Origin of the sequence: Promicromonospora sp. NPDC050262 (genome assembly GCF_040655935.1) — a bacterium.
In the GTDB taxonomy this organism is placed as follows: Bacteria; Actinomycetota; Actinomycetes; order Actinomycetales; family Cellulomonadaceae; genus Promicromonospora.
This window is the reverse complement of sequence record NZ_JBFAKX010000019.1, coordinates 56,514-98,301: the sequence shown is the minus strand read 5'-3', so window position 1 is coordinate 98,301 and position 41,788 is coordinate 56,514. Positions and strand designations below refer to the sequence as shown.

The 41,788-nt window shown below is 72.6% G+C and carries 28 protein-coding genes (1 of these 28 running past the window's edge); 19 read left to right on the top strand and 9 right to left on the bottom strand.

The features are described 5' to 3' along the window. Window positions 1-121: 121 nt before the first annotated feature. Window positions 122-1,402 (bottom strand): phosphopyruvate hydratase, encoded by a 1,281-nt coding sequence (eno, locus tag AB0I29_RS23185; protein ID WP_285105775.1) that lies wholly within the window; start codon window positions 1,400-1,402, stop codon window positions 122-124. Window positions 1,403-1,692: 290 nt separating this feature from the next. Here eno and AB0I29_RS23180 point away from each other — a divergent pair, with 290 nt between their 5' ends. The 13 genes from AB0I29_RS23180 to AB0I29_RS23120 all read left to right on the top strand — a co-directional run bounded on the left by AB0I29_RS23180 (window position 1,693) and on the right by AB0I29_RS23120 (window position 19,571). Next, complete coding sequence (locus AB0I29_RS23180; RefSeq protein WP_357486173.1) at window positions 1,693-3,213, top strand: ABC transporter permease; 1,521 nt, start codon at window positions 1,693-1,695, stop codon at window positions 3,211-3,213. A 106-nt stretch (window positions 3,214-3,319) separates the two neighbouring features. After that, window positions 3,320-3,997: an ABC transporter ATP-binding protein gene (locus tag AB0I29_RS23175; RefSeq protein WP_357486171.1), complete on the top strand. Its 678-nt coding sequence runs from the start codon at window positions 3,320-3,322 to the stop codon at window positions 3,995-3,997. A gap of 275 nt (window positions 3,998-4,272) precedes the next feature. Then, on the top strand, window positions 4,273-8,433 hold the full coding sequence (locus tag AB0I29_RS23170; protein ID WP_357486169.1) for an endo-1,4-beta-xylanase: 4,161 nt from the start codon (window positions 4,273-4,275) through the stop codon (window positions 8,431-8,433). A gap of 174 nt (window positions 8,434-8,607) precedes the next feature. Continuing rightward, window positions 8,608-10,245 carry an ABC transporter substrate-binding protein gene (locus tag AB0I29_RS23165; RefSeq protein ID WP_285105770.1) on the top strand — a complete coding sequence of 546 codons (1,638 nt, stop codon included), beginning with the start codon at window positions 8,608-8,610 and terminating at the stop codon, window positions 10,243-10,245. A 121-nt stretch (window positions 10,246-10,366) separates the two neighbouring features. After that, a complete protein-coding gene (locus tag AB0I29_RS23160; RefSeq protein WP_357486167.1) occupies window positions 10,367-11,371 on the top strand; it encodes an ABC transporter permease in 1,005 nt (334 codons plus the stop codon). Further along, window positions 11,364-12,296, top strand: coding sequence for an ABC transporter permease (locus AB0I29_RS23155; protein ID WP_285105768.1), 933 nt, complete (start codon window positions 11,364-11,366; stop codon window positions 12,294-12,296). The genes AB0I29_RS23160 and AB0I29_RS23155 overlap by 8 nt, the downstream gene beginning before the upstream one ends. After that, a complete protein-coding gene (locus AB0I29_RS23150) occupies window positions 12,293-13,438 on the top strand; it encodes an ABC transporter ATP-binding protein (RefSeq protein ID WP_357486164.1) in 1,146 nt (381 codons plus the stop codon). Before AB0I29_RS23155 ends, AB0I29_RS23150 begins: the two co-directional genes overlap by 4 nt. After that, on the top strand, window positions 13,431-14,642 hold the full coding sequence (locus tag AB0I29_RS23145) for an ATP-binding cassette domain-containing protein (protein WP_357486162.1): 1,212 nt from the start codon (window positions 13,431-13,433) through the stop codon (window positions 14,640-14,642). Before AB0I29_RS23150 ends, AB0I29_RS23145 begins: the two co-directional genes overlap by 8 nt. Further along, complete coding sequence (locus AB0I29_RS23140) at window positions 14,639-15,352, top strand: type 1 glutamine amidotransferase (protein WP_357486160.1); 714 nt, start codon at window positions 14,639-14,641, stop codon at window positions 15,350-15,352. Before AB0I29_RS23145 ends, AB0I29_RS23140 begins: the two co-directional genes overlap by 4 nt. A 22-nt stretch (window positions 15,353-15,374) precedes the next feature. Continuing rightward, the gene (locus AB0I29_RS23135; RefSeq protein WP_357486158.1) at window positions 15,375-16,178 is read left to right on the top strand and encodes a serine hydrolase; all 804 of its coding nucleotides are present in this window, start codon (window positions 15,375-15,377) and stop codon (window positions 16,176-16,178) included. 113 nt (window positions 16,179-16,291) lie between these two features. Beyond that, on the top strand, window positions 16,292-17,929 hold the full coding sequence (locus tag AB0I29_RS23130) for an AMP-binding protein (protein WP_357486156.1): 1,638 nt from the start codon (window positions 16,292-16,294) through the stop codon (window positions 17,927-17,929). 227 nt (window positions 17,930-18,156) lie between these two features. Then, window positions 18,157-18,717: a type IV toxin-antitoxin system AbiEi family antitoxin domain-containing protein gene (locus tag AB0I29_RS23125; protein ID WP_357486154.1), complete on the top strand. Its 561-nt coding sequence runs from the start codon at window positions 18,157-18,159 to the stop codon at window positions 18,715-18,717. After that, a complete protein-coding gene (locus AB0I29_RS23120) occupies window positions 18,714-19,571 on the top strand; it encodes a nucleotidyl transferase AbiEii/AbiGii toxin family protein (protein WP_285105759.1) in 858 nt (285 codons plus the stop codon). Before AB0I29_RS23125 ends, AB0I29_RS23120 begins: the two co-directional genes overlap by 4 nt. Window positions 19,572-19,601: 30 nt before the next feature. Here AB0I29_RS23120 and AB0I29_RS23115 read toward each other — a convergent pair whose 3' ends face one another. After that, window positions 19,602-20,846, bottom strand: coding sequence for an aminotransferase class V-fold PLP-dependent enzyme (locus tag AB0I29_RS23115; protein WP_357486176.1), 1,245 nt, complete (start codon window positions 20,844-20,846; stop codon window positions 19,602-19,604). 206 nt (window positions 20,847-21,052) lie between these two features. On the opposite strand from AB0I29_RS23115, the gene AB0I29_RS23110 reads away from it, so the two are divergent. Continuing rightward, window positions 21,053-24,442 carry a discoidin domain-containing protein gene (locus tag AB0I29_RS23110; protein ID WP_357486151.1) on the top strand — a complete coding sequence of 1,130 codons (3,390 nt, stop codon included), beginning with the start codon at window positions 21,053-21,055 and terminating at the stop codon, window positions 24,440-24,442. A 147-nt stretch (window positions 24,443-24,589) separates the two neighbouring features. Here the strand turns inward: AB0I29_RS23110 and AB0I29_RS23105 are convergent, their stop codons facing one another. The 6 genes from AB0I29_RS23105 to mfd all read right to left on the bottom strand — a co-directional run bounded on the left by AB0I29_RS23105 (window position 24,590) and on the right by mfd (window position 32,832). Beyond that, a complete protein-coding gene (locus AB0I29_RS23105) occupies window positions 24,590-25,459 on the bottom strand; it encodes a hydrolase (RefSeq protein WP_357486149.1) in 870 nt (289 codons plus the stop codon). Beyond that, entirely contained in the window at window positions 25,452-26,312 is an 861-nt protein-coding gene (gene kynA, locus AB0I29_RS23100; protein ID WP_357486147.1) for a tryptophan 2,3-dioxygenase, read from the bottom strand. The genes AB0I29_RS23105 and kynA overlap by 8 nt, the downstream gene beginning before the upstream one ends. Window positions 26,313-26,358: 46 nt before the next feature. Further along, entirely contained in the window at window positions 26,359-27,549 is a 1,191-nt protein-coding gene (locus AB0I29_RS23095; protein ID WP_285105751.1) for a type II toxin-antitoxin system HipA family toxin, read from the bottom strand. 125 nt (window positions 27,550-27,674) lie between these two features. Continuing rightward, entirely contained in the window at window positions 27,675-27,977 is a 303-nt protein-coding gene (locus tag AB0I29_RS23090; RefSeq protein ID WP_285105749.1) for a helix-turn-helix domain-containing protein, read from the bottom strand. 216 nt (window positions 27,978-28,193) lie between these two features. Continuing rightward, window positions 28,194-29,117 carry an ABC transporter substrate-binding protein gene (locus AB0I29_RS23085; RefSeq protein ID WP_285105747.1) on the bottom strand — a complete coding sequence of 308 codons (924 nt, stop codon included), beginning with the start codon at window positions 29,115-29,117 and terminating at the stop codon, window positions 28,194-28,196. Window positions 29,118-29,232: 115 nt separating this feature from the next. Continuing rightward, window positions 29,233-32,832, bottom strand: coding sequence for a transcription-repair coupling factor (gene mfd, locus AB0I29_RS23080; RefSeq protein ID WP_357486143.1), 3,600 nt, complete (start codon window positions 32,830-32,832; stop codon window positions 29,233-29,235). A 155-nt stretch (window positions 32,833-32,987) separates the two neighbouring features. On the opposite strand from mfd, the gene AB0I29_RS23075 reads away from it, so the two are divergent. The 5 genes from AB0I29_RS23075 to AB0I29_RS23055 all read left to right on the top strand — a co-directional run bounded on the left by AB0I29_RS23075 (window position 32,988) and on the right by AB0I29_RS23055 (window position 39,338). Further along, the gene (locus tag AB0I29_RS23075) at window positions 32,988-34,064 is read left to right on the top strand and encodes an acyltransferase family protein (protein ID WP_357486141.1); all 1,077 of its coding nucleotides are present in this window, start codon (window positions 32,988-32,990) and stop codon (window positions 34,062-34,064) included. A 310-nt stretch (window positions 34,065-34,374) separates the two neighbouring features. Then, entirely contained in the window at window positions 34,375-36,048 is a 1,674-nt protein-coding gene (locus AB0I29_RS23070) for a membrane dipeptidase (protein ID WP_285105741.1), read from the top strand. Window positions 36,049-36,305: 257 nt separating this feature from the next. After that, window positions 36,306-37,520 carry an MFS transporter gene (locus tag AB0I29_RS23065; protein WP_285105740.1) on the top strand — a complete coding sequence of 405 codons (1,215 nt, stop codon included), beginning with the start codon at window positions 36,306-36,308 and terminating at the stop codon, window positions 37,518-37,520. Next, window positions 37,517-38,548 (top strand): hypothetical protein, encoded by a 1,032-nt coding sequence (locus AB0I29_RS23060; RefSeq protein WP_357486138.1) that lies wholly within the window; start codon window positions 37,517-37,519, stop codon window positions 38,546-38,548. Before AB0I29_RS23065 ends, AB0I29_RS23060 begins: the two co-directional genes overlap by 4 nt. Window positions 38,549-38,552: 4 nt before the next feature. Beyond that, complete coding sequence (locus AB0I29_RS23055; RefSeq protein ID WP_357486136.1) at window positions 38,553-39,338, top strand: hypothetical protein; 786 nt, start codon at window positions 38,553-38,555, stop codon at window positions 39,336-39,338. A gap of 72 nt (window positions 39,339-39,410) precedes the next feature. On the opposite strand, the gene AB0I29_RS23050 is transcribed toward AB0I29_RS23055, so the two are convergent. Then, a protein-coding gene (locus tag AB0I29_RS23050; protein WP_357486134.1) for a DUF4082 domain-containing protein crosses the window boundary here: on the bottom strand, window positions 39,411-41,788 show its 3' portion. It continues 1,468 nt past the right edge of the window; the window shows 2,378 of its 3,846 coding nt (coding positions 1,469-3,846); its start codon lies beyond the right edge, outside the window; the stop codon is at window positions 39,411-39,413.

Here is a 41,788-nt window from a genome sequence, read left to right as displayed (position 1 = left end):
ATCCCTTTTAACACAATCGCTCTCACACCCGATTGCTCGTTTATGATTAAATTATCACTCCGGTGACCTGTACGTCTGACACGGCAGCGCGTGTCTGACAGCTCAGTGCGGGCGGACCAGCTCAGCCCTGGAAGCGCGGGAACGCCGACCGGCCGGCGTAGGTGCCGGCCTCGTCGAGCGCCTCCTCGATGCGGAGGAGCTGGTTGTACTTGTTGATGCGCTCGCCACGGGCGGGGGCACCGGTCTTGATCTGGCCGGCGTTGGTCGCCACGGACAGGTCCGCGATGGTGGTGTCCTCGGTCTCGCCGGAGCGGTGCGAGGTCATCGTGGTGAAGCCGTTGCGCTGGGCCAGCGTCACGGCGTCGAGCGTCTCGGTGAGCGTGCCGATCTGGTTGAGCTTGACCAGCAGCGAGTTCGCCGACTTGAGCTCGATGCCCTTGGCGAGACGCTCCGGGTTGGTGACGAACAGGTCGTCGCCCACGATCTGCACCTTGTCGCCGACCTTGCCCATGAGGGCGGACCAGGAGTCCCACTCGTCCTCGGACAGCGGGTCCTCGATCGAGACCAGCGGGTAGTCGGCCACGAGCTGCTCGTAGTACGCGATCATCTCGTCCGGCGTCTTCTTGCCGCCCTCGAACGCGTACACGCCGTCCGAGAAGAACTCGGTCGAGGCGACGTCGAGCGCGAGGCCCACGTCGGTGCCCGGCTTGAGGCCCGCGCGCTCGATGGCGACGAGGATCAGGTCGAGCGCCTCACGGTTGCTGCCGAGGTTCGGCGCGAAGCCGCCCTCGTCGCCCAGGCCGGTGGCCAGGCCCTTCTCCTTCAGCACGGACTTGAGGGAGTGGTACACCTCGGTGCCGGTGCGCAGCGCCTCGCGGAACGTCGGGGCGCCGATCGGGGCGACCATGAACTCCTGGATGTCCACGTTCGAGTCCGCGTGGGACCCGCCGTTGAGGATGTTCATCATCGGGACGGGCAGGACGTGCGCGTTCGGGCCGCCCACGTAGCGGAACAGGTCCAGACCCGAGCTCTTGGCGGCGGCCTTCGCGACGGCGAGCGAGACGCCCAGGATCGCGTTGGCGCCCAGCTTGCCCTTGTTCGGCGTGCCGTCGAGGTCCAGGAGGGCCTGGTCGATGATGCGCTGCTCCTCGGCGTCGTACCCGATGAGCTCGGGGGCGATCTCGTCGTTGACGGCCGCGACCGCCTTCTCGACGCCCTTGCCCAGGTAACGGCCCTTGTCGCCGTCACGCAGCTCGACGGCCTCGAACGCGCCGGTCGAGGCGCCGGACGGGACCGCCGCACGGGCGAAGGTGTTGTCGTCGAGAACGATCTCCACCTCCACGGTGGGGTTGCCGCGCGAGTCGAGGATCTCGCGTGCTCCAACGGCTTCGATGCTAGCCACGGGGTCTCCTTCTAAGGATGTTGCTCGGAGGTTACGGCCCCCAGCCTAGGACGTCGGGCGAGGGGCCGCGGAACCGTCCACCGGGCCGCGGTTCACAGCGCCACCACAGGTTTGCGACAGCGCCACCACAGCGTGCCTGCCTAGCGTCCCGATCGTCCGGCGCAGACCGCCCGCGGTGCGACCCGCACGCCGCTCGCCCCCTCCCCTTCGGCGTGGCGCCACAGCCCGCGTGGCGGTCTGCGCGGACACCAACGTCCCCGCACGTACCTCAGGACCCGAGGCAGGAGCCCATGTTCTTCACCTATCTGCGCAGAGAGCTGCGCAACCGACGCAAGCAGACGGTGGTGGTCGCGATCGGTCTCGCGGTCGCGATCGCGCTGGTCATCGTCGTCAACGCGGTCTCGACCGGCGTCAGGAACGCCCAGTCCGAGGTGCTCGAGTCCGTCTACGGCGTGGGTACCGACATCACCGTCACCCAGGCGAGCGAGGGGCCGGGCGAGGGCGGCGGCCCGGGCCGCTTCGACTTCGGCGAGGGCGAGGGCGAGGCGAGCGAGGACGGCACCCGCAGCCTCGCGCAGGACCGCCTCAGCACGGCCATGGGCTCGACGTCGTTCGACGCCTCCGCCCTGGAGTCCGTCTCCGGGCTGGACCACGTGTCCGGCGTCGCCGCGACCCTCGACCTGCAGAACATGTCCTTCTCCGGCGAGATGCCGGACTTCGAGGCGATGCAGGAGGGTGACGGCCCGGTCACCATGCAGATGGGGCCGGACGGCAGCGGCGAGGGGACAGCCGGCGGGTCGTCCTTCGAGATCGAGCAGTTCTCGGTCACGGGCGTGGACCCGGACGCCACCGCCGTCGGGCCGCTGACCACCGCCACGGTGGCCGACGGCCGGACGCTGGAGACGGGCGACGAGAACGTCGCCGTCCTGGACGCCACGTACGCCGAGCAGCAGGAGCTCGCCGTCGGCGACACCATCACCACCGGCGGCGAGAAGCTGGAGATCGTCGGCACCGTCACCTCCACGACGGGCGACGACGTCGCGACGGCGTCGGACGTCTACGTGCCGCTCGCCACGGCCCAGACCCTCGCGGACCTCGCCGACCAGGTCACCGACGTCTACGTGCAGGTCGACTCGGCCGAGAACGTGGACGCCGTGGCGGCCGCGATCGAGACCGAGCTCCCCGACGCCTCGGTGAGCACCCAGTCCGACCTCGCGGAGAACGTCACCGGGTCCCTCTCGACGGCGTCCAACCTGATCGGCACGCTCGGCACCTGGCTGAGCGTCATCGTGCTGGCGGCGGCCTTCGGCCTCGCGATCCTGTTCACCGTCTCCGGCGTGAACCGGCGGACGCGCGAGCTCGGCACCCTCAAGGCGATCGGCTGGAGCAAGGGCCGCGTGGTGGGCCAGGTGGCCGGCGAGTCCGTGGTGCAGGGCCTGATCGGCGGTGTGGCCGGCCTCGCGATCGGCACACTGGCCGTGTGGGCCGTGAACCTGGCGGGCATCACGCTCAGCGGCGGCACCTCGGGCGGCGGCTTCACGATGGGCGGCCCGGGCGGCGGCCCCGCCGGCGCGATGCAGGACGCCGGCGGGCAGGCCGGGGCGACCGGCGGCTTCGGCGGGGCGCGTCCGGGCGGTCTGGCCGACGCCGCGAGCAGCGCCGTCGACGTCGCCCTCCAGGCCCCGGTCAGCCTGTGGATCGTGCTGGCCGCCGTCGGCCTCGCCGTGCTGGGCGGGCTGATCGCGGGTGTGGTCGGCGGACAGCGCGCCGCGCGCCTGCGCCCGGTCGAAGCCCTTCGTTCCCTCGCGTGAGCCGGAGGCGCAGCGCAGGGTGCGGGCCGAGGAACGAGGCACGCGCCCGCAGCGGAGCCGCTGGCTCACGCGACACCAAGCAGAGCGTGAACTGAAAGGTCTACCCATGTATCAGATCGACGACCTGACCAAGACGTACCAGCAGGGCAAGCGCGTGGTGCGCGCGCTCAAGGGGGTCTCCCTGACCATCGGCGACGGCGAGCTGGTCGCCGTCCAGGGACCGACCGGCGGCGGCAAGTCCACGCTGCTGCAGATGCTCGGCGGGCTCGACCGGCCGACGTCGGGCACCGTCAAGCTCGACGGGACCGACCTCGCCGGGATGAGCGACGCGCAGCTCACCGCCGCGCGGGCCGAGACCATCGGCTTCGTGTTCCAGAACTTCAACCTCATCCCCACGCTCACCGCGCTGGAGAACGTGGAGACGGCGCTCGTGCCGGCCAGGATCCCGCGGCAGACCAGGACGGCGCGGGCGCTGGCCGCGCTGGAGTCCGTCGGGCTCGGCGACCGCGGGGACCACCTCCCGGGCGAGCTCTCGGGCGGGCAGCAGCAGCGCGTCGCGATCGCACGGGCGCTGGTGAAGAACCCGAAGGTGCTGCTGGCGGACGAGCCCACCGGCAACCTCGACGAGGAGACCCGCGACGAGATCGTCGACCTCATCGTGGGCCTGTGGAAGGACCAGGGGCTGACGATCGTGCTGGTCACGCACGACTCGGTGGTCGCACAGCGCACGCCGCGCCGCCTGCGCATCGCCAAGGGCGCGGTCAAGGACCTGACGGCGGCCTGACGCCCCGGGTCGGCAGTCCCCTCAGCGAGGTCGGCAGTTCCCTCAGCGAGTCGGCACCTTGCATCGAGATCGGCACAGGCCTGTGCCGATCTCGAAACAAGGTGCCGATCTCGTGGGCGTGGCGCCTTGGGCATGTGTCCACCTCAGCGGTCGGCTGATCTGTTCGGTCAGGTCTCGACGGCGTCCGGGCAGGCTGGCTACGCTGCCCCTACGTTCGCCGCGGCACCGTCGCTCCGGCGTTCGCCCCACCGGAGACACGCGCAAGGGAGCGCAGCATGCCTCGTCGAAATCGTTTCATCGCCCGAGATCGCTCGCCCGGCAGAAATCGTTTCACACGCCGTTTCGCACACCGCTCGGCCGCCGGCCTCGGCGCCGCAGCGCTCGTCGCCGCCGGCGCCCTGATCGCCGCGCCCGCCACCACGGCCGCGACAGCACCCGCCGAGGCCGCGAACGCCGCCACCGTCGTCACCGCCGTCGACTTCGAGGACGGCACCACCGGCACCTGGACCCCCAGCGGCGGCGCGGGCCTCGACGTCGTCGCGGACCCCGACGGCGCGGGCAGCGTGCTCGCGATCACCCGGGACGCCGACTACGAGGGCATCCAGTCCCCCACCGGGATCTTCCGCCCCGGCCTCACCTACACGTTCAGCATGCGCGCCCGCCTCGCCGAGCCGGCGGAACCCACCGACCCGCCCGCCCCCACCAGCACCGGCGTCCGGTTCGTCGTGAAGCCGGCCTACACCTGGGTCGGGAACACCACGGTCGGCACCGGGTGGACCACGGTGACCGGGACGTACACCGCCGACGCCGACGCCGACCCGGCCGAGCTGCAGGCCTACCTCGGCAGCACCGACCAGGACGCCCCCTACACCATCCTTGTGGACGACATCATGGTGACCACCGCCGACACGGTTCCCCCGGACGACGTCGTGCCCGGCGGCGCGATCGATCCCGTACCCACTCCCGTCCACGCGGCCGAGGGCAGCGGTGACGTGTCCGCCCTGACCCTCGACGACGGCCCGAACCCCGGCACCACCCCCGCCCTGCTGGACTTCCTCGCGGAGCACGACCTCAAGGCCGTCTTCTGCGTGATCGGGCAGAACATCCAGGCCGACGGCGGCGCCGCGCTGCTGCGCCGGATCGTCGCCGAGGGCCACGTCCTGTGCAACCACTCGACGTCGTACGCCGACATGGGCTCCTGGACGCAGGAGCAGGTGCGCGCCGACCTGGTCGCGAACCTGGGGATCATCCGCGACGCACTGGGCGACCCGAACCAGAAGGTCCCCTTCTGGCGCGCCCCGAACGGCTCCTGGGGCGTCACGCCCGGCGTCGCGGTCGAGCTGGGCATGCAGCCGCTCGCCGTCCGCAACACGATCGCCGACTGGGAGACCCAGGACGTCCCGACCCTCACCGCCAACCTGCGCACCGCCATGGTCCCGGGCGAGCTGGTCCTGACGCACGACGGCGGCGGCAACCGGTCCGGCACGCTCGCCGCGGTGCGGACGGTCGTCGGCGAGCGCCTCGCCGACGGCTGGGAGTTCACGTTCCCGCAGGGCACGCCCCCGGCGTCGGGCACGGTGCTCGGCACCGGCTTCGAGGACGGCACCCTCGGCGGGTGGGCGCCGCGCAACGGCACCGACGCCTCCGACTTCACGCTCGCGGTCACGGACGCCGACGCGCACGGGGGCACCTGGGCGGCCGCGCTCACCGGCCGCGACGCCACGGGCGACGGCATCGGCCGGGACGTCACCGGCGTGCTGCGGGCCGGCGTCACCTACGACGTCTCCGCCTGGGTGCGCTTCCCCGTGGGGCAGACGCCGGGCGACGTCTGGCTGAGCCTGGCCAGCACCGTGGACGGCACCCAGACGTTCTCGACGCTCGGCCAGTTCACGGGCCTGACCAGCAGCGGCTGGACCGAGGTGACCGCCACGTTCACCATGCCGGACCACGACAACGCGCTGCTCTACTTCGAGACGGCGTACAACGGCGGCAACACCAGCGACTGGCTGATCGACGACATCGTGGTCTCCGTCCCGGAGCCGCCGCTGATCGAGGACCTGACCGGCCTGCAGGAGACGGTCGGCTTCCCGGTCGGCGTCGCGATCGACAGCCGCGAGACGTCGGGGGCGGCCGCGCAGCTGCTGAGGAGGCACTTCGGCCAGATCACGCCCGAGAACCACATGAAGCCCGAGGCCTGGTACGACGCCGACGGCACGCTGCGCCGGCACCCCGAGGCGACGGCACTCATGGACTTCGCGCAGGAGGACGACCTGCGGGTCTACGGCCACGTGCTGGTGTGGCACAGCCAGACGCCGGACTGGTTCTTCCAGGACGACGCCGGCGAACCGCTCGCGGCCGACGAGGCGGGCCGGGCGGTGCTCCGCGAGCGCCTGCGCGCCCACGTCTTCGGCATCGCGGAGAACCTGAGCGACGACTACGGGCTCTTCGGCTCGGACACGAACCCGCTCGTCGCGTTCGACGTGGTCAACGAGGTGGTCTCGGACGGCGCGGAGAACCCGGACGGCCTGCGCCGCAGCGAGTGGTTCCGCATCCTGGGCGAGGAGTACATCGACCTCGCGTTCGAGTACGCGGACGAGGCGTTCAACGAGACGTACGCCGCCCCGCCGTCGGACACGGTGGCCGAGCGGCCGGTGACCCTGTTCATCAACGACTACAACACGGAGCAGGGCGGCAAGCAGGACCGGTACCGCGCGCTGGTGGACCGGCTGCTGGAGCGCGGCGTGCCGGTGGACGGCGTGGGGCACCAGTTCCACGTGTCGCTCGCCATGCCGGTCAGCGCGCTGGAGGGCGCGATCGAGCGGTTCGCGGACCTGCCGGTCACGCAGGCGGTCACGGAGCTGGACGTCACCACGGGGACGCCGGTCAGCCAGGCCCGGCTGGTGGACCAGGGCTACTACTACCGCGACGCGTTCGACGTGTTCCGCGCGCACGCCGAGGACCTGTTCAGCGTGACCGCGTGGGGCCTGACCGACGGCCGGTCGTGGCGGGTCGACAGCGGCGCGCCGCTGCTCTTCGACGACCGGTTCCAGGCAAAGCCCGCCTACTACGGCGCGGCCGGGGCGGAGCTGCCGGCCCGCCTGCGCACGGCGAACGTGTTCGCGGGGGACGTGCCGCTGGACGGTTCGGCCGCGGCGTCCCCGCAGTGGGACCGCCTGCCGCGGCACACGTTCGACGCACCGGACGGCGGCGCGGTCGCCTTCCAGCTCCGCTGGGCGGCCGACCACCTGACGGCGTTCGTCGCGGTGGACGACGCCGCGGCGGACGCCGGTGACGCCGTCACCCTGGTGCTCGACGACGCCGAGTACGTGGTGGGCCGGGACGGGTCCGTGACGGGCGACGGCGCGGACGCGGAGGTGAGCGAGCGGGAGGGCGGCTACGACGTCGTCGTGCACCTGCCCGCGACCCTCGCCGAAGGTGCGACCGCCACGTTCGACGCCCGGGTGACCAGCGGCGACGAGACCACCGCGTGGAACTCGCCGGGTGCCGCGGGCACGCTCACGCTGGTCGAGGAGCTGTCGTACCTGGAGGTCGCCGAGGCCGCGCAGGCACCGGTGGTCGACGGCGACGTGGACGGCGTGTGGGACACGGCGGGTCCCGCGGTGACCACCACCAAGCAGGTCGAGGGTGCGGGCGGCGCCGTCGCGACCGTCCGCACCCTGTGGAGGGACGGCACGCTGTACGTCCTGGCGGACGTCGCCGACCCCGTGGTCGACGTCTCCGGCTCGGACCCGTGGATCCAGGACTCGGTGGAGATCTACGTGGACGGCGGCAACGCGAAGAACGGCGGCTACCGGGCCGACGACACGCAGATCCGCGTCTCCGCGCTGGGCGCCGTGTCGTTCGGGACCGGGGACGAGGCGGCACAGCGCGCCCGCGTGTCCAGCGCCGCCACGGCGACGGACGGCGGGTACCGCGTCGAGGCGTCGGTCGACCTGCTGTCCTACGGCGGCCCGGGCACGTTCCACGGTCTGGACTTCCAGGTCAACGACGCGACCGGCGGCGCGCGGACCGCCGTCCGCAACTGGGCCGACCCCACGGGCACGGGCTACCAGTCCACCGCCCGCTGGGGCGTGGGACGTCTCGTCGAGCCGGCGGCACCGGCGGCCCCGGCCTGGTCCGCGAGCGCCGTGTACACGGCGGGCGACCAGGTGAGCCACGACGGCGCGGTGTTCACCGCGCTGTGGTGGACACGCGGTCAGGCCCCGGGCGCCACGCCGTGGGGACCGTGGGCCGAGGTGGGCGCTCCGCAGGCCTGCGCCGGCGGCACGTACCCGGCCTGGACGTCCACCTGGGTGTACGACGGCGGCGAGTCGGTGGTGCACGACGGCCACCGCTGGACCGCCCAGTGGTACAGCCGGAACCAGGAGCCCTCGGCCACGCCGTGGGGTCCGTGGCGGGACCTCGGCGCCTGCTGACGCCCGCCGTTCGTCGGGTCTCCTTCCGCGTGAGCGCTGGCCGCTCGCAAGGAAGGAGACCTGACGAATCGTTACAGACGGTTAACACGACTTTCCAGGCGGCCCCACTTCCGTGGCGATATGGTCCAAACCTCCCCGCCAGTTGACCGGGGAGACGAACTGGGGAGGCAATCAGTGAGGCAAGCACGCATCACCACCTTGGCCGCGGGGGCGGCCGTGGTGGCCCTGACCGTGGCCGGGTGTACCCCGAGCGACACCGTCGAGGCCGACGGGCCGGTCACCCTGGAGACCTGGATCAGCCAGGACATGGAGACGTTGTTCCCCGGCGACGCCGGGGCCTACGACAACATCAGCGTCCTCGACGTTGTCTACGACGGTCTGGTCCGGTACGACCCGGAGACCACCGAGCCGTACAACTACGTGGCCGAGTCCATCGAGCCCAACGACGACAACACCGTCTGGACCATCAAGATCAAGCCGGACCTCACGTTCCAGAACGGCGAGCCCGTCGACGCCGAGGCGTTCGCCCGCTCCTGGAACTACACGGCCGACGGCGACAACGGTCTGTACTCCAACTACTTCTTCGGCATCTTCGAGGGCTACGACGAGATGCAGCCCACGACCGACGACGACGGCAACATCACCGCCGAGGGCGCCGCCGACGAGCTGTCCGGGCTGAAGGTCACCGACGACCTGACGCTCGAGGTCACCCTCAGCTCGCCGTTCGCCGGCTTCGCGACGATGCTCGGCTACACCGGCTTCTTCCCGATCGCGCAGGAGTGCCTCGACGACGTCGAGAAGTGCGCGCTCGAGCCGATCGGCAACGGCCCCTTCCAGGTGACCGACTGGCAGCAGAGCCAGGAGCTCACCGTCGAGAAGTGGGCGGACTACCCGCTCGACGAGACGCCGGACTACGACGCCATCCACTGGACCGAGTACGCGGCGGGCGAGACCGCCGGGTGGGCTGACTTCAAGGCCGGCGACCTCGACCTGTCGTACCCGCCGACCGCCGAGGTCGAGTCCGCGAAGAACGACCCGGAGCTCTCCGAGCGCTACGTCGAGCGTCCCGGCGCCTCCCTCACGTACCTCGGCTTCTCCGGCTACACCGAGGGCCCGTGGAACGACATCGAGTTCCGCAAGGCGATCTCGATGGCGATCGACCGCGAGGGCATCATCTCCTCGCTGGGCAGCGGTCAGGCCACGCCCGCCGACTCCTGGGTGGTCCCGGGCGGCGTGCCCGGCGGCGAGGCCGGCACGTGCGAGTGGTGCGTGTTCGACCCCGAGGCGGCCAAGGCGGCGCTCGAGAAGGCCGGCGGCTGGCCCGAGGGCGAGAAGCTGCAGATCAGCCTGGGTGACGACGACGCCGAGGTGGAGTACTTCACCGCCATCGGCAACTCGATCGAGGAGGTGCTGGGCATCCCGTACGAGCTCAACATCGTGTCGAGCGACGACTACTTCTCGACCCGTGCGGCGCAGGGCTTCGACGGCATGTTCCGGAACAACTGGTTCCCGGACTACCCGCTGAACGAGAACTACCTCAGCTTCTACGCCTCGGGCGAGCCCGGCGCCGGGCACTGGGGCTGGTACAGCGAGGACTTCGAGGCCAAGCTGGACGAGGCGGCGGCCGCGCCGTCGCTCGACGAGTCGGTGGCGCTCTACCAGGAGGCCGAGGCCATCCTCGCCGAGGAGTTCCCGACCATCCCGTTCCGCTGGAGCTTCAGCGCCACCTACTACAGCGACCGGCTGGACAACGTGATCCTCAACCCGTTCTCGGGCGCGCCGATCCTCCGCAAGATCGAGGTCACGGCGTAACGAACCACCACGCCGGACCGGAGCGGCACCGCCGGCCGGGCCTGACGGGACACCGATCCCGCCGGGCCCGGCCGGCGCCCGCCCGCCGTCCGCGCGTCCCCATACCCCCCGGAAGGACCCCATGGGGCGCTACATCCTTCGCCGCGCCGTCCAGGCGGTCGGCACCCTGCTGCTCGTGATGTTCCTGCTGCACCTGCTCACGACCGTCGCGATCCAGCTCAACGGCAACCCGGCGCAGGCGTTCTTCGGCGACAAGGTCGCCACCCCGGCGCAGATCGCCGCCGTCGAGCAACGCTTCAACCTCGACGACCCCTGCTACGACCAGGTGGGCAACCCGTGCCTCGGGCCGTTCGTCGAGCGCCTCGGCCAGTACGCCCAGGGCGACTTCGGCACCAACCTGCGCGGTCGTGAGGTCTCGGAGATCGTCGCCACGGCGGCGCCGAACACCATCCGCCTGTTCTGCGTCGTGCTGGTCACCTGGCTGGCGCTCGGCATGCTGCTCGGCTCGGCTGCCGCCCGCTGGCGCGGCTCGGCCGGGGACCACGGCATCCGGCTCACGTCGGTGCTGATCGACGCCTTCCCGGTGTTCGTGCTGCTGATCGTCTACCGGTACGTCGTCGCCGTGCCCCTGAACGGCTGGGCGGAGGACACTTTCGGCGAGAACAGCTGGCCGCCGTACTGGTTCAAGCCGTCCTTCGACCCCGACCACCCGTGGGCGACCGTGGTCGTCCCCGGGATCCTGCTCGGCCTGGCCGGGTCGGCGGCGTTCATCCGTCTGGTCCGGGCCAGCCAGCTCGAGTCCTACCAGGGCGACCACGTGCGTACGGCCCGGTCGAAGGGCCTGACCGAGAGGCGCGTCGTCGTGCACCACGTGGTGCGCAACTCGTCGGTCCCCGTGGTCACCGCCGTCGGCCTGACCTTCGCCGAGGCGCTCGGCGGGGCCGTGATCACCGAGGGGCTGATGAACATCTACGGGATGGGCGGCGTCCTGTGGGAGGCCGTCCGGAACGACGACGTCGGGCTCGTGCTCGGCGTCGTGACCCTGCTGGCCGCGGTGACCGTCGTGGTGATGATCGTCGTCGACATCGCCTACGCCCTGCTCGACCCGAGGATCCGCTATGAGTGACGCCGTGACACCCGCACCGACCGCGCGGCGCCCGGGAGGCGCACCGTCGAGCCCGCTCGCCGACGCCTGGCGCCGGCTCCGCCGCCGGCCCGACACGATCGCCGCGGCCGTCGTGCTCGCCTTCTTCGGGCTCATGGCGGCGTTCCCCACGCTGTTCACGACCACCAGCCCCCGGACGTGCCCGATCCGGGAGGCCCGGACGACACCACAGGGCTGGGGCGGCGAGCACCCGCTGGGCACCGACGCGCTCGGCTGCGACGTGCTGGCCACGCTGGTGCACGGCATCCGGCCGTCGCTGCTGCTGGCCGTCGTCGTGGTCAGCGTCTCGCTGCTGATCGGTGTCACCCTCGGCCTGCTCGCCGGGTACCACCTCGGCTGGGTGGACTACCTGGTCTCCCGTGCCGTCGAGGTCTTCCTGGTGATCCCGCTGCTGCTGGCCGCACTCCTGGTGCTGTCCCTGTTCAAGGGCGTCGACCTGGGCACCGGCACGTTCAACGTGATCCTGCTGCCCGCGGTGGTGCTCATCCTGTTCGGCTGGATGCCGTACGCCCGCTACGTGCGGGCCAGCACCCTGGAGGCGAAGAACCTGGACTACGTGACCGCCGCGCGTTCGCTGGGCGCGTCGGACCTGCGCATCATGGTCCGGCACGTGCTCCCCAACGCCATCGGCACCGTCACCGCGCTGCTGCCCACCTCCGTGGCCGGGGTGATCAGCGCGGAGGCCGTGCTGTCCTTCCTGGGCATCGGCGTCCGTCCCCCGGCGACGAGCTGGGGCATCCAGATCGAGCAGGGCTCGGAATGGGTGCTCGGCGGCGCCCCGCACATCCTGCTCGCGCCCCTGATCTGCCTGGTCGCGACCGTCCTCGCGCTGGTCGTGCTCGGCGACGCCCTGCGCGACGCCCTCGACCCGAGGCTCTCCGCATGAGCCCGGCGAGCCGCATGCGGAGCGCAGCAGAGGGTGAGGGCCGAGGAACGAGGCACTCGCCCGGCGCGGAGCGCGGCGAAGGCGAGCAGAGAGCGCTGCTCGAGGTCACCGACCTCGCCGTCGAGTTCCGGACGCCCGACGGCGTGGTGCGCGCCGTCGACGGGCTGTCCTACCGCGTGGAGGCGGGCCGCACGCTCGCGATCGTGGGCGAGTCCGGCTCGGGCAAGTCCGTGTCCTCGCTGGCCGTGATGGGCCTGCTCCCGGACACGGCGCGGGTCGCACGCGGCAGCGTCCGCCTGGCCGGCACCGACCTGCTCACCCTGAGCCGCAAGGAGCACCGCGCCCGGTGCGGCGAGCAGGTGGCGATGGTGTTCCAGGACGCGCTCGCCGCGCTCAACCCCGTGCACACCGTGGGCTTCCAGCTCACGGAGGCGCTCCGGGCCCGGCGCGGGCTGTCCCGCGCCGACGCCCGGAGGCGGGCGGTCGAGCTGCTCGACCTGGTCAAGGTGCCGAACGCGAAGGCCCGCGTGAAGGAGTACCCCCACCAGTTCTCCGGCGGCATGCGCCAGCGCGTGATGATCGCGTCGGCGCTGGCCATGGACCCCGACGTGCTCATCGCGGACGAGCCCACCACTGCCCTCGACGTGACGGTCCAGGCGCAGGTGCTGCGCCTGCTCGCCGAGATCCAGGCGGAGCGGAACATGGGCCTCGTGCTGATCACGCACGACCTGGGCGTCGTGGCGGGGGTCGCCGACGACGTCACGGTCATGTACGCGGGCCGCGCCGTCGAGCAGGCTCCCGTGGTGCCCGTCTACACGACCCCCGCGCACCCGTACACCCGGGCGCTGCTGCGGTCGATCCCGTCCGCGGCCGGGACGGGACGCCTGCCCGTGATCCCGGGCCGCCCGCCCAGCCCGGCCGCGATGCCGCCGGGCTGCCCGTTCCACCCGCGGTGCGACGCTGCGCGCGACGTCTGCCGCACCGAGGTGCCGCCCGCGGCGCACCCGGCAGAGGGCCGGATGTCGGCGTGCCACTTCGCGTCGGACATCATGGCCGGACGGGAGCCGGCCCCCGAGGCCGGCGTGACGACGTCGGCGTCCGGCACGTCGGTGCCCGGTCCGAAGGGAGACTCCGATGACTGAGTCGCGACCGGCGGGGGCCGGTCTCGTCGACGAGCGGCCCGAGCCCGGCGAGTCCGTGCTCGAGGTGCGCGACCTCGTCAAGCACTACCCGGTGCGCTCCGGGCTGCTGCGCCGCTCGGCGGCCGCGGTCAAGGCGGTCGACGGCGTCTCGCTCACCCTGGACCGGGGTCGCACCCTGGGCCTGGTGGGCGAGTCCGGGTCGGGCAAGTCGACGCTCGCCCGCGTGCTCGTCGGCGTCGAGACGCCGACCAGCGGGCAGGTGCTGGTGGACGGCGAGGACGTCACGGGCCGGTCCCGGGCGGGCCGCAAGCAGCTCCGCCGGGACGTGCAGATGGTCTTCCAGGACCCGTACACGTCGCTGAACCCGCGGATGTCGGTGAACGAGATCGTGGGCGAGCCGTTCGCGATCCACGGCATCGACCCGGCGGGCGGACGACGGGCCGCGGTGGGCGAGCTGCTGGAGCTCGTGGGCCTGGACCCCGACCACGCGAACCGGTACCCGCACCAGTTCTCGGGCGGGCAGCGGCAGCGCGTCGGGATCGCCCGCGCGCTCGCCCTGCGGCCCAAGATCCTGGTCTGCGACGAGCCGGTCTCGGCGCTCGACGTGTCCGTGCAGGGCCAGGTGATCAACCTGCTGGAGGACCTCCAGGACGAGCTGGGCCTGTCCTACCTGTTCGTGGCGCACGACCTCGGCGTGGTGCGGCACATCGCCCACGACGTCGCCGTCATGTACCTGGGCCGCATCGTCGAGCAGGGGCCCGAGGCCGAGGTGTACGACGCCGCGCAGCACCCGTACACGCAGGCGCTGCTCTCCGCGGTGCCCGTTCCCGACCCGTCGGTGCGGCTCGTCCCGGCGGCCGGGGCCGTCGGTGCGAGCTCGTCCGATGGCGCGGTCGCGGGCGCCGGGCAGCCCGGCGTCGGCGGGATCGTGCTGGAGGGCGACCCGCCCTCCCCGGTGGACCCGCCGTCGGGCTGCCCGTTCCACACGCGCTGCTGGCTCGCGCCCACGCTGCCGGAGGCGCGGCGCGAGGCGGCCTCCGCCGACGCCGTCCGCGGCCTGCGGCTGATCCCGCAGGCGTGCGAGACGGACGTGCCCGCGCTGGTCGCCCGGGGTTCGGCGGACGCAGGGGCCGCCGGAGCCGCGGCGCACGTCGCCGCCTGCCACTTCGCGCGCGAGCTGGCCACGCCCGGGACCGGCGCATGACGCGCGTCCTGGTGGTCCTGAACTCGTCCACCAGCTCCATGGGCCGGCTGGAGCAGCAGCTCCCCGAGGCCGGGCTCGACCCGGTCCTCGTCCCGGGCGCGGAGCTGCCCCAGACCCTCGCCGGGTTCGGGGGCGTGGTCCTGCTGGGCGGCGGCTTCATGCCGGACGACGACGCCGGCCACCCGTTCCTGGCCCGCGAGCGGGCGCTGACGCTCCAGGCGCTGGCCGACGGCGTGCCGCTGCTCGGGCTGTGCCTCGGCGGGCAGCTCCTGGCGCACGTCACGGGCGGCGGCGTGACGGCGCGGTCTGGCGAGACGGAGCGCGGCATGTGCCCGCTCACGGTGCTGCCGGCCGCCGCCGGCGACCCGGTCTTCGGCGACCTGCCGGGAGTGCCGGACGGACCGCTGTGGATGATCGAGAACCACGAGGACTCGGTGACCACGCTGCCGCCGTCGGCCACGCTGCTGGTGACGAGCGAGGCCTGCCGCAACCAGGCGTTCCGGGTGGGCGAGGCCGCCTGGGGCCTGCAGTTCCATCCCGAGGCCCGGCCGGAGCGGGTCGCGACCTGGGACGAGGCCGCGCTCTCGGAGCAGGGCATCGACCGGGCGGCGCTGGCCGAGGCGGCGCTGGCCCGGGCGGACGAGAACGAGGCGCAGTCGCGCGCGCTGGTGCGCGCCTGGGCCGACGTCGTGCACGCTGCGGCGAAGTGACGACGAGAGGACGAGAACGCACATGGTGTCGACAGGGACGCACAGCGACGGGGTGCCGGTGGTGGCCTACCGGGTCGCGCGGGCCTCGGGCGAGGTGCTGGCCGCGCGCCAGGACGACCTGGACTTCTACGCCGCCTCGACCGTGAAGCTCGCGGTGCTGGTGGCGGCCGCACGCGAGCTCGACGCCGGCACCGCGCGCCTCGACGAGACGTGCACCGCGACCCGGACCTTCACCTCCCAGGTGCCCGGCGCGGGCGAGTACACGATCGAGCCCGACGACGTCGACGAGGGCCTGCCGCCCGACGGCACGCCGATGCCGCTGGGCGACGTGATCGACCGGATGGTCACGGTCTCCTCCAACGAGGCGACCAACATGGTCGCCGAGCGCGTGGGCCTGCCCGCCGTGAACAAGGTGCTGGCCGACGCCGGGGCCACGCGGTCGACGTTCGGCCGCAAGTACTCGGACCTGGCCGCCGAGAAGGCGGGCGCCTCGCACCGCACGACGGCGGCCGACCTGTGCCTGCTCATGTCCGGCGTGGTCACGGGCGCGCTCGCGGGCCCGGAGCGGACCGCCTGGATGTGCGAGCTGCTCGGCCGCCAGACGGACCGGCAGCTCACGGCCGCCGTCCCCGGCCCGGGTGAGCCGGGCGCCGTCCCGTTCGGCTCCAAGTCCGGCTGGGTGGACGGCATCCGGCACGACGTCGCGTTCGTGGGCGAGCCCGGTCCCGACGCCCTGGTGATCGCGGTGTGCACCCGCGGCTACGACGAGCAGGCCGCGGAGGAGACGCTCAAGGCGCTGGGGGCCCTGGCGGTCTCGCTGGCCTGACGCGGGCCCTTGCCGCGGCTCCTGCCGGACCGGCCCCGCGCTGCCGAGGGTTGCCTCCCGCACCCGTTTCCTATTGAATGCGGGTGCAATAGTGGCGAGCCAAAGGGGGCGACGTGCTGACCACCAGTGCCGCGGAGGTCCGCCCCGGCAGACTCGCGCAGGTCGACCGCAGGGAGAACCTGCTCAACCAGGGCTTCCACCTCGTCAGGTCGGGCGTGCTCGCACCGGGCCTGCGGATCCACCGCGACGTCGGCGCGATCTGGCAGCTCGTCACGTGGGGCCCCTCGATCGCCGGCGGCTACCGCGCCAGCACGGTCCGCACCCCGCACCAGACGGCGTTCGCCGACGAGCAGCGCAGCGTGACCTTCCGCGAGCTCGACGACCGCGCGAACCGCCTGGCCAACGCCCTGTGCGACCGCGGCGTCGGCCCGCGGACGCCCGTCGCCGTGCTGTGCCGCAACCACGGCGGCCTCATCGAGACCATGGTGGCGCTGGCCAAGCTCGGCGCGACCACGCTGCTGCTCAACTCGGGACTCTCCCCCGCGCAGGTCTCCGCCGTCGTCGCCGAGCAGCGGCCCGCGCTGCTCCTCGCCGACCAGGAGTTCCTGGACCAGGAGCCCGACCTGCCCGCCGACCTGCCGGTCCTCACCACCTGGGCCGACGACGGCGCCTCCGGCCTCGCCGGGCTCATCACGAACGGCGACCCGGCGCGGGTGCCGATCCCCGACAAGCCGGGCCGGACCGTCGTCATGACGTCGGGCACCACGAGCACCCCGAAGGGCGCCCGCCGGCCGCAGCCGCACGGCCTGAGCGAGGCCGCCTCACTGCTGTCGGTCATCCCGCTGCGGGCCGGCGACCGCATGATGATCACCACGCCGATCTTCCACACGTGGGGGCTCGCGGCCCTGCAGCTCGGCATGGCGCTGCACGCGGAGCTGGTGCTGCCGCGCCGGTTCGACGCCGAGCAGACGCTCCGGGCGATCGCCGAGCAGCAGGTGACGGCGCTGATCGCGGTGCCGGTCATGCTGCAGCGCATCCTCGACCTGCCCGCCGAGGTGAAGGCCCGGTACGACACGTCGTCCCTGCGCGTCGTCGCCTACTCCGGCTCGGCCATGCCCGCCGAACGGATCACCCAGTTCCTGGACGAGTTCGGCCCGGTGCTCTACGGCCTGTACGGCTCGACCGAGGCCTCCTGGGCGTCGATCTCCACGCCCGCGGACCTCGCCGTGCAGCCGACGACGGCGGGGCGGCCGCCGCTGGGCACCCGCATCGGCATCCTGGACGACGACGGCCGGCCCGTCCCGCGGGGCGACGTCGGCCAGATCTGCGTGGGCAACGGCATGCTGTTCGAGGGGTACACCAACGGCACGGGCAAGCCGATGTTCGGCGACCTGATGGCCACGGGCGACCGCGGCCGCCTCGACACCGAGGGCCGGCTGTACGTGGTGGGCCGCGCCGACGACATGATCGTCTCGGGCGGCGAGAACGTCTACCCCCGCCCGGTGGAGGACGCGATCACCGCCCTGCCCGAGGTCGCAGACGTCGCGGTGTTCGGCGTGCCCGACGAGAGGTTCGGCCACCGGTTCGCCGCCTACGTGGTGCTGCGCGAGGGCGCGACGCTCACCGCCGAGGCCCTGGTCGACCGGCTCCGGGACACGCTCCCGCGCTTCTCGCTCCCCCGCGACGTGCACTTCCTCGACTCGCTCCCCCGCAACCCGACGGGCAAGGTCGTCCGCCGCGACCTCCCCTGACCCGCGGACCCCTCCGCCGGGTCGGCCGCCGCCGTCCCCCGGGCAGATTCTCTTCGAGGCCTAAGTTTCTTCGCTTTCAGCGGCCTGAAAGCGAAGAAACTTAGGCCTCGAAGGGGATCGTCGTCAGCCCAGGAGCTCCCGGATCAGCCAGAGGCCTGGCGCGCGAATCAAACCGTATACAGATACCGTTATCTGTATACGGTTCGTCTCAATGCAGGAGGTGCAGCATGACTGACGCGGTCAGGATGTCGCAGGCCGACCGTCTTGGTGTGTCCCGTAGCAGCCTCTACCGCGCCGCTCGCGACGGACGGTTCGATCGCATCGCTCGTGGCATCTATCGGGCGGCAGACGCCGAACCCGCCGAGTGGGAATGGGTCGAGGCAGCAGCCAGACGCCCGGACGCCACGGTCTGCCTGACATCAGCGCTCGCCTACTACGACCTGACCGATGCGATTCCCGCACTGCTCGACGTTGCCGTCCCCCGCGGCTCGCGACGACCGGCCACCGACTCGGCTATCGCGTGGCATCTCTTCGACCGAGCGACCTTCGGGCTGGACCGCGGCGAGATCGTGATCCCGGGTTCAGGCCTGCGGATCGGCCTCTACTCCGCCGAGCGCACCATCGCCGACGTGTTCCGCCTCCGCGGCTCCCTCGGCTACGAGCTCGGGCGTGACGCCCTGCGCGAGTGGCTGCGACGCGGCGGCAAGCCGGCGCGACTCATGGCGATCGCGACCCAGCTGCCGCGGAGCCGTGGACCGCTGGAGATCGCCCTGGAGGCGCTGGCATGACCGCTGCCATGACAAGGAGCGCCGAGGTCTACCGCGCGATCCAGGCCAGGGCACGCAGCGACGCCGCCCGCACGGGCAAGCCCGTGGCGACCGGCGAATACCTGACCCGCCATGCGCTCGAGTCGTTTCTCTTCCGTATCACGCAGACGGCGCACGCCGACGCCTTCGTCCTCAAGGGTGGCATCCTGCTGACGGCCTATGACGTGCGTCGGCCGACGAAGGACCTGGACGCCGAGGCGATCAGGGCGTCCGTCACGCCTGTACACATCTTGCGGGTGGTGCACGACGCCGCCGCGGTCGACGCCGACGACGGAGTCACCTTCGACCTCGACTCGATCTCCATCCAGGAGATCCGGGACGACGCCGAGTACCCTGGCCTGCGGATGCGCACCTCCGTCACGCTCGCCTCGTGGCAGGGCAAGGTCGCCTGGGACATCTCGACCGGCGATCCGATCGTGCCCGCACCCCGGACCGTCCGGATCCCGCGAGTGATCGGCGACCCGATCGCGGTCACCGGTTACCGCCCGGAGACGGTGATCGCGGAGAAGGGCGTGACGATCCTGGAACGCGGGACGACCAGCACTCGATGGCGTGACTACGTCGACATCGTGCAGCTGCCGGCCCGGCACACGATCGACGGTGCCGAACTGCGCCGCGCCGTCGAGTCGGTCGCCGGCTATCGAGGCGTCAAGCTCGGACCGATCAGCCCGATCGTGGCCGGCTACGGCGGCGTCGGGCAGGACAAGTGGGCAGCCTGGCGGCGTAAGGAACGGATCGAAGAGATCAGTGAGGAGAAGCTGGACGACCAGATGGCGCTGGTCGCCGCCGTCCTCGACCCGGTATTCAGCAGATGATCGGGATCCGCTGACCGCCCACGCGAACCGTCAGCCCAGGAGCTCCCGGATCGTCCAGAGGCCGTGCGCCACCTCCGCGAAGCTCGTGCTCAGCGGGCTGAGGCCCACGCGGAGGCCCTGCGGAGGCCGGAAGTCCGGGATCACGCCCCGCTCCCAGGCCTGGGCGACCACGCGCTTGAAGTCGGGGTGGTCGAGCATCACGTGGCTCCCCCGGCGCTCGGGGTCGCGCGGCGAGGCCACGCGCACGCCCGGCAGGTGCTCGTCGGCGGCCTCCAGCGCGAACGCGGTCAGCGCGAGCGACTTCTCGCGCACGGCCGGCATGCCCGCCTCCTCGATCAGGGCGAGCATGTCGCGCATCGGCAGCATGCCGACGATGGGCGGCGTGCCGCTGACGAGCTGCCGGATCCCGGTGGCGGGCTCGTACTCGGGGCCCATCGCGAACGGGTCGGCGGCGCCCATCCAGCCCTGGACCGGCTGGCGCGCCTCGCCCTGCAGGCCGGCGGCCAGGTAGGCGAAGGCGGGCGAGCCCGGCCCGCCGTTCAGGTACTTGTAGGTGCAGCCGACGGCGATGTCCACGCCGTCGGCGTCCAGGTCCAACGGCACCGAGCCGGCCGAGTGGCACAGGTCCCAGAGCACCAGCGCCCCGGCGTCGTGCACGACCCGCGTGATGGCGGGCAGGTCGGCGATGTAGCCGGACTTGTAGGCGACGTGGCTGAGCAGCACGAGCGCCGTGTCCGGCCCGACGGCGGCCGCCACCTCGTCGGGCGTCACGCCCGCCTCGGCGTCGGGCGTGATCCAGCGGAGCTCCAGGCCACGCTCGGCCGCGATGCCCTGCAGCACGAACCGGTCCGTAGGGAAGTTCTCGGTGTCTGCGACGATCACCCGACGGTCCGGGCGGGCGTCGACCGCGGCGCGGGCCAGCTTGTAGAGCAGCACGGTCGTCGAGTCCGCGACGACGGTCTGACCCGGCGCCGCTCCCAGCGCGACCCGGCCGAGCGTGTCGCCGAGCTCCGTCGGCGCGTCCATCCAGCCCTCGTCCCAGGACCGGATCAGGCGCGCTGCCCACGGCCCGTCCACGAACGACGCCAGCCGCTCGCGGGTGGCGATCAGCGGCCGGCCCAGTGAGTTGCCGTCGAGATATGCGATCAGGCCCTCGCTCGGTGCGAAGAGGTCGCGGTAGCGCGCCAGCGGGTCGGCGGCGTCCAGGGCGGCGGCGCGGTCGCGCAGCGCGGTAGGTAGCGCGGTAGGCGCGACGGCGGACGGCGGCGCGGGCAGGTCGGCGGACGGTGCGGTGTCGGTCACGGAGGCTCCAGGTCGTTCGGTTCCGGCCCGAGCGTACGTCCTGCGAGCGGCCGACCCCGCGGAGCCCTTGACGCCCCAGTCCCGGCATCAGTAAAGTCCGTGCCATTCAAACGCAAGAACTCGACAAGAGTATGCGTTTTTACGTACAGAACCATGGCAAGTACCCAAGGTCAATCCTGGTGACGACGCCCGTCGACGACGACGGGAGATCGGGGACGATGATGTTCCGCTCCGCCACGCGCCATGCACCACGACGAGGGCTCGCCCCCGGGCTCCTGTCAGCACTCACCGCCACGGCCCTCGCCGCGGTGGTCCTCGTACCGACGCCGGCCGCCGCCGCGCCCGCCGTCCTGTCCGCGGGCGCGGCCGCCGCGGCCAGCAGCGCCAACGCCCCCTACCTGGCCGACAACCTCACCGACGGGAACCCCGCCACGTACTGGGAGTCGACCAACGGCAGCCTGCCGCAGTGGGCGCAGGTCGACCTCGGCTCCGGCGCCACCGTCGAGGAGGTGGTGCTCAAGCTGCCCGCCGGGTGGGAGGCCCGCACGCAGACCCTGTCGGTCCAGGCAGGCGCCGACGGCTCCACCTTCACCACGCTGTCCGCGAGCGCCGCCCGCCGGTTCGACCCGGCGTCGGGCAACACGGTGACCATCGACGTGCCGAACACGGACGCGCGCTACGTGCGGGTCGCGATCACGGCGAACACGGGCTGGCCGGCCGGTCAGCTCTCGGAGCTGGAGGTGCGCGGCACGCGGGACGCCCCCGACCCGGAGGAGCCGGCCGACGGCACGGACCTCGCGGCGGGCCGGCCGGCCGCGGCGTCGTCGACGGAGTGGACGTACGTCGCCGCGAACGCCACGGACGGCAACACCGGCACCTACTGGGAGGGTGCGGGCGGGCAGTACCCGAGCACCCTGGCGGTGACGCTGGAGTCCGCGGCCGAGCTGAGCGACGTCGTCGTGAAGCTGCCGCCGGCCACCGCGTGGGGACCGCGCACGCAGACCTTCGAGGTACAGGGCCGGACCGGGTCCGGCGACGCGTGGAGCACGCTCGCGCCGTCCGCCGCACGTGCCTTCTCCCCCGCGACGGGCAACACCGTGACCGTGCCGGTCTCGGGTACCGCGCGGGAGGTGCGCCTGCGGTTCACCGCGAACACGGGCTCGGGCAACGGCCAGGTGGCGGAGCTGCAGGTGTTCGGCACGCCCGCGGCCAACCCGAACCTCGTGGTCACGGGCGTCACGGCCACCCCGGCATCGCCGACGGAGTCGGACGACGTCACGCTGTCCGCCGTCGTGAAGAACATCGGCACCCGGGCCTCGGCGGCCACCGACGTGTCGTTCACGGTCGACGGCGACGAGGTGGCCACCGGCCAGGTGGGCGCGCTCGCCGCGGGTGCGCAGGCCACGGTCACCGCGGACGCGGGCGCGCTGCCGGCGGGGTCGTACGAGATCGGCGCGGAGGCGGACCCGTCGGGCGGCGTCGCCGAGCAGTCCGAGAGCGACAACGGCTACACGCGGCCGGACCCGCTGGTGGTCACGGAGATCGCCAGCTCCGACCTGGTGCCGACCGTGTCGTGGACGCCGAGCACCCCGGCCGCGGGCGAGACGGTCACGTTCTCGGCGACGATCGCGAACCGGGGCACCGTGGCCGCGTCGTCCGGCGCGCACGGCCTCACCGTGGTGCTGCGGAACGGCTCCGGCGCGGTGGTGCGCACCCTGACCGGCTCGGTCTCCGGGGCCATCGCACCGGGTGCCACGAGCCAGAACGTGAACCTGGGCACCTGGACGGCGGCCGACGGCTCGTACGACGTGACCGTCACGGCGGCCCCCGACCCGACCGAGGTCGCGGCCAAGCGGGCGAACAACGAGGTGACCCGGTCGCTGTTCATCGGCCGCGGCGCGAACCTGCCGTTCGACACCTACGAGGCGGAGGACGGCGCGGCCGGCGGCGGCGCCACCGTGATCGGGCCCAACCGGGTGGTCGGCGACCTGGCCGGCGAGGCGTCCGGCCGCAAGGCCGTCACACTCGGGCAGACCGGCTCCTACGTCGAGTGGACCACGCGGGCGCCCACCAACTCCCTGGTGGTGCGGTTCTCGATGCCCGACGCCGCGGGCGGCGGTGGCACCAGCGGCTCGCTCGGGGTCTACGTGGACGGGCAGTTCGTCAAGAACATCGACCTGACCTCGCGCAACGCCTGGCTGTACGGCAACGAGGCCAGCCCGGGCAACCAGCCCGGCCAGGGTGCCCCGCGGCACATCTACGACGAGGCGAGCGCCCTGCTCGGGCGGAACGTCCCGGCGGGCTCGACCATCCGCCTGCAGAAGACGGCGAGCAACCCCGGCCCGTACACCGTCGACTTCGTGGACCTGGAGCAGGCGACGCCGCAGGCCAACCCGGACCCGGCGCGGTACGTGCAGCCCACCGGGTTCACGCACCAGGACGTGCAGAACGCGCTCGACCGGTTCCGGATGGACACGACCGGCAACCTGGCCGGCGTCTACCTGCCTGCGGGCGACTACCAGACCGCCAGCAAGTTCCAGGTCTACGGCAAGGCCGTGGACATCGTGGGCGCCGGGCCGTGGTTCACCCGGTTCCTCGCCCCGGCGGGCCAGGAGAACACGGACATCGGCTTCCGGGCCGAGGGGACGGCGAACGGCTCGACGTTCCGCGACTTCGCCTACTTCGGCAACTACACGTCGCGGATCGACGGTCCGGGCAAGGTGTTCGACTTCGCCAACGTGCGGGACATGACGATCGACAACATCTGGGTCGAGCACATGATCTGCATGTTCTGGGCGGCCAACATGGACGACTCGGAGATCAAGGACTCGCGGATCCGGAACACGTTCGCCGACGCGCTGAACATGACCAACGGCAGTGCGAACAACCACGTGCACAACAACCAGGCGCGCGGTACCGGGGACGACTCGTTCGCCCTGTTCGCGGCGACCGACGCCGGGGGCAGCGGCCAGCGCGGCAACGTGTTCGAGAACCTGACGTCCACGAACACCTGGCGGGCGGCGGGCCTGGCCGTCTACGGCGGGCAGGACAACACGTTCCGCAACATCTACATCGCCGACACGCTCGTGTACTCGGGCGTGACCATCAGCTCGCTGGACTTCGGGTACCCGATGGAGGGGTTCGGCCCCGCGCCGACCGTCTTCGAGGGCATCTCTGTCGTGCGCTCCGGCGGGCACTTCTGGGGCGCGCAGGTGTTCCCGGCGGTGTGGCTGTTCTCGGCGTCGAAGACGTTCACCGCGATCCGGGTGAACGACCTCGACATCGTGGACCCGACGTACTCCGGGATCATGTTCCAGACCCAGTACATCGGCGGGCAGCCGGTCAACCCGGTGCAGGACACCGTGTTCACCGACGTGTCGATCACCGGCGCCCAGCGCAGCGGTGACGCGTACGACGCCAAGTCGGGTTACGGCATCTGGGCCAACCCGTTGCCGGAGGCGGGGCAGGGACCGGCGGTCGGGTCGGCGACGTTCAACGGCCTGACGCTGCAGAACAACTACCGCGACATCGAGAACCCGACCTCGACGTTCACGATCAACCGCAACTAGTTCACCGACCATCTCGCTGACTCGCCATCGCCCGTCGGCCGAGTCAGCGAGATGGTCGGACTACCCCACTGACTCGCCACATCCCGTCGGCCGAGTCAGTGGGGTGGTCCGACCAACCCGCTGACTCGTCGCACGCCGTGCGGCGAGTCAGTGGGGTAGTCGGGTGGACGCGCGGAGCCAGGCGATCAGATCCGCCGCGGTGTCCGGCACGGGCAGCGGAGCGGTCAACGCGGGAGCCGCATCGGGCGGGCCGAGGAGGGCGCGGCGCAGCGCCTCCCCCGTGAGCACCGTGCCGAGCAGCTCGATCTCGCGCTCGTTCACCCCGGCCGGCGCAGGCCCGTTGCCCAGGTCCGTGCCGTACGCGAGCCGCCCACCCGCCGCGACGAACCGCCGCGCGTTGTCGAGCGCCAGCTCCAGACCGGCCGAGCCACCGGGTCCGTCGTGGATCGCGAGGGTGGAGATCCAGGTCATGTGGACAGCGCGGGCGATCACGTCCGCCGGCAGCGGCCCCGTCCACGGCACGTGCACCAGCGTGTCCGCGCCCGAGTCGATCGCCCGCTCCGCCTGGCCGGCGCCCTCGGCGTGGACGAGGACCGGCAGCCCCGCCGCGTGCGCCGCGTCGACGAGCGCGCGCAGCACGTCGTCGGGCAGCAGGGACATGCCCGCGTGGAGGGCTACCTTGACCGCGAAGCCGCCCGCGGCGACGACGTCGGCCACCGCCGCCATGGCCTGATCCGGTGAGGCGACGTGCCGCACCGCGGCGTCCGGCGCCCACGAGCGGCCGGTCGGGTACCCGCCGGGCGCGGTGTGGAACGGCCCGGCGTACCGGATCCGGAGGCCCGACGGCGGTGCGGCCGCCCAGGCGGCCACCTCGCGCGGGTCCCAGCCCAGGTCGTGCACCTCGACGACCGGGCCGTCGGCCAGCAGCGCCCGGTCGACCAGGCCCAGGTGCACGTGGTGGTCGACGACGCCCGGGAGCGTCGTGCCGGGGAGCGTGCCGGGGACCGCCTCAGGCACCGAGCGGGCCGTCGATCTCGGTGCGGACCGAGATGAGCTCGGGGAAGAACGTCAGGTCCAGCGCGCGCTTGAGGAAGCCGACGCCGCTGGAGCCGCCCGTGCCGGTCTTGAACCCGATGGTGCGCTGCACCGTGCGCAGGTGGCGGAACCGCCAGAGCTGGAACGCGTCCTCGATGTCGACCAGGTCCTCGCACGCCTCGTACAGCTCCCAGTACGCGTGCGGGTCCTCGTAGATCGTCTTGAAGACGGCGACCAGCTCGGGGTGCTCGGTCCAGGCCTGCGTGACGTCGCGTTCCAGGATCTCGGCCGGGACGGCGTGCCCGCGCCGCGCCAGCAGGCGGAGGAACGCGTCGTAGACCGTGGGCTCCTCCAGCAGCTGCGCGAGCTGGGCGTGGATCTCTGGCTTGTCCCGGAAGACCTGGAGCATCCCGGCGTGCTTGTTGCCGAGCAGGAACTCCACGGCCCGGTACTGGTGGGACTGGAAGCCGGAGGACTGCCCCAGCGAGCCCCGGAACTCCGCGTACTCGCTCGGGGTGAGGGTCGCCAGGACGGACCACTGCTCGGTGATGGTGCGCTGGATGTGCTTGACCCGGGCCAGGCCCTTGAGGGCGCGGGGCAGGTCGTCGGCGTCCAGGAACCGCCGCACGCCCCGCAGCTCGTGCACCACCAGCTTGAGCCACAGCTCCGTGGTCTGGTGCTGGATGATGAACAGCAGCTCGTCGTGGTGCGGCGGGTCGCTCACCGGGTGCTGCGCCGAGAGGAGCGCGTCAAGCCCCAGGTAGGAGCCGTAGTCCATCTCGTCGCGGAAGTCCGTGCGGATGGAGGCCTCGATGGGCCGGGTGTTGCTGGTCACCTGCCGAGCGTAACCCCGCGCACCGCCGGGCCGGGCCGCCCCGTGGTCAGGCCGCCTGGGCCTCGTCCCGGTTCGGGTTCTCGAACGCCTCCGCCATCAGCGCGATCTCCTCGGGCGGCAGGGACATGTCGCGCGCGATCCGCGACCAGCCCGACGTCGCGGCGGCCACCTCGGCGAGCACGCGCCGCGCGTCGTCCTGCCGCAGGCCGTAGGAGTCGGCGGTGGCCAGCAGCACGCGCACGTCCCGGTCGATCCGGGTGCTGCCAGGGCGCAGCGGCGTGGACTCCACGACGGCGAACGGGTTGGGGTTCACGTCGAACAGCGGGGACAGCGACCAGCCGTCCGCGCGCCGCAGGAACCCGTGGTTCTTCATGTGGTCGTCCACGTTGCGCACGAGCAGCGTGAACGCGACGCGGCGGAACAGGTCGTGCCCGTCCGTGGCCGGCCGCCCGGAGTGGTCCGCCAGCGTCTCCGCGAGCGTCCGGTAGTCGATGACCTCGAAGAACGCCTTCTGCGTCAGGCTGTCCGCAGACAGAAAGCCGATCCGCCCGCGGTCCGGACGCCGGTCGAAACGGCGGGTGAGAAGGATGGAACGCGACGGGCCGATGCGGTGCAGCCGCGCCACGGGCACCTCGATGCCGGCGTCCGAGGCCAGCCGCAGCGTCAGGTACTCCCAGGCCTGCACGTCCCACCGGTCGCCGGTCTCGGGCAGCTTGGCCATCCACAGGTCGCCCTCGGCGTCCTTCACGGTCACCTTGGGGCGGGCGCCACCCATGGAGGTCCCGGCCGCGACCAGCAGCCGCACGTCGTGGTCGGTCTCCCGGTGCTGCGCGACGGCGTCCGCGGCGTCCGTCAGCGAGGGCAGGTCCACCAGGTCGGGGACCTCCGCGCGGGGCGGGCCCATGAACGTCTTGCCGTCGTCGAGCGAGAAGCGCAGCGCGCCCAGCCGGGTCTCGTCCTGCACGCCGAGCAGGAAGTCCACCTCGGTCAGCGTCATGAACCCGCGACCCTCCGCGCGGGCGGCGCGCCGCTCGGCGTTGAACAGCAGGGTTCGGCCCCACTGGTCGGGCTGGCAGTCGGCGAGGACGCCGAAGAGGGGCCGGTCGCTGCCCGACGGGATGTTGCCCGGCGTCAGGGGCAGCTCGGGGCACAGGGCGTAAGCGCGCTGGTCGCGCAGGTATGCGGCGTCGTACCGGAACGTGCAGCCGACGAGGGCGCCGCCCCGGTTGAGATGCATGTCGAGGTCACCTGCGGGGACCTGTCCACCGCCTGGTAGCTCGACCTCGACACGTATCGACAACGGCGATCACCCTCTCGGTTGGCTCGGGCTCCGTCGGCTCGGGCTCGGTTGGCTCGGTCTGCTCAGTTGGGGACTCTCACCCGCTGCGGCAGGGCCCGTTCCGCGTGGAACCGGCCCATCTCGGTGGTCAGCGGGTCGCTCGCGCCGACGATGGCGTCGGCCACGCCGAGCACCCGCAGCACCGCGAACGTGTTCTCGAGGCTGACCGTTCCCGTGCCGGTCTCGATGGCTCGCAGCGTCGTGCGCGTGATGCCCGCACGATCGGCGACGAGCTGGGCCGTGAGGCCGTGGATCTTGCGCCAGGCGCGCACGTGGTCGCCGAGCGACGCGAGATCGCGCTGGGTGCGGAGGGATGTTCTGGCCATGACTGCTCCTTTCGGTTATCAGGCTAACCGACGGGCCCCCTAACGGTCACCAGGGTGACCGTTATTTCGCGATGCGGAGCGTGCGTTCCGAGGAAGGAACCGTGACGGCCCGTCGGCAGGACGTCGCGGGGACGCACGAGCGACCTTCCGGAGACACAGAACGGGCCGCCCCACGGTGTGTGGGACGGCCTGCTCGGTACTGCGTTCAGTGGTGCGTCACGGCTGCTGGTTGTTCACCGTGGCCGTGGTCAGGGCGCCGGCGGAGAGGTCGTGCTTCGCCAGGATCTCGGCGTAGGTGCCGTCGTCGATGATGCTCTGCACCGCGGCCTGGTAGGCCCGCACCATCTCGACGTCGCCCTTGGGGAACCGGAACCCGAGCGGCGTCGGGTTGATGATCTCGGTGTTGGCCACCTGGAAGATGTCGCCCGAGCCGACCTGCTTGGCGTTGTACGCACCCGTCGACCACTGGGTGAGCTCCGCGTCCGCCTTGCCCGCCTGGACCTGGGCGAGCGCGTCGGCGTCCGTCTCGAACGTCAGCACGGTGACCGGGTTGGCCTGGCACTGGTTGGCGTTGAGCGCCGCCAGGGCGTCCGCCTGCGTGGTCTCGACGAGGACCGCAACCGGGCGGCCGCACAGGTCCTTGAGGTTCTTGATGCCCTCGGGGTTGCCTGCCGGGACCATGATCGCGTCGCTGTCGTTGTAGTAGTCGACGAAGTCGGAGTCGGCCTGCCGCTCCGGGGTGTCCGACATCGCGGCCGCCACGACGTCGACGTTGCTCGCGTACAGCTCGGTGACCAGGGAGTCCCACGGCATGTCCACGAAGTTGTACTTCAGGCCCAGCCGCTTCGACGCGGCGTCGAACAGGTCGATCTCGAAGCCGACGATGCGTCCGGCCTCGTTCGTGTACTCGAAGGGCGGGTAGCCCGACTCCGTACCGACGGCGATGCGTGCCGACTCCGCACGCAGCTCGCCCGGCAGCAGTGCGCGCAGCTCCGGGCGCACCTCGACCGCGGTACTCTCCGCCGACTCGGCGGAATCGGTCGCGCAGCCGGTCAACAGGCCGCCGAGCGCGGCCAGCGCCGCGATCGAGCCGATGACCGCGCGTGCACGGTGTCCACGCACGCGATGTCCGAGTGCCATGCGGTGTCCTCCACGAAACGACATGATGAGCGGGTTACGCGGGTGGAGCCTATACGGTCCGGGTGAGTTGCTGTGAATTCGAGTTTCACCTATCCCACGGACGTGGGGCCTGGGGTCACGAGCGTGTGCCGACCTTAGCGGCAGCCCCCACGTCCGCCAGAATCACCGCGTCGATGAGGTTCCGCGCCCACTCCAGCACCTCGGTCCCGCGCAACGGCCGCCCGCCGATCCGCGCCGTCGTCGGGAACGGCACGAGGATCGCCCGGATGGCCGGCTTGAGGATGGTGCCCGGGTAGAGCCGCTTGAGCCGGAGCTGCGCCGACTCCGGCAGGTTGACCGGCGCGAACCGGATGTACTTGCCCTGGGCCGTGATGTCCGTGAGCTCGGCCTCCCGCGCGTGGTTGCGGAAGTCGGCGACGTCGAACAGCGCGCCCGCGACCTCGGGCAGGGCGCCGTAGCGGTCGGTGAGCTCCGCGCGGACCTCCGCGAGCGCCGCGGCGTCGTGCGCGGCGGCGATCTTCTTGTACGCCTCCAGCCGCAGCCGCTCGGTGGCGATGTAGGCCTCGGGCAGGTGCGCGTCGACCGGCAGCTCGATGGTGACCTCGGGCGCCTCCTCCTCGGTGTCCCCGCGGAAGGCGGACACGGCCTCGCCCACCATGCGTACGTAGAGGTCGAAGCCGACGCCGGCGATGTGGCCGGACTGCTCGCCGCCGAGCAGGTTGCCCGCACCGCGGATCTCGAGGTCCTTCATGGCGATCTGCATGCCCGCGCCGAGGTCGGTGTGGGCGGCCATGGTGGCGAGCCGGTCGTGCGCGGTCTCGGTGAGCGGCTTCTCGGGCGGGTACAGGAAGTAGGCGTAGGCGCGCTCACGCCCGCGGCCGACGCGCCCGCGGAGCTGGTGGAGCTGGGACAGGCCCAGCATGTCGGAGCGCTCCAGGATCAGGGTGTTGGCGTTGGAGATGTCCAGGCCGGTCTCGATGATCGTGGTGCACACCAGCACGTCGAGCTCCTTCTCCCAGAAGGCGCGGATGACCTGGTCGAGCTGGTGCTCGCTCATCTTGCCGTGGGCCACGCCGATCCGGGCCTCGGGCACGAGCTCGCTCAGCCGGGACGCGGCGCGCTGGATGGTCTCCACCTTGTTGTGCACGTAGAAGACCTGACCCTCGCGCAGCAGCTCCCGGCGCAGGGCGGCCGCGATCTGCTTCTCCTCGTACGCGCCCACGTAGGTGAGCACGGGGTGGCGCTCCTCCGGGGGCGTGGCCAGCGTGGACATCTCGCGGATGCCGGTCACCGCCATCTCCAGCGTGCGCGGGATCGGGGTGGCGGACATGGCCAGCACGTCCACGTTGGTGCGGAGCTGCTTGAGCGTCTCCTTGTGCTCGACGCCGAAGCGCTGCTCCTCGTCGATGACCACGAGGCCCAGGTCCTTGAAGGCGACGGACCCGGTGATGAGGCGGTGGGTGCCGATCACGATGTCGACGCTGCCGTCCTTGAGCCCGGCGAGCGTCTCCTCGGAGTCCTTGGCCGACTGGAAGCGGCTCAGCGCGCGCACGGTCACGGGGAACCCGGTGTACCGCTCGGAGAAGGTCTCGAAGTGCTGCTGCACCAGGAGCGTCGTGGGCACCAGCACGGCGACCTGCTTGCCGTCCTGCACCGCCTTGAAGGCGGCCCGGATGGCGATCTCGGTCTTGCCGTAGCCGACGTCGCCGCAGACCAGGCGGTCCATCGGCACGGACTTCTCCATGTCGGCCTTGACCTCGTCGATGGTGGCGAGCTGGTCGGGCGTCTCGACGTAGGCGAACGCGTCCTCCAGCTCGCGCTGCCACGGGGTGTCGGGGCCGTAGGCGTGGCCCTCGGTCGCCATGCGCGCGCTGTAGAGCCGGATCAGCTCGCTCGCGATCTCGCGCACGTGCTTGCGGGCCTTGGCCTTGGTGTTCTTCCAGTCGGCGCCACCCATCTTGGACAGCGACGGCGACTCCCCGCCCGTGTACTTGGTGACCTGGTCGAGCTGGTCGGTGGGCACGAACAGCCGGTCGCCCGGCTGGCCGCGCTTGCTGCTCGCGTACTCGATCACGAGGTACTCGCGGGTGGCCCGGTTGCCGCCGGTGCCCATGGTGCGCTGGGCCATCTCGACGAACCGGCCGACGCCGTGCTGCTCGTGCACCACGTAGTCGTCCGCCTTGAGCTGCAGCGGGTCCACGACGTTGCGGCGCCGGCTGGGCATCCGGCGCATGTCGCGGGTGTTCGCGCCGGCGCGACCGGTCAGGTCCTGCTCGGAGAAGACGGCAAGCTGCAGCTCGGGGGCCACGAAGCCCTTGCCCACGCCGCCGGCCAGCACGTGCACGATGCCGGGCTCGGGCTCCTCCTCCAGCGACACCGCCAGCCGGGCCGCGGTGCCGGCCGCGGAGAGCTGCTCGGCCATGCGCTTGGCCGGGCCGTGGCCCTCGGTGGTCAGCACGAGTCGCCAGCTGGCGACCTGCAACCCGTGCACGTCGTCGAGGGCGCGCGCGAGGTCGCCGCGGTACGACTCGACGTCGCGCGCGCTGATCGTGAACACGGTCTCGTCGGTGCCCGACGACCCGTCGTCGGACCCGTCGGTGAGCTCCGTGTCCTGCGTGAAGGCGGAGAGGGTCCACCAGCCCAGGCCGCGCCGGGCCGCGATCTCGCGCACCTCGGCGAAGGTCTCGAAGGAGGCCGCGGACAGGTCGATGGGCGCCGCACCACCCGCGACGGCACCGGTCCAGGCCGCGGCGAGGAACTCCTCGGTGGTCGCCACCAGGTCGTGCGCGCGGCGCCGCACGCGCTCGGGCTCGTTGACCACGAGCAGCGCGTCGTCGGGCACCAGCTCCAGCACGGGGACCATGCGGTCCACCAGCACCGGGGCGAGCGACTCCATGCCCTCCACGGCCACGCCGGCGGCGAGCTTGTCCAGCATCTCGACCGCGCCCGGCAGCGTCTCCACCAGCTCCGCCGCGCGGGCCCGGACGGCGTCCGTCAGCAGGATCTCGCGGCACGGCGGCGCCCAGACGCCATGCTCCGCGATCTCCAGGCTGCGCTGGTCGGCCACGGCGAACCAGCGGATCTCCGTGACCTCGTCACCCCAGAACTCGCACCGCAGCGGGTGGTCCTCCGTGGGTGGGAACACGTCCAGGATGCCGCCGCGCACGGCGAACTCGCCGCGGCGCTCCACCATGTCCACCCGCGTGTAGGCGGCGGCGGTGAGCCGCTCGGCCACGTCGGTCAGGTCGGCGGTGGTGCCGGTCTCGAGCTGGACGGGCGCCAGCTCCCCCAGGCCCTCGACGACGGGCTGGAGCAGGGCCCGGACCGGCATCACCAGCAGCCGGACCTCGCTCGCCTGCCCGTGCCCCTCGGCCGGGTGCGCGAGCCGGCGGAACACGGCCAGGCGCTTGGCGACGGTGTCCGCGCGCGGGCTGAGCCGCTCGTGCGGCAGGGTCTCCCAGGCGGGGAGCACGGCGACCTCGTCGCCCCGCTCCTCCGGGAGGTAGCCGCGCAGGCTCGCGGCCAGGTCGTCGGCCTCCCTCCCCGTCGCGGTCACCACCACGAGGGGCCGCCGCTCGGCCACGGCCACCAGCAGCGGCGGACGCACCCCCACCGGACTCACCACGTCGGCGAAGCCGCGGGCGCGCACGTGCTCGACGGCGGCGGACGCGCCGGGATCACGCAGAAGAGTGGGGAGCAGGCCGGTGAGGTTCATAGATCTGTCCTTCGAGGGCGCACGACGACGGGCCCTTCACGGGCATGACCCGGGGAGGGGTCATGGGGTGAGGGGCTGGATCCCAGGCTACTCCTGGACACCGACACCGCAGTTTGCGGTGCCTTCCGTCCCGCTCTGTCCTACGATGACCGGCGATGTTCACCCCCTCCGGCACCCCGCGGCACGGCACTCCCGTGCGTCCGGACGCCACCCTCGCGCGCCGTGGCGCCGTCCGCCTCGCCTGGCCCGACGCCGCGCGCGGCCTCGCCATCGGACTCGTGGTGCTCTACCACGCGACCAACTGGACGTGGTCCACGGGCTACGAGGTGAGCGTCCTGCGGGAGGTCAACGAGACGCTGCGCAGCCTGCGCATGCCGCTGTTCTTCGCGGTCGCCGGCATGTTCGCCGGGAAGTGGACGACGGTGCCGTGGTCCCGGCTGGCCCGCGGCAAGCTGCTCCACTTCGCCTGGGTCTTCGTGCTGTGGGAGCCGATCTCCCTGGTGGTGCGCCTGCTCACGGGCTACTACCAGGTGGCGGACGCCGGCTGGGGCACCCTCGCGCACGACCTCGCCTGGTCGCTGCTGGTCCCCCGGTCGGAGCTGTGGTTCCTCTGGACGCTGGCCGCGTTCTTCGTGCTCGCACGCCTGCTGCGCCGGGTCCCCGTGCCGCTGCAGCTCCTGGCGGCGGCAGCCGTGAGCGGGTGGGCGCTGGCCGGCTGGGAGCCGGAGAGCATCGCGTGGCGCGGCACGGCGCAGTTCGCACTGTTCTTCCTGGCGGGCCTGCACCTGCGGCCGCTGCTCGAACGGTTCGCCGAGCGCGTCACCTGGCTCTGGGCGCTGGTCGCCGTCGGCCCGTGGCTCGGCATCCAGATCACGGTGCGCGACCTCGGCCTCGCCGACATCCCCGGGCTGTACCTGCTGGCCAACGTCGCCGGCGTGCCGGCCGGCGTGGCGGTGAGCGTGCTGGTCTCCCGGGTGCCCGGCGCGCTCGGGCTGCGCTGGATCGGCGCGCGCACGCTTCCGGTCTTCGTCACGCACACGTCGGTGGTGCTCGCGCTGCTCTGCCTGCTGTACCGCAACGCCGTCTGGATCCCGGCGCCGCAGTCGCAGTGGCTGCCCGTGGCCCTCTGGGCGGCGGCGATCGCCGTCGGGCTGGGGCTGGGCGCCCTCGCGCCCCGGATCGGCGCGCGCTGGCTGTTCGCGCCGCCGCGGCGGCTGGCGGGCGGCCGCTGACTCGGCAGTTTGCACCGTGAACTCGGCAGTTGGCATCGAGATCGGCACAGGGCTGTGCCGATCTCGATGCCAACTGCCGAACGCTCAGCAGAGGTGCCGACTCAGCGGGTCACGCCCCTCCGTCGCGCACACCACGCGCCGCGCGAAAGCACACCACAACCGACCTGACGGATATCTACCCCGTAAGCGGCTTGCCTGTTACTGTTTCACCCTCAGTACGGCGACGGCGCCGTCCTGACCGGCGCGGCCGCGGCCCCGCCGACGCCCAGCGGGAGGTCGCGTGCGACGTAGCAGACGAACGGCCGGACTCGTGACCGCCGTGCTCGCGGTGGGTCTCGGCTCGACGGCGCTGGTGTCACCGGCGTCCGCCACGGGCACGACGTCGCAGACCGTCCTGGCGGCCCGGGAGTCCCCGGCAGCGAGAACCACCGACACGATGGCCGAGCCCGTCCTCCCCACCCCGGAGTCCGCGGTGAACGTGACCGGGACGCCGTTCACCGGCACCCGGCCCGACGGGACGGTGTACGGCCTCGTCGACGCGCACAGCCACCTGTTCATGCAGGACGGCATGGGCGGCGCCGCCGTCTGCGGCAAGGTGTTCTCGGAGCAGGGGATCGAGACGGCGCTGCGGGACTGCCCGTCGCACGAGCCGCACGGGCTCGGCGCGCTGCTGGAGAACCTGACGCGGGACGGCTCCCCGATCGGCACGCACGACACGACCGGCTGGCCGACCTTCGCCGACTGGCCCGCCCACGACTCCCTGACCCACCAGCAGATGTACTACCGCTGGGTGGAGCGGGCGTGGCGCGGCGGGCAGCGCGTGCTCGTCAACGACCTGGTCTCCAACGGCCTGCTGTGCTCGATCAACCCGGGCACCTACCAGAGCTGCGACGAGATGACGGCGATCCGCCGCCAGGCGCAGGACACCTACGACCTCCAGGCCTACGTCGACGAGCAGTACGGCGGGCCGGGCCGCGGCTGGTTCCGGGTGGTGACCAGCAGCGAGCAGGCGCGGCAGGTGATCGAGGAGGGCAAGCTCGCCGTCGTGCTCGGCGTGGAGACGTCGGAGCCGTTCGGCTGCAAGCAGACCCTGCGGATCCCGAACTGTTCCAGGGCGGACATCGACGCCGGCCTCGACGAGCTCCACGACCTCGGTGTGCGCTCGATGTACCTGTGCCACAAGTTCGACAACGCGCTGTGCGGCGTGCGGTTCGACGCGGGCACCCTCGGCACCGTCATCAACGCCGGCCAGTTCCTGTCCACCGGCACCTGGTGGGACGCGCGCTCCTGCCCCGCGGACCAGCCGCACGACAACAACCCGGGCAACGGCGAGCTGCCGCCCGAGCTGGAGGACGACCTGCCGCCCGTCCTGCCCCTCTACCCGCCGGGCACGGTCTGCAACACCCGCGGCCTGACGGGACTGGGCGCCTACGCCGTCCGCGGCATGGTCGAACGGAACATGATGGTCGAGATCGACCACATGAGCGCGAAGGCCGCCGGCCAGACCCTCGACCTCCTGGAGGACGTGGGCTACCCCGGCGTGCTGTCGACGCACTCCTGGATGGACGAGAGCTACCTGGACCGGCTCTACGCGCTGGGCGGGTTCGCCACGATCTACGGCCACGCCACCCACGAGCTCGTCGCGGAGTACGAGCGCACCGCGCCCGTCCGCGACCGGTACGGCGCGGGGATCGGGTTCGGCTTCGACATGAACGGGTTCGGCGGCACGCCGCCGCCCCGCGAGGACGCCGCGGCGAACCCGGTGACCTACCCGTTCCGGTCGTTCGACGGCGGCACCCTGCTCGACCGGCAGACCACCGGCGAGCGCACCTGGGACGTCAACGTCGACGGCGTGGCCCACTACGGCCTGGTGCCCGACTACGTGGAGGACCTGCGGCTCGTGGGCGGCCAGGACCTCGTCGACGACCTGTCGCGCGGCCCGGAGAGCTACCTGACGACCTGGGCCGGGGCCGAGGCCCACTGATCGCCACCGCGTGCGGGGACGGGCCCGCCTCACCCGGGTGAGAAACCCAGTTCACCCCTGCTGAACAGGTCGGGACCCATGCCCCCGGCCGTAGCCTGAGCGACATGTCAGGGCTCCTCCGCGCTGCTCCGGGAGGGACCGGCACACAGACCGGAACTCCTTCCCCAGACCGGCCGGGCGCGCGACCACCCGCCCGGCAGGGCGCCGCGCGCCGCCGCGCCGGACGGGTCTCGTCCACCGTGGTCACGCTCGGCGTGGTGAGCTTCCTGACGGACGTCTCCTCCGAGGCGGTCACCGCGATCCTGCCGCTGTACGTCACCGCCGCGCTCGGTCTGTCGGTGGTCGCGTACGGCGTGGTCGACGGGCTCGTCCAGGGCGCCGGTGCCCTGGTCCGGGTGGCCGGCGGCTGGGCCGCGGACCGCACCGACCGGCCCAAGTGGGTCGCCGCCGTCGGCTACGGGCTGTCCGCCCTGACCCGCGTCGGCCTGCTGTTCGCCGCGGGCCTCCCGGCCATCGCGAGCCTCGTGGTCACCGACCGGGTGGGCAAGGGCGTGCGCACGGCCCCGCGCGACGCCCTCATCGCGGCATCGGCCAACCCGCGCAACCTCGGGCGCTCCTTCGGGGTGCACCGCGCGCTGGACACCGCGGGCGCCGCGCTCGGCCCCCTGCTCGCGTTCGTGGTGCTCTGGGCCATCCCGGACGGGTACACGACGGTCTTCGTGATCTCGCTCGGCGCCGCGGTGCTCGGCGTCGGCGCCCTGGTGTTCCTCGTCCCGGACCTCCGGCCCCGGCAGGCCGCCTGGCTGAAGACCCACCGGACCCGCGAGTCCCGCGGGCTGCCCAAGTGCAAGGGCTGCACGTGCGAGGCTCCGGGCGGCCTGGAGCTCGCCGGGCGGCCGTTCTCGTGGAGCTTCCTGCGCGGCGGCGCCACGGTGCGCCTCCTCGTCGTCGCCGGTCTCCTGGGCCTGCTCACCGTGGGCGACGGCTTCGTCTACCTCGCGCTGCAGGACCGCGACGGCTTCGCGACGCAGTGGTTCCCGCTGCTGTACGTCGGCACCAACGCCGTGTACATGCTGCTCGCGGCGCCCGTCGGCCGGTTCGCCGACCGCTTCGGCCGGGCCCGCGTGCTCGTGTGGGGGCACGTGCTGCTCGCGGCGGCGTACGCGTGCGCGGCCGCCCCCTTCGCGGGCACGACGACGACGGTGGTCGCCCTGGTCCTCCTCGGCGCCTTCTACGCCGCGACCGACGGCGTGCTGTCCGCGCTGACCAGCGCGCTGGTCCCCGCGGCCGTCCGCGGCACCGCGATCGGCACCGCCCAGACGGTCACGGCCGTCGCGCGGATGGTCGCCTCCGCCGGGTTCGGCGTGCTCTGGTACGCGACCGGCCGGGTCGACGCGCTGTGGATCGCGACGGCGGCGCTCGTGCTCGCCGTGCCGGTCTGCGCCTACGTGCTGCGGAAGTCCCCCGCGTGAGCCCGCACCCGACCCGGCGCCGACGCACGGCGTTCGGCGTGCTGGCCGTGGTGGTACTCGCCGGTACCGGCTGGTACGTCACCACCGAGGTGCTGCGCGCCCGGGCCGAGCAGGCCGCACCGAGCGCGGTCGAGGTGGCCGAGGACGTGCTGGACGGCCCGCACGTGCTGTTCCGCGGCACCGCGCCCGGCGACCTGTACGGCCGGGTGTCCGCCGTCGCGCTGGACGACCTGTCCGGTCCCCGCGAGGTGACGCCCGCCGTCTGCGACCGGGTGGACTCCGACGGCGAGACGACGGTCTGCCTGCACACCCGCCGCGGCGTCGTCACCACCTACGAGGCGGAGGTGCTCGACGACGCGTGGCAGGCCACGGCGAGCTGGCCCCTGCCCGGCGTCCCGAGCCGCACCCGGCTCTCGCCGGACGGCCTGGTGGCCAGCACCTCGTTCGTGACCGGCCACTCGTACGCCACGACGGGCTTCTCCACGGAGACGACGGTGCACCGCGCCGACGGCTCCGACGTGTCCGGCAACCTCGAGGACTTCACGCTGGTCGTCGACGGCGAGCGGGTGGCCCCCGTGGACCGGAACGTGTGGGGCGTGACCTTCGCGGACGAACGGACCTTCTACGCGACGGTCCAGTCGCAGTCGCTGGGCCGCACCTGGCTCGTGCGGGGCGACCTGGACGACCGCACCCTCGTCACCCTGCTCGACGGCGTGGAGTGCCCCTCGCTGTCGCCGGACGGGACCCGTCTGGCCTTCAAGCACGACGCCCGCGAGCCCGGTACGGCCACGCCGCACTGGACCCCTGCGGTGCTCGACCTCGACACGATGGCGATCACCGTGCTCGACACCGAGGAGCGGAACGTCGACGACCAGATCACCTGGCTCGACGACACGACGCTCCTCTACGGGCTGCCCCGTGCCGACGAGCCGGGCACCACCGACGTCTGGGCCCTGCCCGCGGACGGAGCGACCGACCCGGTCGTCGCGATCCCGCAGGCCTGGTCCCCGAGTGTGGTCAGGGGATGACACCATGCGCACGACCCGTAGGAGTTTCGCGGCAAGGAGCAGCGCGGCAAGGAGTACCGCCGCAAGGACTACCGCGGCCGCCCCGCTGCTGGCCGCGGCCCTGGTCCTGACCGGCTGCACGGGCACGCCCGAGGCGAGCCGGACGCCCGACGACGGCACGGCCTCCGCGACGAGTCCCGGCACGGCCCCGGCCACGCCGTCGGACGAGCCGGACGACGCCGGCACCGCCTCGGCCGAGCCGAGCACGGAGCCGGGCACCAGCGCCGGGCCGAGCACCGAACCCGACGCCGAGCCGGGCAAGGCCGGGGCCACGGCGCCCGCGCCGGACGGACGCAGCGGCGGCCAGAGCGGCGGCGACGGCAGCGAGGTGATCCCGCCCGTGGCGCAGGACGGGTCGCCCGCGAACGGCCTGGGCGGCTCCACCGGCCCGGCCGCCGGCAGGCTCGGCACCGGACAGCAGACCGGCAGCGGCTCCGGCCTCGTGGCCGGCTTCCCGCAGGACGTCGTCCTGGTGCCGAAGGGGGCCGACGTCGACTCCAGCTCCGTCACCGGGTCGGACGGCCGCTACCAGGTCACGCTCGACGCGACCGTCGACGCCGCGTGCACCGACGTGCTGCTCGACTACCGCTCCTGGTTCACCTCCGGCGGCTTCGCCGAGAAGGACACGGCGAACCGGCCCCGCCGCACCACCGTCGACCTCGCCCGCAAGGGCGACAGCGTGGTGCTCACCACGGTCCGCGACGGCGACGGGTGCGCGGTCACGGTGTTCGCCACGCTGACGGCGCGCTGAGCGACCGCACGGTGAGGCGGGCGCCGCCCGCGCGGCGGCGTCCGCCTCACCGTCTCGCCGGTGCCGCTCCCGCTACTGGTCGGTGAACACGGGGTCCACCCAGTACCCGGTGCTCTGCCAGGTGTACTGGGGGAACCCGCCGCCGTAGACGTAGGTGCCGGCGTTCGCGGGCGCCGTCAGCGGGCCGACGGTGCGCGCCTGGGCGAAGTACCCGGACCCTGCCGCGTACCCGCCGTTCGGCGCGAGGTAGGACACGGTGTACGTGCTCCCGGCGGTGACCGCCACCCGCTGGGGCAGGGTGACCGTCTGCCAGCCGTCGCTCCCGCCCGACGCCGCCTGGGCCGTCGCCAGGCGCGTGCCCGCGGAGTTCCACACCGACACCGTCTGGGTGCCGGTGTTCGCCGGCCCCCGGTAGAAGCGCACGGCCGTGACGAAGCCGTTGCGGCTCGCCGTGAACCGCGTGCCAAGCTCCACGGCCGCGCCGTCGTCGGCGGACGCGACCGGCGGCACCGCGGCGCCGAAGATCGTGCACGGGCACTGCCCGTCGGCCGCCTTCGTGGTGAACGACCACGAGGTCGGCCCGAGCGTCTGCCCGCCGGTGGTCCTCCCGGTGAACGCCGCCGTGTAAGCCGCGCCGGGCGTTAGGGCGCTCCCTGGCGTGAACGTCGCCGTCGTGCCGGACACGGCCAGCGTGCCGGACACCGCCTGGCCGCCGGGGCCGGTCAGCGTCAGCGTCGTGCCGGAGGTGGCCAGCGTCTGCGAGGCCGTGACCGAGACCTTGGTGCTCGTCGCCACGTCGACCGCGGAGGCGGCCGGCGTGCGCGACGTGATGGTCGGAGCGGCGGCGGCCGGCTCGAACTGCACGTCGACCAGGTAGGACGAGGACGTCTGGGTGGTCGGGCGGCCGGAGCCGTAGAGGTACACGCCTGCGTTCTGCGGCGTGCTCAGGTCCCCGGCCGTCCGGGCGGCGCCGAGCCCGCCGAGCGTCACCGGGTAGCGCCCGGACGGCGCGCGGTAGCCCACCGTGTACTCCTGGCCGGCGGTCACGTCGGCGGGCGTGTCGAACGTGACGTCCTGCCACCCCTGCGCCACCGGGTTGGTGACGGTGGCCTGGGCGACGAGCTGCCCGCCGCTGCCCCACAGGGAGGCCACGAACGGCCCGGTCATCTGGGTCGACTTCCAGAACTGCAGCCCGGTGACCTTGCCGGTCACGCGGGGCGTGAAGCGCATGCCCAGCACGACGGCGGCGTTGTCGGCCGCGGCCGTGACGCCCGGCACCGTCGTCTCGTCGAACAGGCCGCACGGGCAGGTCGCGGACGGCGGGCGCAGGGTCCGGAAGCTCCAGGTGCCGCCGTCGGACAGGGTGGTGCCCTCGGCCGTCCGGGCCGTGACCACCATCTTGTAGGTGACGAACCCGGCCAGCGGCGACGACGGCGTGAAGGTGGCCGTGCGGGTGGTGGCGTCGTACGACACGGTCCCGGGAGCCGCCGTGCCGGCCTCGTCGGTCAGCGTCATGCTGATCGACGACGCCACGACGTTCTTGGAGAACGTGATCCGCACAGGGGCGTCAAGGCGCACGCTGACCTCACCGGGGACCGGGGTCCGCGAGGAAGCGACCAGCGGCGAGCTGTCGTTCGTCGTGTACACCGCGTCCACCCAGTAGGCGGCGTTGTCCCAGTTCTCGGTCGGGACGGTGCCCGGCGCGCCGTACAGGCCGGCCGGCGCGGCGCTGAATCCGCCCGCGACGGTCAGCGGCCCGGCCTCGCGCCCCTTGGTCTGGAAGGCCCACGGGGTCGACGTGTAGCCGCCGTTGGGCGCGGTGTAGGACACCGTGTACGCCTGCCCCGCGACGACGGGGACGGGGCTGGTGAACGTCGCCTCCTGCCAGCCGGTCGCCGTCTCGCCGGTGAACTGCACCCGGGCGAGCTGCTCGCCCGAGGCGCTCCACAGCGACCCGAAGTGGGTGCCCGTGTTCGCAGACGTCTTGTGGAACCGCACGCCGCTCACGTAGCCGCTGTCCGTGGGGACGAACCGCATGCCCAGCTCGACCGCCGACGGGTCGTCTGCCGGGCCGTTCGGCGGCGTGGTGGTGCCGAACACGGTGCACGGGCAGGTCACCTGCGCGCCCACCGTCGCCACGGCCCCCGTGTTCGCGGAGTCGTCGATCGCCCGGGCGCGGAGCTGCGTCGCGCCCGACCCGAAGGCCTGACCGGTGTACTTCCAGCTCGCGCGGCCCTCGGCCGGGTGCCAGGACTTGCCGCCGTCGAGCGACACCTCCACGCCGGCCACCTTGCCGGCGGCGTCCGCGGCCGTGCCCATGACGGTGACGGTCGCCCCGCCGCGGTACGACTGTCCCGCGGCCGGGCTCGTGATCTGGGTGGTCGGCCCGGCGGTGTCCGTCGTCCGCGTCGCCGGGGTGATGCCGGACGCCAGGGTGCCCGGCTGGATGC

Coding starts and splice junctions, on each gene's coding strand:
- AB0I29_RS23180 (WP_357486173.1), top strand. CDS start 1,693: ATGTTCTTCACCTATCTGCGCAGAGAGCTGCGCAACCGACGCAAGCAG.
- AB0I29_RS23175 (WP_357486171.1), top strand. CDS start 3,320: ATGTATCAGATCGACGACCTGACCAAGACGTACCAGCAGGGCAAGCGC.
- AB0I29_RS23170 (WP_357486169.1), top strand. CDS start 4,273: ATGCCTCGTCGAAATCGTTTCATCGCCCGAGATCGCTCGCCCGGCAGA.
- AB0I29_RS23160 (WP_357486167.1), top strand. CDS start 10,367: ATGGGGCGCTACATCCTTCGCCGCGCCGTCCAGGCGGTCGGCACCCTG.
- AB0I29_RS23155 (WP_285105768.1), top strand. CDS start 11,364: ATGAGTGACGCCGTGACACCCGCACCGACCGCGCGGCGCCCGGGAGGC.
- AB0I29_RS23150 (WP_357486164.1), top strand. CDS start 12,293: ATGAGCCCGGCGAGCCGCATGCGGAGCGCAGCAGAGGGTGAGGGCCGA.
- AB0I29_RS23145 (WP_357486162.1), top strand. CDS start 13,431: ATGACTGAGTCGCGACCGGCGGGGGCCGGTCTCGTCGACGAGCGGCCC.
- AB0I29_RS23140 (WP_357486160.1), top strand. CDS start 14,639: ATGACGCGCGTCCTGGTGGTCCTGAACTCGTCCACCAGCTCCATGGGC.
- AB0I29_RS23135 (WP_357486158.1), top strand. CDS start 15,375: ATGGTGTCGACAGGGACGCACAGCGACGGGGTGCCGGTGGTGGCCTAC.
- AB0I29_RS23125 (WP_357486154.1), top strand. CDS start 18,157: ATGACTGACGCGGTCAGGATGTCGCAGGCCGACCGTCTTGGTGTGTCC.
- AB0I29_RS23120 (WP_285105759.1), top strand. CDS start 18,714: ATGACCGCTGCCATGACAAGGAGCGCCGAGGTCTACCGCGCGATCCAG.
- AB0I29_RS23095 (WP_285105751.1), bottom strand. CDS start 27,549: ATGCATCTCAACCGGGGCGGCGCCCTCGTCGGCTGCACGTTCCGGTAC.
- AB0I29_RS23090 (WP_285105749.1), bottom strand. CDS start 27,977: ATGGCCAGAACATCCCTCCGCACCCAGCGCGATCTCGCGTCGCTCGGC.
- AB0I29_RS23085 (WP_285105747.1), bottom strand. CDS start 29,117: ATGGCACTCGGACATCGCGTGCGTGGACACCGTGCACGCGCGGTCATC.
- mfd (WP_357486143.1), bottom strand. CDS start 32,832: ATGAACCTCACCGGCCTGCTCCCCACTCTTCTGCGTGATCCCGGCGCG.
- AB0I29_RS23075 (WP_357486141.1), top strand. CDS start 32,988: ATGTTCACCCCCTCCGGCACCCCGCGGCACGGCACTCCCGTGCGTCCG.
- AB0I29_RS23055 (WP_357486136.1), top strand. CDS start 38,553: ATGCGCACGACCCGTAGGAGTTTCGCGGCAAGGAGCAGCGCGGCAAGG.